Annotated in this window: 46 protein-coding genes, 2 tRNA genes and 2 pseudogenes (1 of these 50 only partly in view); 24 read left to right on the top strand and 26 right to left on the bottom strand. The window is 69.8% G+C overall.

All coding sequences use genetic code 11. The features are described 5' to 3' along the window. Positions 1 to 420, bottom strand: the 5' portion of a protein-coding gene (locus ACFY2Q_RS03425) for a hypothetical protein (protein ID WP_387127134.1). It extends 135 nt beyond the left edge of the window; only the first 420 of its 555 coding nucleotides appear in the window; its start codon is at positions 418 to 420; its stop codon lies beyond the left edge, outside the window. Between the two features lie 523 nt (positions 421 to 943). Between ACFY2Q_RS03425 and gyrB the strand changes: the two genes are divergently transcribed. From gyrB to ACFY2Q_RS03395, 6 genes are all read left to right on the top strand, one after another. Then, positions 944 to 2,890 carry a DNA topoisomerase (ATP-hydrolyzing) subunit B gene (gene gyrB, locus ACFY2Q_RS03420; RefSeq protein ID WP_387127133.1) on the top strand — a complete coding sequence of 649 codons (1,947 nt, stop codon included), beginning with the start codon at positions 944 to 946 and terminating at the stop codon, positions 2,888 to 2,890. A 140-nt stretch (positions 2,891 to 3,030) separates the two neighbouring features. Further along, on the top strand, positions 3,031 to 5,553 hold the full coding sequence (gene gyrA / locus ACFY2Q_RS03415; protein ID WP_387127131.1) for a DNA gyrase subunit A: 2,523 nt from the start codon (positions 3,031 to 3,033) through the stop codon (positions 5,551 to 5,553). A gap of 4 nt (positions 5,554 to 5,557) precedes the next feature. Then, entirely contained in the window at positions 5,558 to 6,460 is a 903-nt protein-coding gene (locus ACFY2Q_RS03410; protein WP_387127129.1) for a DUF3566 domain-containing protein, read from the top strand. A gap of 150 nt (positions 6,461 to 6,610) precedes the next feature. Next, a tRNA-Ile gene (locus tag ACFY2Q_RS03405) sits at positions 6,611 to 6,684 on the top strand. 42 nt (positions 6,685 to 6,726) lie between these two features. Then, positions 6,727 to 6,855: a DLW-39 family protein gene (locus ACFY2Q_RS03400; RefSeq protein ID WP_209273410.1), complete on the top strand. Its 129-nt coding sequence runs from the start codon at positions 6,727 to 6,729 to the stop codon at positions 6,853 to 6,855. Between the two features lie 45 nt (positions 6,856 to 6,900). Continuing rightward, positions 6,901 to 6,976, top strand: a tRNA-Ala gene (locus ACFY2Q_RS03395). A gap of 61 nt (positions 6,977 to 7,037) precedes the next feature. Here the strand turns inward: ACFY2Q_RS03395 and ACFY2Q_RS03390 are convergent. The 4 genes from ACFY2Q_RS03390 to ACFY2Q_RS03375 all read right to left on the bottom strand — a co-directional run bounded on the left by ACFY2Q_RS03390 (position 7,038) and on the right by ACFY2Q_RS03375 (position 12,349). Continuing rightward, complete coding sequence (locus ACFY2Q_RS03390) at positions 7,038 to 7,664, bottom strand: tyrosine-type recombinase/integrase (protein ID WP_387127127.1); 627 nt, start codon at positions 7,662 to 7,664, stop codon at positions 7,038 to 7,040. A 211-nt stretch (positions 7,665 to 7,875) separates the two neighbouring features. Next, positions 7,876 to 8,274 carry a hypothetical protein gene (locus ACFY2Q_RS03385; RefSeq protein ID WP_387127126.1) on the bottom strand — a complete coding sequence of 133 codons (399 nt, stop codon included), beginning with the start codon at positions 8,272 to 8,274 and terminating at the stop codon, positions 7,876 to 7,878. A gap of 663 nt (positions 8,275 to 8,937) precedes the next feature. Then, positions 8,938 to 10,629, bottom strand: a complete 1,692-nt coding sequence (locus ACFY2Q_RS03380) for a hypothetical protein (RefSeq protein WP_387127124.1) — start codon at positions 10,627 to 10,629, stop codon at positions 8,938 to 8,940. Between the two features lie 469 nt (positions 10,630 to 11,098). Then, entirely contained in the window at positions 11,099 to 12,349 is a 1,251-nt protein-coding gene (locus tag ACFY2Q_RS03375; RefSeq protein WP_387127122.1) for a hypothetical protein, read from the bottom strand. Between the two features lie 172 nt (positions 12,350 to 12,521). Here ACFY2Q_RS03375 and ACFY2Q_RS03370 point away from each other — a divergent pair, with 172 nt between their 5' ends. Together ACFY2Q_RS03370 and ACFY2Q_RS03365 are read left to right on the top strand one after the other, a co-directional pair. Then, the gene (locus tag ACFY2Q_RS03370; protein ID WP_387127121.1) at positions 12,522 to 12,752 is read left to right on the top strand and encodes a hypothetical protein; all 231 of its coding nucleotides are present in this window, start codon (positions 12,522 to 12,524) and stop codon (positions 12,750 to 12,752) included. Positions 12,753 to 12,877: 125 nt separating this feature from the next. Continuing rightward, a complete protein-coding gene (locus tag ACFY2Q_RS03365) occupies positions 12,878 to 13,507 on the top strand; it encodes a hypothetical protein (RefSeq protein ID WP_387127119.1) in 630 nt (209 codons plus the stop codon). An 80-nt stretch (positions 13,508 to 13,587) separates the two neighbouring features. Here ACFY2Q_RS03365 and ACFY2Q_RS03360 read toward each other — a convergent pair. Next, positions 13,588 to 13,962 (bottom strand): annotated as a pseudogene (locus tag ACFY2Q_RS03360) (DinB family protein); the annotation flags it as partial. Between the two features lie 38 nt (positions 13,963 to 14,000). Here ACFY2Q_RS03360 and ACFY2Q_RS03355 point away from each other — a divergent pair. Then, positions 14,001 to 14,153 (top strand): hypothetical protein, encoded by a 153-nt coding sequence (locus ACFY2Q_RS03355; protein ID WP_387127118.1) that lies wholly within the window; start codon positions 14,001 to 14,003, stop codon positions 14,151 to 14,153. Positions 14,154 to 14,170: 17 nt separating this feature from the next. Here the strand turns inward: ACFY2Q_RS03355 and ACFY2Q_RS03350 are convergent, their stop codons facing one another. Further along, a complete protein-coding gene (locus ACFY2Q_RS03350; RefSeq protein WP_387127116.1) occupies positions 14,171 to 18,676 on the bottom strand; it encodes an HAD-IC family P-type ATPase in 4,506 nt (1,501 codons plus the stop codon). 215 nt (positions 18,677 to 18,891) lie between these two features. On the opposite strand from ACFY2Q_RS03350, the gene ACFY2Q_RS03345 reads away from it, so the two are divergent. The 5 genes from ACFY2Q_RS03345 to ACFY2Q_RS03325 all read left to right on the top strand — a co-directional run bounded on the left by ACFY2Q_RS03345 (position 18,892) and on the right by ACFY2Q_RS03325 (position 22,811). Further along, positions 18,892 to 20,337: an MFS transporter gene (locus ACFY2Q_RS03345; protein ID WP_387127113.1), complete on the top strand. Its 1,446-nt coding sequence runs from the start codon at positions 18,892 to 18,894 to the stop codon at positions 20,335 to 20,337. Between the two features lie 53 nt (positions 20,338 to 20,390). Then, entirely contained in the window at positions 20,391 to 21,044 is a 654-nt protein-coding gene (locus tag ACFY2Q_RS03340; RefSeq protein ID WP_387127111.1) for a GAP family protein, read from the top strand. Between the two features lie 112 nt (positions 21,045 to 21,156). Then, a complete protein-coding gene (locus ACFY2Q_RS03335; protein ID WP_387127108.1) occupies positions 21,157 to 21,936 on the top strand; it encodes an SDR family oxidoreductase in 780 nt (259 codons plus the stop codon). A gap of 37 nt (positions 21,937 to 21,973) precedes the next feature. Beyond that, a complete protein-coding gene (locus tag ACFY2Q_RS03330; RefSeq protein ID WP_387127106.1) occupies positions 21,974 to 22,168 on the top strand; it encodes a hypothetical protein in 195 nt (64 codons plus the stop codon). A gap of 94 nt (positions 22,169 to 22,262) precedes the next feature. Beyond that, positions 22,263 to 22,811, top strand: coding sequence for a YbaK/EbsC family protein (locus ACFY2Q_RS03325; protein ID WP_377673628.1), 549 nt, complete (start codon positions 22,263 to 22,265; stop codon positions 22,809 to 22,811). Between the two features lie 48 nt (positions 22,812 to 22,859). Here the strand turns inward: ACFY2Q_RS03325 and ACFY2Q_RS03320 are convergent, their stop codons facing one another. The 6 genes and pseudogenes from ACFY2Q_RS03320 to ACFY2Q_RS03295 all read right to left on the bottom strand — a co-directional run bounded on the left by ACFY2Q_RS03320 (position 22,860) and on the right by ACFY2Q_RS03295 (position 27,017). Continuing rightward, a complete protein-coding gene (locus ACFY2Q_RS03320) occupies positions 22,860 to 23,495 on the bottom strand; it encodes a DsbA family protein (protein WP_387127105.1) in 636 nt (211 codons plus the stop codon). A gap of 20 nt (positions 23,496 to 23,515) precedes the next feature. Next, entirely contained in the window at positions 23,516 to 23,941 is a 426-nt protein-coding gene (locus ACFY2Q_RS03315) for a SufE family protein (RefSeq protein WP_387127103.1), read from the bottom strand. 67 nt (positions 23,942 to 24,008) lie between these two features. Continuing rightward, positions 24,009 to 24,434 (bottom strand): CBS domain-containing protein, encoded by a 426-nt coding sequence (locus ACFY2Q_RS03310; RefSeq protein ID WP_387127101.1) that lies wholly within the window; start codon positions 24,432 to 24,434, stop codon positions 24,009 to 24,011. 56 nt (positions 24,435 to 24,490) lie between these two features. Then, positions 24,491 to 24,802, bottom strand: a pseudogene (locus tag ACFY2Q_RS03305) (His/Gly/Thr/Pro-type tRNA ligase C-terminal domain-containing protein); the annotation flags it as partial. A gap of 59 nt (positions 24,803 to 24,861) precedes the next feature. Then, a complete protein-coding gene (locus ACFY2Q_RS03300) occupies positions 24,862 to 25,914 on the bottom strand; it encodes a hypothetical protein (protein WP_387127099.1) in 1,053 nt (350 codons plus the stop codon). After that, a complete protein-coding gene (locus tag ACFY2Q_RS03295; RefSeq protein WP_387127097.1) occupies positions 25,878 to 27,017 on the bottom strand; it encodes a transporter substrate-binding domain-containing protein in 1,140 nt (379 codons plus the stop codon). The genes ACFY2Q_RS03300 and ACFY2Q_RS03295 overlap by 37 nt, the downstream gene beginning before the upstream one ends. 291 nt (positions 27,018 to 27,308) lie before the next feature. Between ACFY2Q_RS03295 and ACFY2Q_RS03290 the strand changes: the two genes are divergently transcribed. The 3 genes from ACFY2Q_RS03290 (at position 27,309) to ACFY2Q_RS03280 (ending at position 29,500) form a co-directional block, all read left to right on the top strand. Further along, positions 27,309 to 28,076: an SGNH/GDSL hydrolase family protein gene (locus ACFY2Q_RS03290; protein WP_387127096.1), complete on the top strand. Its 768-nt coding sequence runs from the start codon at positions 27,309 to 27,311 to the stop codon at positions 28,074 to 28,076. Next, on the top strand, positions 28,073 to 28,525 hold the full coding sequence (locus tag ACFY2Q_RS03285; RefSeq protein WP_387127094.1) for a hypothetical protein: 453 nt from the start codon (positions 28,073 to 28,075) through the stop codon (positions 28,523 to 28,525). The genes ACFY2Q_RS03290 and ACFY2Q_RS03285 overlap by 4 nt, the downstream gene beginning before the upstream one ends. Before the next feature lie 72 nt (positions 28,526 to 28,597). Next, positions 28,598 to 29,500, top strand: a complete 903-nt coding sequence (locus tag ACFY2Q_RS03280; protein WP_387127092.1) for a sulfurtransferase — start codon at positions 28,598 to 28,600, stop codon at positions 29,498 to 29,500. A 41-nt stretch (positions 29,501 to 29,541) separates the two neighbouring features. Here ACFY2Q_RS03280 and ACFY2Q_RS03275 read toward each other — a convergent pair whose 3' ends face one another. The 3 genes from ACFY2Q_RS03275 to ACFY2Q_RS03265 form a co-directional block, all read right to left on the bottom strand. Beyond that, entirely contained in the window at positions 29,542 to 30,723 is a 1,182-nt protein-coding gene (locus ACFY2Q_RS03275) for a hypothetical protein (RefSeq protein ID WP_387127090.1), read from the bottom strand. After that, positions 30,720 to 31,271 (bottom strand): SigE family RNA polymerase sigma factor, encoded by a 552-nt coding sequence (locus ACFY2Q_RS03270; RefSeq protein WP_387127088.1) that lies wholly within the window; start codon positions 31,269 to 31,271, stop codon positions 30,720 to 30,722. Before ACFY2Q_RS03270 ends, ACFY2Q_RS03275 begins: the two co-directional genes overlap by 4 nt. 68 nt (positions 31,272 to 31,339) lie before the next feature. Beyond that, positions 31,340 to 31,921, bottom strand: a complete 582-nt coding sequence (locus ACFY2Q_RS03265) for a TetR family transcriptional regulator (RefSeq protein ID WP_387127086.1) — start codon at positions 31,919 to 31,921, stop codon at positions 31,340 to 31,342. 109 nt (positions 31,922 to 32,030) lie between these two features. Between ACFY2Q_RS03265 and ACFY2Q_RS03260 the strand changes: the two genes are divergently transcribed. Both ACFY2Q_RS03260 and ACFY2Q_RS03255 read left to right on the top strand, forming a co-directional pair. Next, positions 32,031 to 33,188, top strand: coding sequence for an FAD-dependent oxidoreductase (locus tag ACFY2Q_RS03260; protein WP_387127084.1), 1,158 nt, complete (start codon positions 32,031 to 32,033; stop codon positions 33,186 to 33,188). Positions 33,189 to 33,197: 9 nt separating this feature from the next. Then, positions 33,198 to 33,761 (top strand): VanZ family protein, encoded by a 564-nt coding sequence (locus ACFY2Q_RS03255; protein ID WP_387127082.1) that lies wholly within the window; start codon positions 33,198 to 33,200, stop codon positions 33,759 to 33,761. On the opposite strand, the gene ACFY2Q_RS03250 is transcribed toward ACFY2Q_RS03255, so the two are convergent. Beyond that, positions 33,655 to 34,920, bottom strand: a complete 1,266-nt coding sequence (locus tag ACFY2Q_RS03250) for an MFS transporter (protein WP_387127080.1) — start codon at positions 34,918 to 34,920, stop codon at positions 33,655 to 33,657. The two genes, ACFY2Q_RS03255 and ACFY2Q_RS03250, sit on opposite strands and share 107 nt — an antisense overlap. Positions 34,921 to 35,041: 121 nt before the next feature. On the opposite strand from ACFY2Q_RS03250, the gene ACFY2Q_RS03245 reads away from it, so the two are divergent. The 5 genes from ACFY2Q_RS03245 (at position 35,042) to ACFY2Q_RS03225 (ending at position 42,950) form a co-directional block, all read left to right on the top strand. After that, positions 35,042 to 36,829, top strand: coding sequence for an HSP90 family protein (locus ACFY2Q_RS03245; RefSeq protein ID WP_387127579.1), 1,788 nt, complete (start codon positions 35,042 to 35,044; stop codon positions 36,827 to 36,829). 2 nt (positions 36,830 to 36,831) lie between these two features. After that, positions 36,832 to 39,717: a hypothetical protein gene (locus tag ACFY2Q_RS03240; RefSeq protein ID WP_387127078.1), complete on the top strand. Its 2,886-nt coding sequence runs from the start codon at positions 36,832 to 36,834 to the stop codon at positions 39,715 to 39,717. A gap of 133 nt (positions 39,718 to 39,850) precedes the next feature. After that, entirely contained in the window at positions 39,851 to 40,420 is a 570-nt protein-coding gene (locus tag ACFY2Q_RS03235; RefSeq protein WP_387127577.1) for a TetR/AcrR family transcriptional regulator, read from the top strand. 71 nt (positions 40,421 to 40,491) lie between these two features. Further along, on the top strand, positions 40,492 to 41,829 hold the full coding sequence (locus ACFY2Q_RS03230; RefSeq protein ID WP_387127076.1) for an acetyl/propionyl/methylcrotonyl-CoA carboxylase subunit alpha: 1,338 nt from the start codon (positions 40,492 to 40,494) through the stop codon (positions 41,827 to 41,829). Between the two features lie 209 nt (positions 41,830 to 42,038). After that, the gene (locus tag ACFY2Q_RS03225) at positions 42,039 to 42,950 is read left to right on the top strand and encodes a hydroxymethylglutaryl-CoA lyase (protein ID WP_387127575.1); all 912 of its coding nucleotides are present in this window, start codon (positions 42,039 to 42,041) and stop codon (positions 42,948 to 42,950) included. Positions 42,951 to 43,011: 61 nt separating this feature from the next. Here the strand turns inward: ACFY2Q_RS03225 and ACFY2Q_RS03220 are convergent, their stop codons facing one another. The 9 genes from ACFY2Q_RS03220 to ACFY2Q_RS03180 form a co-directional block, all read right to left on the bottom strand. Further along, on the bottom strand, positions 43,012 to 43,587 hold the full coding sequence (locus tag ACFY2Q_RS03220; protein ID WP_387127074.1) for a snapalysin family zinc-dependent metalloprotease: 576 nt from the start codon (positions 43,585 to 43,587) through the stop codon (positions 43,012 to 43,014). Between the two features lie 129 nt (positions 43,588 to 43,716). Beyond that, on the bottom strand, positions 43,717 to 44,700 hold the full coding sequence (locus ACFY2Q_RS03215; RefSeq protein ID WP_387127072.1) for an aldo/keto reductase: 984 nt from the start codon (positions 44,698 to 44,700) through the stop codon (positions 43,717 to 43,719). Further along, on the bottom strand, positions 44,657 to 45,898 hold the full coding sequence (locus tag ACFY2Q_RS03210) for a GNAT family N-acetyltransferase (RefSeq protein WP_387127070.1): 1,242 nt from the start codon (positions 45,896 to 45,898) through the stop codon (positions 44,657 to 44,659). Before ACFY2Q_RS03210 ends, ACFY2Q_RS03215 begins: the two co-directional genes overlap by 44 nt. Then, positions 45,898 to 47,214, bottom strand: coding sequence for a diaminopimelate decarboxylase (lysA, locus tag ACFY2Q_RS03205; RefSeq protein ID WP_387127068.1), 1,317 nt, complete (start codon positions 47,212 to 47,214; stop codon positions 45,898 to 45,900). The genes ACFY2Q_RS03210 and lysA overlap by 1 nt, the downstream gene beginning before the upstream one ends. A 47-nt stretch (positions 47,215 to 47,261) precedes the next feature. Beyond that, positions 47,262 to 49,463, bottom strand: a complete 2,202-nt coding sequence (locus tag ACFY2Q_RS03200) for a GNAT family N-acetyltransferase (protein ID WP_387127066.1) — start codon at positions 49,461 to 49,463, stop codon at positions 47,262 to 47,264. Between the two features lie 55 nt (positions 49,464 to 49,518). Next, complete coding sequence (locus tag ACFY2Q_RS03195) at positions 49,519 to 50,784, bottom strand: MFS transporter (RefSeq protein WP_387127063.1); 1,266 nt, start codon at positions 50,782 to 50,784, stop codon at positions 49,519 to 49,521. An 11-nt stretch (positions 50,785 to 50,795) separates the two neighbouring features. Then, positions 50,796 to 52,370, bottom strand: a complete 1,575-nt coding sequence (locus ACFY2Q_RS03190) for a cobalamin-dependent protein (protein ID WP_387127061.1) — start codon at positions 52,368 to 52,370, stop codon at positions 50,796 to 50,798. Positions 52,371 to 52,386: 16 nt separating this feature from the next. Then, positions 52,387 to 53,940: a B12-binding domain-containing radical SAM protein gene (locus ACFY2Q_RS03185; RefSeq protein ID WP_387127059.1), complete on the bottom strand. Its 1,554-nt coding sequence runs from the start codon at positions 53,938 to 53,940 to the stop codon at positions 52,387 to 52,389. A gap of 28 nt (positions 53,941 to 53,968) precedes the next feature. Continuing rightward, positions 53,969 to 57,007 (bottom strand): amino acid adenylation domain-containing protein, encoded by a 3,039-nt coding sequence (locus ACFY2Q_RS03180; protein WP_387127057.1) that lies wholly within the window; start codon positions 57,005 to 57,007, stop codon positions 53,969 to 53,971. Between the last annotated feature and the right edge of the window lie 76 nt (positions 57,008 to 57,083).

The following is a 57,083-nucleotide window of genomic DNA, read 5'->3' as shown; positions in this document are numbered from 1 at the left end:
CTCCAGCCACCGCAGCTGCTGTTCGGCGAGCCGGCCGTCGCCGAGCAGCGACCGCAGCACCGTGCTCACCGACTCGAAGGTGACCGCCTCGCCGTACGCGCGGTGGCCGGCAACGAACCGCTCGATGCCGGCCGCGATCCAGGCGCAGCCGTCCGGGTCGATCACCGGGTCCTCGTCCTCGGCTGCGGCGTCTGTGGCATACAACACACCTTCGAGACCGAGCAGGAGATCCACCAACTCGGTGTACGCGGTCGCGCGGACGGTGCCGGTCTTCGCGATCAGCTCGGCAAGCGCCGCCGTCGGCGCGGAGATCCGGGGCACGTCGACGATCTCGCCGAAGTCGACGAACTCGGCGGGAGCCACCGGATCGTAGAAGCGGCCGGTCCGCGGCCAGTGCACCGCGACGTTGTCCAGCCCCATCTGTCACCTCTTAGAGAGCACGTGTCGGGTCGATCGGGTCGATCGTCCCGGTTCCGGCCGCTAAAGATCAAGGCCGCTTCCGGAGCGCCGCAAACGTACGACACCGGTGGTCCGGCCGCGACCCCCGACCCACCCGGCCGCGGGTCAACCCGTTTTGGGGCGGCGCGTGCGATCGGAGCATGGCGTGTGGGGGGAGTCGTGGGTAATGGGGTTCTGCCGGCTATGGACATCTCAGCCGCCTCGTTGAGGGTGCCGAGTGGCGGTTCTGTCCCGCGCGCACAGTAGGATTGACGGTGAGACGAAGACCCGGTGTGGAGCGAGGGACGGGGCCGATGGCCCCCGATCATTCTCCCTGTCGGGTCGAGCCGATCGCGATCCGCGGGCAACCGCGGCGACCGGCGCGTTCGACCCGCTGTCCGGAGGTTTCCGGCGCCGGTCCGCGCGCCGACGTCGCGTCCTGTCCGCCGAACCCGCGCCCGACGCGCCCGTTTTTGGCGTGGACGACGCGAGAAAGTGGCCGAGGGTGGCAGCGCAGGACAAGCAGGAGTACGGCGCAGAGTCGATCACCGTTCTCGAAGGGCTGGAGGCCGTTCGCAAGCGGCCCGGTATGTACATCGGGTCCACCGGCGAGCGCGGTCTGCACCACCTCGTGTGGGAGGTCGTCGACAACGCGGTGGACGAGGCGCTGGCCGGGTACTGCGACACCATCGACGTCGTGCTGCTCGCCGACGGAGGCGTGCGGGTCACCGACAACGGCCGGGGCTTCCCGGTCGACCTCCACCCGAAGCTCAAGAAGCCGGGTGTCGAGGTCGCGTTGACCATCCTGCACGCGGGCGGCAAGTTCGACGGCAAGGCGTACGCGGTCTCCGGCGGTCTGCACGGCGTCGGTGTCTCCGTGGTGAACGCGCTCTCCACCAAGATGTTCGTCGAGATCCACAAGTCCGGCGCCGTGTGGCGGCAGCACTACACCAACTCCAAGCCCGGCACGCTGGAGAAGGGCGAGGCCACCGACCGCACCGGCTCGGCGGTCTCCTTCTGGCCCGACCCCGACGTCTTCGAGACCGTCGAGTTCGACTTCCAGACCATCTACCGACGCCTGCAGGAGATGGCCTTCCTCAACCGCGCCCTGCGCATCCACCTGCTCGACGAGCGGGTGGCCGAGGAGGAGGACGGCCGGCAGCGCGAGGTCACCTTCTACTACGAGGGCGGCATCGCCGACTTCGTCCGCCACCTCAACGCCTCGAAGAGCCCGATCCACAAGACAGTGGTCGAGTTCGAGGCCGAAGAGGAGGGCATGTCGCTCGAGATCGCCATGCAGTGGAACGAGTCGTACGGCGAGTCGGTCTACACCTTCGCCAACACGATCAACACGCACGAGGGCGGCACGCACGAGGAGGGCTTCCGGTCTGCGCTGACAAGCGTGGTCAACAGGTACGGCACCGACAAGAAGCTGCTCAAGGGCGACGAGAAGCTCTCCGGCGAGGACATCCGGGAGGGCCTCGCGGCGATCATCTCGGTCAAGCTGGCCAACCCGCAGTTCGAGGGCCAGACGAAGACCAAGCTGGGCAACACCCCTGTGAAGAGCTTCGTGCAGCGGGTCTGCAACGACCGGCTGGTCGACTGGTTCGACCGCAACCCGGCCGAGGCCAAGATGATCATCACCAAGGCCTCTCAGGCGGCTCGCGCCCGGATCGCCGCCCAGCAGGCGCGCAAGCTGGCCCGGCGCAAGTCGCTGCTGGAGTCCGGCTCGATGCCCGGCAAGCTGGCCGACTGCCAGTCCACCGACCCGCGCGAGTCCGAGGTGTTCATCGTCGAGGGCGACTCGGCCGGTGGCTCGGCCAAGCAGGGCCGCGACCCGCGGACCCAGGCGATCCTGCCGATCCGCGGCAAGATCCTCAACGTGGAGAAGGCCCGGATCGACCGGGTGCTGAAGAACAACGAGGTCCAGGCGCTCATCACCGCGCTGGGCACCGGCATCCACGACGACTTCGACATGGAGAAGCTGCGGTACCACAAGGTGGTGCTGATGGCCGACGCGGACGTCGACGGCCAGCACATCCAGACGCTGCTGCTCACCCTGCTGTTCCGCTTCATGCGCCCGCTTGTCGAGATGGGGCACGTCTACCTGGCCGCCCCGCCTCTCTACAAGATCAAGTGGAACAAGAAGGGCGACGACGCCCAGTACGCGTACTCCGACCGCGAGCGGGACGGGCTGATCGCGCTGCGCCAGCAGAAGAAGCCGAACGCCAAGCCGGACGACATCCAGCGCTTCAAGGGCCTCGGCGAGATGAACTATCCCGAGCTGTGGGAAACCACAATGAACCCGGCGACGCGTACCCTGCGTCAGGTCACTCTCGACGACGCGGCGACCGCCGACGAGTTGTTCAGTGTGCTGATGGGTGAGGACGTCGAGGCGCGCCGGTCGTTCATCCAGCGCAACGCCAAGGACGTGCGATTCCTGGATATCTGACGGATCGCGGTGGGGGGGGGGGGGGGGGGGGGGCCCCCCCCCCCCCCCCCACCGATCCACAGAGTTATCCACAGCTTGGCCGGTATCCACAGCGGTTATCCACAGCACGAAAACGACTTTGAGTCTGATAAGGGTATACAGTGACCGATTCTCCCGAGTCCACACCGAACGAGCCTGAGGTCCCCGCCGAGGCCATCGCCGCCGTGGTCGCACACGACCGGATCGAGCCGGTCGGGCTCGAGGTGGAGATGCAGCGCTCCTACCTCGACTACGCGATGAGCGTCATCGTCGGTCGTGCGCTGCCGGACGTCCGGGATGGGCTCAAGCCGGTCCACCGCAAGATCCTCTACGCGATGTTCGACTCCGGATACCGGCCGGACCGCGGCTACGTGAAGTGCTCCCGCGTCGTCGGCGACGTGATGGGTCAGTTCCACCCGCACGGTGACTCGGCGATCTACGACGCGCTGGTCCGGATGGCGCAGCCCTGGTCGCTGCGCTACCCGCTTGTCGACGGCAACGGCAACTTCGGCTCGCCGGGTAATGATCCGGCTGCCGCCATGCGCTACACCGAGTGCAAGCTCGACCCGCTCGCCATGGAGATGCTGCGGGACATCGACGAGGACACCGTCGACCTGCAGGACAACTACGACGGTCGGGCCAAGGAACCCACCATCCTGCCGTCGCGGATCCCCAACCTGCTGGTGAACGGTTCCGAGGGCATCGCGGTCGGCATGGCCACCAAGATTCCGCCGCACAACCTGCGGGAAATCGGCGCGGCGGTGCAGTGGTGCCTGGAGAACCCGGAGGTGGACGAGGAGACGACGCTTGAGGCGCTGCTCGGCATCGTCAAGGGTCCGGACTTCCCGACCCACGGCCTGATCGTCGGCACCACCGCCATCCAGGACGCGTACCGCACCGGCCGCGGCTCGATCCGGATGCGCGCCGTGGTGGAGGTCGAGGAGGACAAGCGGGGTCGGCCCTGCCTGGTCGTCAGCGAGCTGCCCTACCAGGTCAACCCGGACAACCTCGCTGAGCGGATCGCCGAGCTGATCAAGGAGGGCAAGCTCGCCGGGATCGCCGACATCCGCGACGAGTCCTCCGGGCGTACCGGCATGCGGATCGTGCTCGTGCTCAAGCGCGACGCGGTCGCCAAGGTCGTGCTGAACAACCTCTACAAGCACACCCAGCTCCAGGAGACCTTCGGCGCCAACATGCTGGCCCTGGTCGACGGGGTGCCGCGCACGCTCAACCTGGCCCAGTTCATCCGCTACTACGTCGAGCACCAGATCGACGTGATCCGCAGGCGGACCGCGTACCGGCTGCGTAAGGCCGAGGAGCGGGCGCACATCCTGCGCGGTCTCGGCAAGGCCCTCGACGCGCTGGACGAGGTCATCGCGCTGATTCGGCGTTCGCCAACCGTGGACGACGCCCGCCAGGGCCTGATCCGGCTGCTGGAGATCGACGAGATCCAGGCCACCGCGATCCTCGACATGCAGCTGCGCCGGCTCGCCGCCCTGGAGCGGCAGCGGATCGTCGACGATCTGGCCAAGCTCGAGATCGAGATCGCCGACCTGAAGGACATTCTCGCGAAGCCGGAGCGGCAGCGCAGGATCGTCTCGGAGGAGCTGGGCGAGATCGTCGCGAAGTGGGGCGACGACCGGCGTACGCAGATCATTCCGTTCGACGGCGAGGTCTCGATGGAGGACCTCATCGCCCGGGAGGACGTGGTCGTCACGATCACCCGAACGGGGTACGCGAAGCGGACCAAGGTCGACCTTTACCGCTCGCAGCGGCGCGGCGGCAAGGGCGTCAGCGGCGCCACGCTGCGGCAGGACGACATTGTCAGCCACTTCTTCGTATGCTCCACTCACGACTGGATTTTGTTCTTCACGAACAAGGGCCGCGTGTACCGGGCCAAGGCGTACGAGCTGCCGGAGGCCAGTAGGGTAGCCAAGGGCCAACATGTGGCCAACCTGCTCGCCTTCCTGCCCGACGAGCAGATCGCCCAGATCATCGAAATTCCGAACTACCAGGTAGCCCCCTATCTGGTACTGGCCACGAAGAACGGCCTGGTGAAGAAGACGCGGCTCGAGGAGTTCGACTCCAACCGTTCCGGCGGAATCATCGCGATCAACCTGCGCGATGAGGACGAGCTGGTCGGTGCTGCGCTGGTGGCACCGGAGAACGACCTGCTGCTGGTCTCCAAGAAGGCGCAGGCGATCCGGTTCAACGCCTCGGACGAGGCGCTGCGGCCGATGGGCCGGGCCACCTCGGGCGTGATCGGCATGCGCTTCACGGACGACGATGTCCTGCTCGCCATGGAGGTCGTTCAGGACGGTCGGGACGTCTTGGTGGCCACGAACGGGGGATACGCGAAACGCACCCCGATCGAGGAATACCCGGTGCAGGGCCGGGGAGGTAAGGGCGTGCTGACTGCGAAGATCACCGAACGGCGCGGTGGTCTGGTCGGTGCCGTGGTGATCGACCCGGACGACGAGCTGTTCGCGATCACCAGCAACGGTGGTGTCATCCGGACTCCGGTGAAGCCTGTACGCCGTACACGTGACCGGAACACAATGGGGGTCAAGCTGATGGACCTCCCGGACGGCGTGACTATCGTGGCGATTGCTCGCAATGCCGACGAGCCTGACGAACAGGACTAGTTGAATGACGGAGACACAGGCGAAGTCGGGGAACACGGGGACCTCGGCCAACCCGGTCGACGAGGAGGCCGCCAAGAGCGGCACACCAGCGACCGGCCGCGCGGCCGTGGGCCGGGCTACGGTTCCCGCCGACGCGCCTGCCCCGAAATTCACCCGGGCTCCCGGAATGACACCTCCGCCGGAGCAGCCCGGCGAGGACGGCGGCTCGGGCGACACCAAGGCGGAGAAACCCGCCGCCGAGGCGCCGGCGTCCGCCGGGTCGGCCCCGGCGGCGTCCGCCCCGAGCCCGGCGCGCCCGACGACCACCCAGCCGATCACCCGGCCGGGTCAAGCGACCTCGACCGGTGCCACCGGCACCCAACCCCGGATCATGCCGGGCATGACGCAGCCGGATTCGGGACGCACCGCCCCCGGTGGTCGCCCGGCGAGCGGCGGCGGCCTGCCCCCGGGGATCGGTAACGCGTCCGCCGTCGGGGCCGCTCGCGTCGGTGAGGCGGTACGCGCCGCGCGTACCTCAGTCAGTTCGGCGGCATCCCGCGGGCCGCGTCGGGCCCGGCTGAACCTCAAGCGGATCGACCCCTGGTCCGTAATGAAGTTCGCGTTCGCCGTCTCGGTGGTGCTCTTCATCGTCGTGGTGGTCGCCACTTCGGTGCTCTACCTGGCGTTGGACGCGATGGGCGTGTTCCAGAGCGTCAACGACAGCCTCAGCGACCTGGTCAACGCCGGTGGTGGGCAGAGCACCAGCGGCTTCCAGATCACCGCCAAGGGCGTGATCCTCAGCTCGGCGCTGATCGGCCTGGTCAACGTGGTGCTGTTCACCGCGCTGGCCACGCTGGGAGCGTTCGTCTACAACGTCTGCGCCGACCTGGTCGGCGGCATCGAGCTGACCCTCGCCGAGCGGGACTGAGTGACCGGGACGCCGGGACACCGCAAAATTGCGGTCGCCCCGGCGTCCCGTACTCGGATAGGTTTTCAGGTGTCGACGGCCCGGCTCGCGGGGCCGGACCCCGATTTGGGGCCGGCCAAGCTGATGGGTTAATCTTGCTCGTCGCAACACGGGGCTATAGCTCAGTCGGTTAGAGCGCAGAGCTGATAACTCTGAGGTCGCTGGTTCGATTCCAGCTAGCCCCACCGCATGTCGTCCGACGGTAGTCGAGCGCAAGGGGTCGCCCCATGTTCAAGAAGCTGCTGATCCTGGCTAGCGTCGTCGGCGTGGCCGCCGTCGTCTACAGCAAGGTCAAGGCCTCCAACGACGAGCGTGCGCTCTGGCACGAGGCCACCACCTCGCCTGACCTGCGCTGACCTCCGGCCTGCGGCGAAGATTTACGGCTGCCGCAGCGCCACCACGGGGCCCTAGCTCAACTGGCAGAGCACTGCCTTTGCAAGGCAGGGGTTAGGGGTTCGAGTCCCCTGGGCTCCACCACATCATCTGGCCAGGTCACGGCCTATTCTTCTCCCCCGCTGACCCGACCTCGGATTGACGGTCATCTTTGGTCGTCAGCAGAGCCGCCGAAGACACTGCGCACCGACTCGTGGAAATCCGCCGGGGTGTGTGTATAGCGGTTGAGCGTGGTCGATGCCTGCTCGTGGCCCATCACCGCCTGGACGATGTTGACCGGGACTCCGCCGGACACCAACCACGTCGCGTAGCAGTGCCGTAGATCGTGGAACCGCAGCCCGCCGGCCGCCTTAGTCGCCACACAGTCGACGGCTTCCCGCTCGGTCGTGAACTCCGCCGACCACTCCACATCCTCGCGGTCAGACCAAGTGGCGCAGAACTGAAACGGGCCGACCTCGACGACCTGGCCGAGGAGCCCAGCGCGGACGAGTGACGGCCGCCAGATCTGGCGGCGGAAGTTGCTGCGCAACATCGAGCCGCCCTCGTAGTTGGTGAAGACCCGGTCATCCGAACTGTGGGCGACCAGCTCGCGATGGCGATGGAGCGCCTGTTGCAGGAACGGAGCCAGCGGCACGGTCCGCCGGCTCTTGGCTGACTTCGGGTACGGCTTGTCGAACAGGTGACCGTTGACCTCGATGATGACCCGCTCGACAGCCAGGGTCGACGCATCGAGATCAACCGAGCCCCACCGGAGCCCCAGGCACTCGCCCATCGCAGACCCGCGCCGGCCGCAGCAGCGACGAGAGCGCGATGCCACTCGGGCACCGCCGTGAGAAGCCGATCTGTGACGTCGGCTTGAGAGATCGTCTGTACTCCCCCAGCACGCCTTCGCTGCGCCGGGAGGCGGACACCCTCGCACGGGTTGAAGGCGATCAGCCGACTTCGGACAGCCGAAGCCAGGATGGAGGAGCTTTACACATCGCCTAGCAGCTCCGAAGGATGCGCTCCACGTCCGCGCCCGCCTGAACGACCACGGCGTCGGCGCGAAGTTCCTCGGGAAGGTGGCACCGCTGACTTTCGTGCGCGAGCAGGGCGGGGTAGCCAGGTGGAAGCACAACAGCATCGGCGAGTCCGACGAACTTGACGAGCAGGTCGAGAACGGCGCCCACGGAGAACCGGCTGATTATGAGACTGCCGAGCGTGTCGTCGGCAAGGGTGGCGTAGAGGTCTGCGGTGCCGCCGTCGTCGGCGCTGATGTGCCAGTAGCTGTGCTGAGGCCCCCGACGGTCGGCCCTCGGCGCAAAGACGGCCAGGAAGGCATCACCCGCCATTGGGGCGGCATCGCCCTGCTCGAACCGCTGAACGAACATGTCGTAGCTCACCAGGGCAAGTTAGCGCCTCGACCAGAACGATCATGTCAAGCATCTAGCGGGACGCAGGTGTCAAGCATCGGCCGTGACGGGATAGGCCGGACCGCCGGCGGGCTGCCGGGCGGTGTGGGAGGAATTTCTGTACGTCTTCAAGGCGGCCCTGAACGGGCCGCACGCGCCGCCGCCTGGGCGCGCGTCCGTCGCTCCGCTGGCGCTCCGACTCCGGCCACGCAACAGCCCGGCGGCTGGCGCGGAAGCGAGAAGCCCAAGGGGCCGCCGCAGAACGAAAGGGGGCGTTGGCCAGGTGAGGGTTAGGCCGGCAGCCGGCCGGGCCGCGCGGCCACGAGCCCGCGCGGCGTAGGGGAGCGCACGCCGGCCGCGTCGGCAAGCTGGCGGCGGGTACGAGGTTGCGGTTACTGCGCCTCCGGCGGGGGCGCTCCGGCTCCAGGATGGCCGGGGCCGCGTCGGCGGCTCGCGGTCCGTGGGTGGTTGCGGTAGGCCATCCCGCCTGCCGTCGACCCGGGCGAGCCGAGCAGACCGCCGCCCGGCCCGCCAGCGCCCGTACGAGCCGTCAAGGTCCGCTTGACGTGGCGGGCCAGGCGGCGGCCCGCTCCCACAAGGGCGGGTCGACGGCAGACGGGATGACTTCCTAGAGGTGCTGCCGGATGCAGGCGACTAAGGTGATTCCTCGTCGAGCGATGGCTTTGCGCCGAGCAACAGCGCGGAACTTCGTGCTGCACCATCCGGCAGCTGCAAGATGTCAGTGCGGTCGAGAAGTAAAGTGCGAACAGCTCTAATGGCAACATCAAGCGCCTCGTAGCAGAACTCATACTCGGAAGGCTTGAGGTGCTCGCTGCCATGGACGACCTTGCTTCTCAGGCCGTAGATTTTGGACAGCTTGGCCTTGGTCTTCATTCGCTCTTCGAATGTCTTACTTAGCAGCATGGCAATGGAAGTGCTAATGCGGAAAGTGGGTTCACCCTCCTTTGTTCCGAATAGCCTTTCCCATGCGATAACTGAGTCGATAAGAACGTCTGATGGGTCTCGCCTCTCCCCGCTAGCCTTGAGTATGCGACTGATCGCGAGGTCGATTTTCGCCACGTATGGCTTACTAAGTCTCTCGTACCACAACGCCCAAGACCTGACTTCGTCTGCAGTTAGCTGTATGGGCATAAATCCTGGGCCGTGACGTGGATCAAACCACGACAAGGTCGCCGTTGTATCCAACGGATCGTCAAAGTGCTGCCACGTCGGAATGAGAAGCGCCCGGGACTCCCTTTCCACCGCCATGATTAGCCCGAAACGCAACCTATTAATGGTTGTCTCGACTTCATCGGGGAGACGCATGTCATCCGGCCATATCAGATCGCTGGACGATTCATCTGCGAATCGTATCGCAATTGGAATCTGCATCGCCAGCACGATGTCGCCGTCGTAATTGGCGGTGGTGGTAAGTCCTGAGGAGTCAGTAGCGGTTGTCTGACCTTTAAGGGAAGAGGGTGCGAGCTTGCGATCCTCATCGGTTGCGCTTCGAACAGAGGCGCCCTTCAGGGTAAGCTCACTGCCCTCTGGGAGGAGGATCCCGGCAAAGGCGAACTTCCCTGCGGTCATCCCCCGCTTGCGACTCAGGATGCTGCGAATATTCCGAAACTCTTTGAGGGCAGCTTCGACGAACATCGGTGGGCTCTGTCTCGCGAGAGGGGTCGAGTGCCACGCGCGAGTCAAAATAATCTCCGGCAATCTTAGCAGTTGGATCGAATGGGCGATGCCAGTGCTGATATAGATACGATCCGTTACTCGCCCCGTATGCTGCCCTTCGATGGAAAATAGCCGACCGAGGGCCGGGTCATCAATAACGGCTTTGCCGAAATCGCTGGCGCTAGGATGGCCAAAGATTGCTCGACCGGCGTAGCTGCTGACGCGAGGGTTGTAGTCGAACATCTCTGGAAACTCGTCCGGAAGAAGAAGCGATGAGTAAGCGGCATCGGCAAGAGTGGCGATGGACTTCTCTAAGTCGTCGGCCGCAGGCACCCCGACCTGTTGGCCGCCTGCGTTGAGATGAAACATTTGCGCGGTCAACTGGCCGTTGTCCTGAGGTGATGACAGCCAGCTTAGGAAGGCACGCGCTCGGTCTGTTGGGTCTATATCTTCAGGGAGTCCTCGTAGGCTCCGGTCGAGAATCTCGATATTGGCAGCCTGTTCGGGCGTTAGAGTTGTGGTCCCTGACAAGATGGAGTCGAGGGCTTCGCCGCAATTCAGGATGTACTTTACAAACTCTCTTCCGGCCGTTTCCATAAGCCAAGTCAGGCTGGAAAGATTAGCGCCGGCGGTCACAGCTTGATCGGAAGGCGGCTGAGAAGTACTCATGGTTAGAGCCTGCCCTAAGTCAGGTGGCATGTCCACTTTGCGAGAAATATTTGCTGCCCAGAGAGGCGGCCGTTCCTTCAGCCTGAGCGGCAGCCGGTACATGAGCCAGCGGGTCTGTTTAGGGTTCAAACTCCATCGCGACCTGAGCCCGCGCCCGACCCGTGCCCGATGCAGCGGTCAACACCGGTCAGTGGCGGGCCATCGCAGAGCTTAGCCGTGTTGCTCGTGATCTCCTGACCAGTCAGCATCCCGCCCGGATACTGCGGCTCAATCCGATTCCTGGGTGACGATCGGGTTGGACGTCGGCGGACGAGCATGGACACCGGAGGACCCGTCCGGCAGCTCAGAGCCTGCGAAACAGCAGGTCACCGATCCGTGTTGATTGCCTGGGGGTCAAGGGGTCGCAGGTTGACATCCATAGGAGCATCGCCATGGCAGCAAGCGAAGCGGCTGTATGCAGTGCGATGCATTATCGCTGTCCCGGAATTACTTCCAGGCCGGGAGAATCTGTCGCAGAGGTCTCGCTTATAGCTAGAATTTCGCCCAATGCTACATACGTCTGCAGAAAGAGGAACCGGGCTTCGGATGGAGTGACGTCGTTATGGACAGCGGCGGATACCCTTTCGTAAATCCCGCGGAGCAATTGGCGCAGTCTCTGCTGTCTACTCTTGCTCGTCGACCTCTGTCGAACATATGCGTCGATGCGATTCAATACCTTTGATTTGCCCACGTCCACCGGTTGGCCGTCGACTGTAATCGGATCGCCCTGGGCTGGATAAACGGCGTCGGCGAAGCTGTCAATCAGCCTCCTGCAGGTACTCATGGCATGACTAATGGCCTCTCCTTCACCCTGCGCTAGGCGTTCGATGATCGAATCGATTCGCTCAAGAGCCCGATCGCTAACGGGGGCGAGCAGTCCATCTATCTCTTGCCTAGCCGCTTCGAATAGCTCCCCTTGGCCTTTGCTGAACGCAAGTTCATGGTAGGTCCGAGCCGCGAATTCGTAAATCTCAGCCAATGCTGCAGATCGAATATTCGCGTAGATTGTGATGCTCGACGTGGCACCGTTTATCTGATTATGTACGCGGTCAAGCGCGATGCCCAGGAATTCGCCGCTCAGGCTGGGCGACTTAAGGCTAGCAAGGCGAGACTCTTGGGCTCGAATAGCTGCCTCGATACTGCCCAATGAAACGAGGTAGCCAATCTCCTTGCCGCTGGTATCCACCCGCAGTCGGTTCATCCGCCTAAGGGGTTTACGGGTTTCTGGCGTCATCTCGTAGCCATGGAGTTCTAGCTTGAGCCAATCTAGGCTCGACTCGTCACCAATTAATCGAGCTAGTCGAACGCTCTTCAGCAAGATTTGCTCCGCGCCGAGTCGACGTAGTTCGATATCGGCCAAAAGTTCTTCTGCGAGGCTCAGCGCCTCGGCTTGGCGGTCTCTGGCCACTACCCCTCCCGTATGTCTGGTCGCTTGCATAGTGCCAGAAACCCACGACAACGCCTGCTCGCAGAAGATCATCTGGCACAGATTCGGCACAGCCGACAGCGAGAACTGGTGTGAGACATCAAGCGTTGGTGAGGGACGCAGGCCAGGCCAGCGCACCAGAACGTCCGTCTTGGCCGGCTTCTCCGTCACGTCTCGGGTTAGGGGTTCGAGTCCCCTGGGCTCCACCAGCACTTCCCTTGGTTGATCTCGGTCCGAGTACAGCCAAGTGGTCATGCCGTCTCATCCTCGCCCAGCACCCGATCGACGGCCGAGGCAGCCTGACGAGCCCGCGTCGGCAGGACGTGGCCGTACGTGTCGGCGGTCATCCGGATCGTGGAGTGCCCGAGCAGATCCTTGCCCTGGTCGAGTCTTCCTTGCCTATTGCGCCGCCGCCCACACTGGCTGCATGGGCACGATGCAGGACCCGAACCCCGACCGCGACTGGTTGAAGCGCAGCTACGTGGATACGAGCACCAACCCGTACTCCACCGACTCGCGCACGGAGATGATGGGCCGCCTTGCTGAGGGCGCAGGAGGCAGCCGGGTGGCCCGTGCAGTCCTGCGCGCCGTCGCCGGCATCACGCTGGTCGCGATTGCCTTGTCGATTGTCCTCGGGGTCCTGAACCTGGCGGGGTGAGTCGCCCGGCGCTGAGCAGCGAGGAGTGGCGTCTGACAGATTTCTCGGTCCGAGAGTGAACCATGGGCACCTCGTCGACGTAATCGGGGCGGCAACGTCGACCAGGACAGGGAGACCATCACACCATGGACCAGTGGCCGTCAGAAGAAGAGGTTCCCGTCTATCATCTGGATGGGCAAAATCCAGAAGCTGAAGCCTTACTTGCCAATGGACTGCTAGAGGTCGAGCGGCAGAACCGAAACTTCCCGGAATCGGCAGTCGAACCCGTCATTGAGGTAGACGGAACGATCGTGTCGATCAGCTATCCGGAACGTGACGCGCTGCCGGTCTCCTTCGACACCAGCCAGTGGATACCCACCGCCCAGACGCTCGACCAGCTCATGCTCGACCCGCAAGTAATCTTCCCGAATGCGGGCGCAAACGACCGCGAAAGCGTTCAGATAGCCGCAACTGGGCTTCTCGAAGCCAAGGTGATTCAGAAGCTCAGCGCCATAATCGACAACGCGTCCGGTGAGACGTCGCAAAGGACTGTGGACCGGGCAGCTGAAACGCAAAACTGGGTGCACCAGTTCACCAGGACCTACAACGCCGCTCAGGAATCGAATCGGCGGGCGCAGCGGGCGCAGCAGGCTCTAGCAGCCGCGAATCTGCGAGCGCCGGGAGGCACCGATCAGGGGTCAAGCTCCTCGTCTCGTCAACCTGATGCCCAAGGCCGGGGCAACCAGTCGCAACGCCGGAGGCGAGGAGCGCGCTAAGGACGTCTCCCAGCACTCCCTCGCTCGCGCAGACCGCCGGGCACGGGAGATGGCCGAGGAACTGGCGGTGTGGGTGAGCGTCAGATCGCCTGACGATCAGCTGCGGTCCGGATCGCACGCAGCAGCCGGAGTTGGCCGATCTCCGACACGTTCTTCATCAGCTCGGAGTTGACCCAACCGATCATGTGCGTGACCGTGTACTCGGACTGATCCTGCCAGGGGAACGGTGCCGTGTCGTCAAGGTCGGCGTCGGTGAGTCGGTCGAGGAGACCCAACCATTCGGTACGCAGGTCTTGTAGCCAGGCGACAGTCGGCTCACCGGCGCCGGGCCATTCGACATCCGTACGCTGCCGTACCGGCTGCCCCCGGAGATGATCCATCGTCACGCTCCACCACCAGCCGATGTGCCAGGTCAACCAGCCGATCGTCGGTACCGGGATGGGGTCGGGTTCGCTGTCGGCCCAGTCCGGGGTCCAACTGCCGTCGGACCGCCGTGGAGGAGTTGCGAGTCGATCTCGCCAACTCCCTGGCCGGTGTCGTGGACATCAGCAGGCTCGCAGACGGCATCCCCGGGGTGGAGTTCCGCGGCGGCCTCTGCTGGGCAGAGCAGGCGCCGGCCCGCGACCCGTTCCGGACCGTGGGGTAGTCGCGGCCGGGCGATGGTCAGCCCTGGGGTTCGGCCGGTCCGGCGTCGCCGGCCGCCGGCTCCGCGTCATCGCCCGAGGGGTGCCCGTCCCCCGCCGACGGCAGGTTCTCCATCAGCCTGGTGAGCGCGCCGTTGGCGAAGGTGGCGCCGAGTGCCGAGCCGGCTCCGATGGTCCAGCCGACCGGCCCGAGTGGCGTACAGCCGAAGAACTGACTGAGCCCCGGCGTCTGCACCACCACTACCAGCACACCCAGTGACGCCGCGGTGGACGCCAGCACCGTGGGGCTGGTGCCCCCGGCCAGGACGGTCTGGCCTAGTTGGGTGCCGACCAGCGAGACGAGAGCTACCGTTCCGGCCCGCTGCCGGCGACCGGTGTACCGGGCCAACGTCCACCCGGCGGTCGCGCCCAGCGTGGTGGCCGCCGCGCGCAGCCCGATTTCCCGGGTGAGGGTCTCGCCGAGGGAGGCGTCCGGTCCTTCCTTGAGGAGCGCGTCGGCGCTGTCCGCTGCTGGCGGACGGACCGCGATGGCCAGCGCCGGTGCCAGGTCGGTGAGGAGGTTGACAAGCAGGAGTTGTCGTCCGGTGAGCGCGGAACGGCCGGTCGCGGCGGCGCTCAGGACACTGAACGCGATCTCGCCGAGGTTGCCGCCGACCAGGATGCTCAGCGCGTGGCGTACCGACGACCACATGGCCCGGCCCTCGACCAGGGTGGCGATGATGGTCTCCAGCCGGTCGTCGGTGACCACCAGGTCGGCGGCGGCTCGGGCTGCTGGCGTGCCCCGCTTGCCGAGCGCGATGCCCACGTCGGCCAGCCGGATCGCTGGCGCGTCGTTGGCACCGTCGCCGGTCATCGCCACGGTCCGGCCGCACTTCTGCAACGCCTGGATGATCCGTACCTTGTGCGCGGGGGTGCAGCGGGCCACCACGTCCGTGGCCGCAAGCCGTTCGCCGAGCGCCTCGTCGTCCAGCTGATCCAGCTCACCCGCGGTGACCACCCGCTGCACGTCATGCTCGCTGATGGTGGCGGCGATCGCCTCGGCGGTGGCCGGGTGGTCGCCGGTGATCATGATGGTGTGTACGCCGGCCTGCCTGATCCGGCGCACCGCTGGTGCGGCGCTCTCCCGAACCCCGTCGGCCATGGCGAGGAAGCCCACGAACGTCAGATTCCGCACCTCGCTGTCGGTGACCTCCGGGTCGTCGACTGTGCACTCGGCGACGGCCAGGATCCGATGCCCCGAGCCGGCCCGGTCGGCAAGCATCTGGTGCAGTTTGGCGCGGCCGGCGTCGTCAAGCGGCTCCTGACGACCGTCGGTGCGTCGGGCCTCGCAGCGCGGCAGCACCGTCTCCGGTGCGCCCTTGACGCTCAACAACAGGTGACCGTCGGTTTCCCCGACACTCGCGTGGTAACCCCGGGACGGCTCGAACGGCAGCCCACCAGCCGCTCGCCAGCCGGGGGCGCCGGTCTGCTCCACCACCCCGGCGGTGGTGGCGCCTCGCCGGACCGCCCGGTCGGTCTGCAACGCCAACTCCTCCGGGTTTGCCGCTGCCGGCGTCGCCCGCAGCGCCGCCGCCAGCGTTAACCGGAGCCGGTCGTCCAGCCGGTCCACAGGCGCGTAGAGGTCGCCGACAGCATCACCGACCCCGGCGAGCAGCAACTGGCCCTCGGTGAGGGTGCCGGTCTTGTCGAAGCAGAGCACGTCCACCCGGCCCAGCGCCTCGATCGTGCGCGGATTGCGGACCAGGGCCCCGTGCTCGGCCAGCCGTCGGGCGGCGGCCAGCTGCGCCGCGCTCACCAGAAACGGCAACCCCTCCGGCACCGACGCGACGGCCAGGTTCGCGGCGGTCGCCGCCGACTCCCGCAGCGGTACGCCCCGCAGCAGGCCCGCGCCGGCCACCGCGATCGCCGAGCCGGCTGCCAACGGGATGGCGGCCTTGGTCAACGAGCCGAGCCGGGCCTCCACCCCGCTCGTCGGCGGCGCCTGCCGGACGAGCGCCAGACTGCGACCAGCCTCCGTGTCGGTGCCGGTGGCCACCACCACGGCAGTGCCGTGGCCGGCGGCGATCGTGGTCCCGTCGTAGAGCATCGAGCGCCTGTCGGCGACCGCGGCTGCCACCACCGGTCGGTCGGTCTTCGCCACGGGCAGCGACTCACCGGTAAGCGAGGACTCGTCCGCCTCCAAGCCCACCGATTCGAGCACCCGGCAGTCGGCGGGCACCGAATCCCCTGACTCGACGGCGATGACGTCCCCGGGCACCAGGTCCTCCGCGGCGATCACCCGCTCGGTGCCGTCCCGCCGGACCCGGGCGGTCACCGCCGAGCGGGACAGCAACCCGGCAAGTGACCGTTCGGTGTTGCGTTCGTGCACCGCCCCGATCAGCGCGGAACCCCCCACCACCCCGCCCACCAGCGCGGCGTCGACAAGTGAGCCGAACGTGGCCGAGAGCACCGCCCCGGCGGCGAGCACAGGGGTGAGGGGGTTGGCCAGTTCGTCCACGAAGGCGCGCAGCAGCCCGCCGGCCGGGGCGTTGTTGTCGGGCGTGCCGTTCCCGCTCTGCCGGCGGGACGCCTCCGCGCTACCCAGGCCGCCCGGCCCGGTGTGGAGCCGTTCCAGGACCGCGCTGACAGGCATCAGATGCCAGGCCGTCTCCACCGGCGCCGGGGCGTCCGTCTGGTCCGGCACCCGACCGGCCCGCCAGACACCGTGGGCGAAGGCGAGCGCCGCCGCGCCGTTCACCGATGCCAGCGACCGTAGGGGGAGCTGGGTCCGTGGGGCGGTGAGGGCCCCAAGCGTGCCGAGGCCCGTGCCGGCCATGGCCAGCCGGATGTTCTGCCCGGCCATCCGTCGGGCCACCCCGGCCGCCTCCACGATCAGCGCCACCACCCGCAGGTCGGTGCCGACCAGCAGGTGCGCGCCCCACGGAGGCAGGTCGTCCGGCCCGCTCAGCCCCAACCCGCAGTCGGCGGCGGCGAGCCCTGCCCGGTTCGCGGACACCAGCATCACCACCGCGCCGTCGCGTTGCAGTGTCCGCACGGAGTCGGCCAGTCGGTCACCGCCGGGCAGCACGGCGTCGGCGGAGCCGTACCGCTGATCATCTGGGCCGGCGATCACCAGTCGCAGCCCGGCGTGCCGGGCCGCGGTCGGCAGGCCGTCGACGCCCGGCGCGGGTTCCGGCTCGACGCGCAGCAGCGCGGCCAACCGGTCGCCGTGTGCCAGGCCGAGCAACTGGCCGCCGGACGATCGCAGCCGACCACTGTCCGGAGTGTCGCCCGGATCGGCGGCGTGCAGTTGATCCAGTGGGCCGAGTCGCCAGCCGTCGGCCTCCCGTGACCCGCCCGGCGTGCCCGGGTCGAAGAGCGTGAAAGCCCGCTCCGCCACCTGGTCCACGTCGGCTCCGGGCAGCGGCGCCAGGTCGGTGAGGACACCACGGTCGGAGCCGAGTACGGCGGCGTCGAGCACGAGCGTGTCGATCCGGTCCAGCTCCCGCAGCACGCTGCGGTCCATGGCGATCACACCACGGCGGGCCAGGATCCGGCCGAGCTGCGCGGCGTACCCCTCGCGGCCACTGCCCGGGGCCTTGGGCAGTGCGGAGAGCCCGACCGAAGCGGCGCGTTTGTGCCCTGCGAACGGCACCGCCGCCACGCCGCCCGCCACGCCGGCGATCAGCGAGCCCTTGACGTACCGCTCGATCGGGCCGTCCGGCTTGGGCCGGGGACGGTCGCTTACCTGCCACCGTGCGCAGGCCCGGTCCGGGTCGCCGGTCAACCGCGGCTCGGCTCGCTGCCAGGCCTGCAACTGTGCTCGGGCCTCGCCCCACTGCACGATCCGCTGTGCGCCGTCCAGCACGATGCCGATCCAGCCGCCGGTCAGGCCCTGCACCACCGCCTCGGTCAGCGGAAACAGCACTTCGGCGCGAGGGTCGGCGCGGAGCCCTCGGTCGGCAAGCGCGTGCAGCTTCGGATGCAGGTCCACCGCGCCGATCAGCCCGACCACCTCGCCGGGCACCGGCGTGAGCGGCAGGATCCGGGTCGCCGCGGAGATGGTCAGACCCAGCACGTCGGAGGCCAGCGCCCCAAGGGTGCGCGGTGTACGCGGCCCCTCGGCAGGGGGGTGCGGCGGTGGGACCTCCGGATCGGGGTCGTGATCGCAGGTCCGCTCGATCCGCTCGATCGTCGTGATCAGCTCGCGCAGCTCCGGCTCCGGTGCCTGCACCGCGACCACCACCCGGCCCGAGGGCGCGTTCACCCGGGCCCAGGCCACCCCGGGCAACTCTTCCAGCGCGCTCTCCACCTGCCGAGCCAGCTTGTCGCCGCCGGGTTGACAGACGCCGTGCACCTCGATGTGGTGCCGGCTGGGCAGGGAGCGCACCTTGCGGCGGGTCAGGCCGGTCAGCCGGGCCAGCCGGGTAGCGGTCGGGCCGACGGTGCGGGACGCCGCGCCGACGGTGCGGGACGCCGCGCCGACGAGGTTCGGCACATTGACGGACGGCAGCAGACGGCCGGCGGCGCGACCCACCGCCGTCATCGAGGCGTACGGCCGGAGGGGTGCCGACCCAGCTCCCTACCGCTGCTGCTTCTGCCGTCGGCCATCTTCGCCCTCCCGCTTCCTCGGATCCGGGCGGCTGGCTTCCCGACGTGGCGTCCGTTATGCCCTGCGAGGAGGGGAAGTTTCCGCAGCGGGACGTCGGGCGAGAGCCGGGTCACCCCCGGTTGACCTGAATACGGGTTGAGGTCGCAGGCTTGGCCCATGCCGAACAGAACGCCCCCGACCCGACCGACGACCGACGACCCGACGGCGGGCCGTCGATGACCGCCACCGCTGTTGCGCCGGAGTCGGGACTGTGGGCACCCCGGCTGCGAGCCATGACCGTGGGCAGCGTCGCACTGATCTCGCTCGTCGCGTTCGAGGCGCTCGCAGTCGGTACGGCGATGCCGACGGTGGCGCGCAGCCTGGATGGTCTCGCGCTGTACGGGATCGCGTTCGGCGGTGCCTTCGCCGCCAGCGTGATCGGCATGGTGGTGTCCGGCATCTGGTGTGACGCGCGGGGACCTCGGGCCCCGATGTGGCACGGCGTGGCCTGGTTCGTCGTCGGGTTGGTGGTGGCCGGAACGGCACCGGTGATGGGCCTGCTGGTCGTCGGCCGGGTGGTGCAGGGCTTTGGTTCGGGCCTGCTCTCGGTGGCGCTGTACGTGATCGTCGCTCGGGCGTACCCGGAGGTGTTGCATCGGCGGATCTTCGCGGCGTTCGCCGCCGCGTGGGTCGTGCCGTCGCTTGTCGGCCCGGCGGTGGCCGGCCTGATCGTCGAGCATGTGGGCTGGCGCTGGGTGTTTCTGGCGGTGCCGGCGGTGGCCGTTCCAGCGGTGTTGTTGATCCACCCCGGCCTGCGGTCGTTCGGGAGTACGGCCGCGAGTCGGGTGCCGGCCGGGGCGCTGGCCCGGATCGCCTGGGCGTGCGGGGCGGGGGGGAGCGCCGCACTGTTGCACATCGGGGGACAGCAGCGTGGCGTCACCGCTCTGGTGTTGGTCACTCTCGCCGTGGCGGGCCTGCTGGTCAGCGCTCCCCGTCTGCTGCCGGCGGGGTTCCTGCGGGCCGCCCGAGGGCTGCCCACAGTGATCGGCCTGCGTGGCCTGGCCTCGGCGGCCTTCGTCGGCGCCGAGGTGGTCATCCCGCTGCTGCTCTCCCGCGAGCGCGATTTCTCGCCGACGGCCGCCGGGCTAGTGCTCACCGTGGGGGCGCTGGCCTGGTCGGTGGGTTCGTGGGTGCAGGGCCGGGTGCCGGTGCCCGCCTCTCGGGCGAGCGTGCCCCGCGCCGGGCTGATCTTCATCACGGTCGGCATCGCCACTGTGGCGCTCGCGGTCCAGCCCCAGGTGCCGGTGGCCGTGGTGGTGCTGGGCTGGGCAGCGGCCGGTGTGGGCATGGGCCTGCTCTATCCCTCCCTGTCGGTGCTCACCCTGGAGTTGTCCGCACCCGGCGAGCAGGGTCGCAACAGTTCGTCGCTGCAACTGGGCGACTCGCTCTTCGCAGCGACAGTGCTGGCGCTCACCGGTGCCGTGCTGGCCGCCGGCAGCGCGCCGGGCCGGGGCAGCTACACGGTGACCCTTGTGGTGGCCGCCGGCCTGGCGTTGGTCGGTGCGCTGCTGGCCGGCCGGGTGGTGGTGGGCGGACGTACGCGGCCGGGCGGGTGATCCGCGCCGGTTCGACGGTGTGACACCCGGTCGGGCCGGGAGGATGGCGGGCGATGAGCTTCCTGACCGTCCTGCCACTGGCTGTGGTGATGGCGGCCGGGACGAAGCTGATCGTGGCTGTCTTCCTCGCCTCGTCGGACCGGCCCCGGGCCGCGTCGCTGGGATTCCTCGCCGGTGTGGGGCTTGTGGTGGCCGCCGGGGTGACGGGGAGTTGGCTGCTGACCCGCTGGGTGGGCGGGCTGACCGCCGATGCCAGCGCTGTCGCGGGCCGGGTCGACAGGGGCCGGGCCATCGACGTGGTGGTGCTCGTCCTGCTGGTGGTGCTGGCCGTGGTGGTCTGGGTGCGCCGGCACCGGGCCGGGCCGCCCGGGTGGCTGGGCAGCGTCGGACGCGGCGATCCGCGGTGGGCGCTGCGAACGGGCGCGGCGCTCGTCGTGGTGGCGCCCACCGACGATCTGACCATGGCCGCCGTCGGCGCGAGCGTGGCCCGGCACGACCTGCCCTGGTGGCACCTGCTGCCGTTCGTGCTGGTCACCGTGTTCCTGCTGGCGTTGCCCCTGCTGGCGTTGCTGCTGCTCGGCAATCGGGCGACCCGGGTGCTGATGGCCATGCGACGGTGGGCCGAGGGGCACGCCTGGGTGGTCAACGAGCTGGTTATCGCGTTCTTCGCGCTACTCACAGTGCTGGACCTGGTGCGCTCGAAATGAGCCGCGTGGGTGAGCCGCGGGTGAGCCGGCACACAGCAGGTCACATGTTGTCGCCGAGCGTCGTCATCTGCCAGGCGGGCCGGCCGGTGCTCGCCGCGGATGGAGGACGACGATGAGGGTTCTGGTCACCGGAGCGGGCGGTCATCTGGGTCAGGCGGTGCTGGCTCGGCTGCGCGACGACGGGGTGGACGTCCGGGCCACCAGCCGGCGGTCGCGTACCGCCTCCGACGTCCAGTGGGTGGTGGTCGACCTGGCCACCGGGGACGGGCTGCCCGAGGCGGTGGCGGGGGTGGACGCGGTGCTGCACCTCGCGTCCTCGCCCCGGGGGAAGACCCACCAGGTGGACGTGCTGGGCACCCGTCGACTGGTGGTGGCAGCCGCCACGGCCGGCGTCCGGCACCTCGTCTTCGTCTCGATCGTCGGCGTCGATCGAGTGCCGATCCCGTATTACCGGCACAAGCTCGCCGCCGAGCAGGTGATCGCGGCCGGACCGGTGCCGTGGTCGGTGCTGCGGGCCACCCAGTTCCCCCAGTTCCTGGACGACCTGTTGGCGTCCAGCTCGCGGCTGGGCCCGATGATCGGTGACCGTGCGGTGCTCGCCCAACCCGTCGACCCCGGCGAGGTGGCAGCCCGGCTCGCGGCTCGACTGGTCGCCGGCCCGCTGGGCGGCATCGAGGAGTACGGCGGTCCGCAGGTGCTCCGCTTCGACGAGGCGGCCCGTGCCTGGCGTAAGGCCCGGGGCGTACGCCGACCGCTGCTGCCGGTACGGATTCCCGGCCGGCTCGGTCGTGAGTTGCGCGCCGGTGGTCTGCTCACCGACGCCCTACCGCGCGGCGTGCGGACCTGGGCCGATCACCTCGCCGACACGTACGGGGGAACCGGGCGGAGATGAGACGTACTGCTGTTCACGTTCGCCTTACGGTGACGTCATGTTCGCTGTCGTCATCACTGTGCTCCTCTACGTCGCTGGTTTCGTCTTCCTCTACGGCGTGATCCGGGTCGGTGTCCGGCACGCGTTGGAGGATCTGGAGTTGAACCGGGCCAAGGCCCGCCGCGCCGAGGAGCTGGCCGCCTCGCGCGACCGCACCTTCCTGCGCGAGAACGCCTTCCTGTCCGGCAGTTGAGCTGAGTTCGGTGCAGCCCGACCAGGTGGCGTCGCGGGACGGCTCGGAGGTCGGTGGGCCGTCCGCCGAGCGGGGTGCGAGGATCGCACCCGTGATGGGAACGCTGAAGACCGAACCGGCCCGTGCCCGCCTGGACCTGCTCGCCGCGCCGGTGGCCGAAGCCATCGCCCAGTGGCCCGCCGAAGCGCCCGTGGACGTCGACGACGTGCTTGTCGCGCCTATCGACGCCGACCTTGCCGACACCGCGGCCTTCTGCGCCGCGTACGAGGTGGGGCTTGAGGTGTCGGCCAACTGCGTCGTGGTGGCCGGCAAGCGCGAGGGCGTGGTCCGCTACGCGGCCTGCGTCATCCTGGCCACCACCCGGGCCGACGTCAACGGGGTGGCCCGACGGGCGTTGGACGTGCGCAAGGCGAGCTTCGCCCCGATGGACGACGCGGTCGAGTTGACAGGCATGGAGTACGGCGGCATCACGCCGATCGGGCTGCCGGCCCAGTGGCCGATCCTCGTCGACGCACGGGTGATCGCCACGCCGCACGTGATCATCGGGTCCGGCGTACGGCACAGCAAGATCGCGCTGCCCGGGCCGGCGCTTGGCGCGCTGCCCGGTGCCCAGGTCGTCGAGAGCCTGGCCAAGCCCGCCTGAGCAACGACCACTGTCGATACTGTTGCACGTGAAACATCGCGTGCAGGCTCAGTTTGTCGCGGACTCCCGCTGCTCGACCTCGGCGAGCGCGGCAAGCAGCGTCTGTGTCTCCTGCGCGCCGGAGACCGCGTACTTGCCGGCGAGGACGAAGGTCGGCACGCTGCTGATGCCCAGGTCCCGGGCGGCGGCGAGTTCCGCGCGGACGTCGGCGACGCGTTCGTCGGAGTCGAGGAACCGGCGCGCGTCGGCGGCGTCCAGACCGATCCCACCGGCGATCGCGGCCAGCGCCTCCCGGGAGCCGACATCGACGCCCTGTTGGAAGTGCGCCTGGTAGAGCGCCTCGACCATCTCGGCGGCCAGCCCGTGGTCGGTGGCGTAGGAAACCAGCCGGTGCGCGTCGAAGGTGTTGGCGATCAGCGAGCGGTCGAAGTCCAGTCGCAGCCCGTCGCCGGCCGCGATCTGGGTCACGTGGTCGAACATCTGCCGCGCCCGCTCCGCCCCGCCGAACTTGGCGGCCAGCGCCTCCACCGTCGGGCGGGGCTCGGGCACCGGCGACGGGTCGAGCTGGAACGGCCGGTAGCGCACCGTCACCTCGCCGTCGTACTGGGCGAGGGCCTCATCCAGCCGGCGCTTGCCGATGTAGCACCACGGGCAGACGACGTCGGCGTAGATCTCGATCTCCATGATCGGTGGCAACCGCTCGATCAGCCCAGTTGTTCCCGCACCTGCCGCTTGAGTCGGCCCAGGATCGCCGTGCCACCGCGTACGCGCAGCGGGCTGATCGCCTGCGCCAGGCCCATCCGCTGGTAGAGGTCGTCCGGCACGGCGAGCACCTCCTCGGCGCTCGCGCCGGCCAGCCCTTCGGCAAGGATCCCGGCGAACGCCCGGGTGGTGGGCGCTTCCGGCGGGCAGTCGAAGAGGGTCTCGACGACGCCGTCCGGCGTCACCTGGGCGCGCAGGAAGAACGCCGTCTGGCACTCCGGCACCTGCTCCATACCCTCGCGTACGGTGTCGTCCGGCAGTGGTGGGACGACGTCCGCGTACTCCAGCAGCATCTCCAGCACCAGGTCGCGCGGCGCGGCAGCGAACTCGTCGACGATCTCGGCCAGTCGGGCCGGCATGTCAGCCATGCGTCGAGGCTACCGCCGTTGGGAGGGGCCCCTTCCTATACCCGAGGCGTTAGGAAGGGGCCCTTCCTCACACCGTGGGTGTTTGCTCGCTGATCTCGCTGAGGGCGCTCGTCGGATCGAGCTGCATGGCCAGGTCGCCGAGCGACACGATCCCCACGAGCTTGCGGTCGCTGTCGCAGACCAGCACCCGCCGGATGCCCCGGTCCCGCATGAGCGTCGCCGCCTCACCCGCCGTGCAGTGCTGCTCGATCATGACCACCTCGCGGGTGACGATCGAGCCGATGGTGGTGGTCGCCGGTGAGCGGTTCTCGGCCACCGCCCGGACCACGATGTCCCGGTCGGTGAGCATGCCGGCGAGGGTGGCACCGTCGGTGACCACCACATCGCCGATGTCCGCCTCCTTCATCACCTTGGCGGCCTCGTCCAGGGTGGTCTCGGTTGGCAGATAGACCACCTGCTTGGTCATCACGTCACTGACCCGGTAATCGGTCATGAGCTCCTCCGAAGACGTTTCACCCGATCGAACTGCGGTACCCCGTCACGTTGCGGCTACACCAGGTTCCCACGTTCGCTGTGTACTTCGTGGACGATGCGCTCCACCAGACCGTCCAGCGGTAGCTCGACGCGCTCGTCGCCGACCCGCGCACGCAACTCCACGTATCCGTCGGTCAGGCGACGGCCGACCACGACGCTGCGCGGGATGCCGATCAGCTCGGCGTCGGTGAACTTCACCCCGGCCGAGACGTTCGGCCGGTCGTCGACGAGCACCCGCAGGCCGGCGGCGGCGAGACGCCCGCCGAGCTCCAGCGCCGCGTCGAGCTGCGGCCCCTTGCCCGCAACCACAAGGTGTACGTCGCACGGCTAGGGCCGTGCTGACGCGCCGGGCGACTCAACTGGTCGGTGCGCTGGCCGCGCTCAGCTCACCCGGGAAGCCGGCCGGCGCAGCGCATGTCCGGATCGGTGAGCGGACGCCGGGGCATCATCCAGTTCAGGGCGGTTTCCTCCACGGGCCAGCCGCGCACCGACACGAGGCTGTAGGGCACATCCGCCGCCTGCGGGCAGAGGACCTGCGACCGGACCTGACCGTTCCGCAGGAACCGCACCCCGGCGGTCTGGTCCAGCACGATCGTCGACGTGTCGGTGACAGTGATGAGCGCCCCGAGCACCACCTCCGTGCCGGCCTCGCCGGCCGGCGGCGCGGCGGGCGCGACGTCCCGGCCGTCCGGGGCGACCTCGACCGCGTCCGCATCCTTCGGCGCCACCTCGATAGCGGCGGTGGGCAGCAGCGGCACCCGGAGGAATACCGCACCCATCACCAGCGGAAGCACGGCGGCGACCGTGAACGCCAGCCCGTGGGTGAGCGCCGGGGCGATCCAGCCGGGGATCGGGCCGGTGACAAGCACGGTGGCGGCGGGTGGCACCGCCAGCAGCGCGGCCGTGGCCCACTCGCCCTCCTGCAACGCCGTCCAGATCGCCGGGCCCAGCACGCTGTACGCCAGGACCGCCGCCGCCAGCGGGAGCGCCACACTGATCAGCAGGATGCGTGTCGGCTCGTGCGGGTGCAGGTAGCGGTTGCGCAGCGCGAGCAGCCACAGGCCGAGCATCAGCAGCGCCGGCAGGAAGCGGAGCTGCCAGGTGAGCGCCCCTAGCGCGACGGCGGCGGTGAGCACCCACCCGGGTGTACGCGCCGTCAGGGAGGCCAGCAGCGACCGTTCCGGGTCGAAGCGGTCAGGGGCGCTGAGCCGCAGCAGCCGGCCGAGCACGCCGAACGCGAGCACGACCACGGGAAACGCCCACACCAGGGCGATCAACAGGGCGCTGAGCAGGCCGAGCGGGCTGACGTACTGCACAAGCAGCAGCATCGTGGACATGTCCTGTCGGCTGAGCTGCCACAGCCTCAGCACCAGGAGCAGGACGGGGAACGCGGGAAGGAGGGTCAGCAGCCACTGCTGCGCCTGCCGCGCCCCCGCCATCCGGCGCGGTTGGCCAGTGTCGGCGGGGTCGCTGGCGCTCCCGGGCGCGCCGGGGTGGGCAGCGCGATCCTCTCCCACGGCCACTGTCGCACCTCCACCTTCCTCGCCTCGGGTTGCTGCTGTTCCGCGACCGGCTGCGGAAGGTTGTATCCCTGCTGCCAGCGGAGGTTGGTGTTGTACGCGTCCTCCCAGGTCGAGTCCTCCTCGTCGTGTGCCGAGACGTAGAGCGCGAGGTCGACCAGGTCGCGCAGCGCCTTGTTGGGGCCGGTGTTGACACCCCATCTCTCCTGGGGCGACGAGCCGATGTCCCAGTGCTGCAACGGCTTGACGTTGCGGAGCGTGACCGGGAAGCGTTGACCGCTGTCGTCGGGCTGGTCGCCGGTGACGAAGCCGGCGAGGATCGCCGCGTCGGTGGTTACCGCCTCCACCGTGCCGTCGTACAGCATCTGGATGCACTCGCTGATCCGGTTGCGGCCGGTCGGCTTGGCGCCGGCCTCGCCGAGACGCTGGATGGACGTCGAGGTGGTGAGCGAGCACACCGTCCGCCCGCTCAGGTCCTCCAGGCTGCTGACCTGCCCCTTGAAGCTCTTCAACGTCACGACCGACTGCTCGGTGTGCAGGTACGAGGAGGAGAAGACAGCTCCCTCCTCCTCGCGCTTGTCGTTGATGCTGTAGGACGCGATGACCAGGTCGACGGTGACGAAGCCGTCGTTGTCGCGGGCCTGTCGACGGGCCCGGTCCTCGCTCTCGATCGGCAGGAACCGCACCTGGGAATGATCGAAGCCGAGGAAGCTGGCGATCATGTAGGCAATGTCGACGTCGAAGCCCTTCCAGACGTTGTTGCCGAAACGCTGGGCGATGCCGGGCTGGTCGTCCTTCACCCCGATGACGAGTTGCTGTTTACCCTTCATGCCGGCCTGTTCGAGCAGTTCGTCGCGGGTCGGAGGGCCAGCGGCGAGCACGATCGGGACCAGGGCCGCCACCAGGACGGCAAGCGCGACAATGAGCCCCACGAGCCGGATCTGGCGGGTCCGTGTGGTGCGCGGCGAGGTGGTCGTCGCCGGGGCCGGCCCGTCGGGGCTCGGCTCGCTTGCCTGACTCAACTAGGCCTCCCCTTGCGCGGCCCGGTGACCGGCCCTCCATTGTGGGGCCCGGAGTCGAGCCACGCGACCCTCGCCGTGCCGGATATCCGACCGCCCGGCGCTCCCGCCATCTCCTCGTGGGTGGGCGCCAACAGGTGTACGGTGCCGCCGGCCGGATGTGGTCCAGTGCGGCGGAGGTGTCACCCGGCCGGGCCATGACCTCCACCACGTCGGCCAATCGGGGCGGTCCCGACCGTGTCCGCGGTGACAGACTGGTCGCCGCAGGCAACGGGTGGCGTGAGGGAGGCGCGGGTGCGCTGGCGCAGTTTTGTCGCGGTCGGGGACAGTTTCACCGAGGGCATGGACGACGCGTACCCGGACGGCACCTATCGGGGTTGGGCGGACCTGGTGGCGACCCGGCTCGCCGCCGAGGCGGGCCCCGACTTCCGGTACGCGAACCTGGCCATCCGTGGCCGGCTCTTCCCCGGAGTGGTCGCCGAGCAGGTGCCGGCGGCGGTGGCGATGAAACCCGACCTGATCAGCTTCGCGGCCGGCGGCAACGACGTGCTGCGCCGCAGCTTCGACCCGGACACGCTCGTGGCCCGCTTCGACGAGGTGGTCCGGCAACTGCGCTCGGGCGGGGCGGACGTGCTGCTCTTCCGGTTCGCTGACGTGATGGCCCGACTGCCCGGCCAGCGCCTCGTCGCTCCCCGGGTGCAGTTGCTCAACCAGGCGGTCGGCGAGACAGCCGAGCGGCACGGCGCGATCATGGTCGACCTGTACGCCGACGACACTTTCCTCAACCCGATGCTCTGGAGCACCGACCGGCTGCACCTTTCCCCGGCCGGGCACCGGCGGGTCGCCGGGCAGGTGTTGAACGCGCTCGGGGTCGGTTGCGACGAGGAGTGGCTGATGGTCCCGCCGCACCCGGCCCCGTCGCCGTGGCTGGCCGCACGCGCCGCCGACCTGCGGTGGGCCGGTCAGCACCTCGCCCCCTGGGTGCGGCGACGGCTTACCGGTCGGTCGTCCGGCGACACGGTGACCGCGAAGCGCCCGCTGCTCGGGCCGATCGTCGAGTGAGCGTGCGCACCCTGCACACCGCGCCACTGCTGCGGCGCACACCCGGCGGTGAGTCGGTGCCGGGCCAAGCGGTGCTTGTCGGTGGCGACCGCATCGAGGCCGTCGGCCCGCTTGCCGAGCTGATCGAGGCGTACGCGCAGGTGCGGGTTCGCCGCTGGCCCGGCACGCTGGGGCCGGGCCTGGTGCACGACGGCCCGCTGCCGGCGGCGCCCACCCCGCGCGAGCGGGTGCACGCGCTGCTGCGGCGTGGGGTGACGGCGGTGCTGGCCGAGCGCCTGACCGACCCGGCGCTGCGGGCCGCCGTCGACAGGGGTGACCTGCTGGTGCTGCCCGCCTCCGTGCCGCCGCACCTGCTTGCCGGCGGTCGGGCCGACCTGGCGGTGCACGACGCCGACGGCACCTGCCTGGTGACAGTGGCCGCTGGCCGGATCGCCCATCGTCGCGCCTGAGCCCACCTCACGTGCGCCGCGTCGCACCCGATGGCCCGCTGTCGGACGGTATCGCGGCGTACCTTGGGGATCATGTCTGTGCCGAACGATCCTGATCCCCGCCTCCAGTCGTACGCGGACCCGCAGCGGCTGGTCACCACCGAATGGCTGGCCGAGCACCTGGGCGACGAGGGCCTCGTCGTGGTCGAGTCCGACGAGGACGTGCTGCTCTACGAATCCGGTCACATCCCCGGCGCCGTCAAGGTCGACTGGCACCTCGATCTCAACGACCAGGTGACCCGGGACTACCTCGATGCCACGCGCTTCGCCGAGATGTGCGCCGCCAAGGGCATCGGCCGGGGCGACACAGTCGTCTTCTACGGCGACAACTTCAACTGGTGGGCGGCGTACGCCCTCTGGGTGTTCTCGCTCTTCGGCCACGTCGACGTGCGACTGCTCGACGGCGGCCGGCAGAAATGGGTCGCCGAGGGACGCGAGCTGACCCGTGACAAGCCGAACCGGCCGCGCGCCGACTACCCGGTGCCGCTGCGCGACGACGCGCCGCTGCGGGCGTTCCGCGAGCAGGTGATGGCGCACATCGCCGTCGGACGGCCGCTCGTCGACGTCCGGTCCCCTGGTGAGTACACGGGCGAGATGCTGCACATGCCGGACTACCCGCAGGAGGGCGCGCTGCGCGGCGGGCACATCCCGGGTGCGGTGAACAAGCCCTGGAAGACCGCTGCCAACGAGGACGGCACGTTCAAGTCCGCCGACGAGCTGAAGGCGATCTACGCCGACCAGTTGGGCCTCAGCCCGGACGACGACGTGATCGCGTACTGCCGGATCGGCGAGCGGTCCAGCCACACCTGGTTTGTGCTGCGGCACCTGCTGGGCTATCCGCAGGTGCGCAACTACGACGGCTCGTGGACGGAGTGGGGCAACCTGGTCCGGGCACCTGTCGCGAAGGGCGACCAGCCCGGCGGCATCGCCGCCTGACGGTCCCCGCGGGCACCGGCCGGTTGAGCGTCCGAGGGTGCTCAACCGGCCAGCGCCAGCACGCCGGTCAGGTTGCCGACCACGCCTGTGACCTCGCCGGTCTCGGGGTGCCAGCGCGCCACGGCTGCCGGTTCCAGGCGGAGCAGCACGGCGCCCTTGTTGTCCCAGCCCAGCACCGGGCAGCAGCCCTTCGCCCGGTCCCGACCGAGGTCGAGCAGGTGGGCCACCGCGCCCGTGCGGGCGTCCAGCACGGCAACCCCCTCGGCGCCGTCGATCTTGTCGCTGGTGATCCACGCCGCCTGGGCCAGCCGTCCGCCGTGCAACCAGCCCCGGCCGTAGAACTCGTTCACCTGGTACGGCGCCGGCAGCAGTTCGCCGGTGACGCGTTCTTCGGAGCGGAGGGCGCCCTCGCGGGCGTTCCGGCTGCGCAGCATCAGGCCGTCCCGTTGGCCGCTCGTCTCGATCAGCGCGGCCTCGCGTCCGGCCTCCGGGTCGGGTGCGACGACGTCCCACGCCGACACGTCGATGGTGCTCGCCGCTTCGGTGTCGCGCTGCACCGCGTACGTCCGGTTGTCGCCGCCGACCAACACCCGGTCGTTCGCCCAGATCACAAGCTCCAGGTAACCGTCGAGCGGGATCCGGCGTACGCCCGCCTTGGTCAGGTCGACCATGATCAGTTCGTTTGTCTGTGCGAAGGCGGCCCACCGGCCGTCCGGCGACAGCATGCCCGGCTTCAGGGCGGGCGCCTCGTTGCCGCTCGCGTCCCGGGTGGGTGCGAGCGTCACCACGTCGAGGCTGCGGACGACGCCGTCGTCGCCGAGGACCCGCACCGGGCCGTCCGCGCGGTACTCCTCGTCCACCGGTTGGTACAGCGCCAGCGCCCGCTGGACCGGTCGTTCGGACAGTCGCACGGTCGCCGGGCCCTTGAGCCGGGCCAGCGGATCGGGTGGGAAGGTCAACTCCGCCGGTGGGTGCTGCACGGGACCGGCGTGGGTGGGCTCGACGGTCGGTGCCACCGGGTGCCCCGGTGCTGGCCCGTCGGGCGGGCGCAGGGCGGCCACCGTGCCGCCGCCGAGCAGCACGACTGCCAGGGCGACCGCGCCGACAGCCCGCCGGGTGCGCCGGGTGCGGCGAGCCCGTTCCCAGCCGGCCGCCGCGGGCTGGCTCGGCAGGATGTCCTCGACGCTTGCGGTCAGTAGGTGTCGCAGGTCATGTTCGTTCACGGGTTCACCTCCAGGCCGGTGGCCAGGTCGCCGGAGAGCGCTCGCCCCGACCGGGTGCCCGGAGCGAGGTCCGGTGCGACCTCGCGGAGCCGGCGCAGCGCCGCGTGGCTCTGGCTCTTGACGGTGCCGACTGTCACGCCGAGCGCCTCGGCGGTGGCGACCTCGGTCAGGTCCTCGTAGTAGCGAAGGACCAGGACGGCCCGCTGCCGGGGCGGCAGTTGTCCCAGCGCGTCGTGCAGCGCCAGGCGCAGCGCGCCGTCGCGATCCCGGGTCACCTGTTCCGGTGGCGCGGCGCTGAGCCATTCCCGGCGTCGACGACGCCACCACGACACCGCGTCGCGGTAGAGGATGGCCCGTACGTAGGCGGCGGGGTCGCCGTCGCGCACGGAGGCCCAGCGCAGCGCCAGCTTGAGCAGGGCGTCCTGGAGGAGGTCCTCGGCCTGGTGCCGGTTGCCACAGATCAGGTATGCCGCGCGGAGCAGCCGGTGTTGGTGGCTCTCCACGAAGGCGAGGTAGCCGTCGCGGCCGTCGTTCGCCGTGGGTGCCATCCGCCCCCCTTCCGGCCGTCGCGGTACGCGTCATCTGGCAGACGCATGGCGAGGGGTAAAAGGTTGGGTCAGTTCTCGGGCTGCCCGCTCAGGTAGCGCTGGAGTGTCGGTGCGATCCAGGAGACCAGCTCATCGGGTGTCACGTCCACCATGGGCGGCAGCCGAACGACGTAGCGGGTGAAGGCGAGGCCGAGGATCTGGCTGGCGACCAGACCGGCGCGTCGGGCGGTCGTCGCGGGGTCGGTGCCGAAGCGGGCCACGGCCGCGGTGAGTTGGTCGGCGAAGATGTCGCGCATGCGTTCGGCCGCGCCCGGGTTGGTGCTTGCGGCACGCAGCAGCGCCACAAGCGTCTCGTCGCCCTCCCATCGGGTGAGGAAGTGCCGGACCAGCGCCTCGCCTCGTTGCCCGGGCGGCACGGCGGCGAGGTCGGGCAGCCGGAGGTCGAATTCGGCTGCCGCCGCGAAGAGCCCCTCCTTGCTGCCGTAGTAGCGCATGACCATCGACGGGTCGATCTGGGCGTCGGCGGCGATGGCCCGGATCGTGGCCCGCTCGTAGCCGTCGGCGGCGAACCGTTCCCGGGCGGCTCGCAGGATCGCCGCGCGGGTGGCGTCCGAGCGACGGGGCTGGGTCTGGTGGGCGCGCGCTGTCATGTCAACGACCGTATGCCAACGCCTGTTGACACTCAACGAGGACCCGCCCTAACGTTGGCCAACAAGCGTTTGCCAACGAGTGTTGGCATTGGTCGAACCGGAGGTGGCCATGCTGCCCAGGAATACCGACGTTCTGGTGGTGGGAGCCGGCCCCACCGGCCTCGCCACCGCGCTGACACTGGCCCGACGCGGGGTCGACGTGACAGTGCTGGACCAACGGGCCGAGCCACCGATCACCTCCCGAGCGGCAGTCGTGCACGCGTACACCCTTGAGGTGCTGGACCTGGTCGGCGCCGCGGCGCCGCTTGTCGCCCAGGGTGTGCGGTCGCCGGGCTTCACCGTGCGCGACCGGGACCGCGTGCTGCTGAGAGTTCCGTTCCACGACCTGCCGTCCCGCTATCCCTACGCGCTGCTTGTCTCCCAGGCGGTCACCGAGGCGGTGCTCGCGGGCCAGTTGGCCGACCTCGGCGTGCGGGTACGACGGCCGGCTCGGCTGACCGGCCTGAGCCCGACCGGCGGCGGGGTGCTCGCGCAGGTCGACGGCCAGGCGGTGCGCGCCAGGTACGTGGTCGGTGCCGACGGCCTGCACAGCACCGTGCGGCAGGCGGCAGGCATCGGCTTCACCGGCCCCACCGACCAGGAGTCCTTCGTGCTCGCCGACGTGCGGGTGGACAGTTCGCTGCCGTGCGACGAGGTGGCGCTCTTCCTGGCGCGCTCCGGACCGCTGGTCTGGGCACCACTTCCGGACGGGGTGGTCCGGCTGGTCGCCGCCGTGCCGACGGCACCCGCCGACCCGGGTCGGGAGTACCTCCAGGCGCTGCTCGACGAACGTGGCCCGGCGCGGCGGCCCGACCGGGTGACCGACGTGCTCTGGGGCTCCCGCTTCCGGGTGCACCACCGGATCGCCGACACCTACCGCGCCGGGCCGGTGCTGCTGGCCGGCGACGCCGGGCACGTCCACAGCCCCGCCGGTGGGCAGGGCATGAACCTCGGCATCTGCGACGCGGTCGCCGCCGGCACCGCGCTTGCCGACGTGCTCGCCGGTGGCCCGGAGACCCTGCTCGACGATTACGACACCCAGCAGCGCCCGATGGCCGAGGACGTGCTGAGCCTCGCCGCCAACCTGACCCGGCTGGCCACCGCCTCCCCGGTGCGCCGGCCGGCCCGCGACGTGCTGCTCCGGCTGATCGGTCTGGTGCCGCCGGCCCGCCGGAAGGTCGCGCTGCGCCTGTCCGGGCTGTCCCACCGGGAACTGACCCCGGGCTAGGCTGCGCCGATGGATCAGGTCTGGTGGGACTGGGCCGCCGTGCTGTTCGCCGTGCTGGCCGGCCTTGGGCTGCTGGCTCTGGTCATCGTCAGGCTCGTCCGTGTGCGGCGCGAGGTGCCGGCTGGCGCGGCACGGCGACGCGGCGTCGCCGAGGTAGGTGCCGTCGCGGGCACCCTGCCCTGGGTGTGGATGACCCTCGCCCCGCGTCCCGCGCCGCGTGACGTCCATCTGGTGCCGCTGCGCGACCTGGCCGACCTGCTCACCGCCCCACCGGCGACCGCCGTGGTGCAGGTGGTCGGCAACCTGCTGGTCTTCGCCGCGCTGGGCTTCTTCGCCCCGGTACGCTTCGCCGCGCTCGCCGGCGTCGGCCGGCTCTTCCTGCTCGGCGCCGCCGGGTCCCTGCTGATCGAGTCCCTCCAGTACGTGCTGCACCTCGGTCGGGTGTCCTCAGTAGACGACGTGCTGCTCAACGCGACGGGTGCGGCGCTGGCCGGGCTGCTGTCCCGCCGCTTGTGGGCGCGGCCGTCGGCGTCGGCGCTGCCGGTCGCAGTGCCCACCACGCCGCCAGTGTGACAAGTGCGAACGTGCCGGCCGCCGCGCCCGCCACCGGCACCGTCCCGTACGCGGCGCCGACCAGCCCGGCCAACCCCGCGCCGACCGGAGCGGTGAGCACACCGACCATCCGCTGGGCGGCACCCACCCGACCGAGCAGCCCGCTCGGCACCTGCCGCTGCCCGTACGACGCCCACAGGCTGTTCCACACCACGGTCCCAGCGGCGAAGACGGCAAGCGCGATCCCACCCGGCACCGGATGCCGGGCAAGCGCGAACCCGACAAGCGCGACCGTCTGCGCGGCGAGCACGGCGCGCAGCGCGGCCACCGTGCCGAGCGCGGCGGCGAGCCGACCCGACCCGAGCGCCCCTGCGACGCCACCGACGATGGCGCACGCCGCGAACACCCCGTACCCGGCCGGCGGCACCCGCAGCACGTCCAGCGCGTAGAGCACAAGCACCGCCATGAGGCCGGCGATCGCCAGGTTGCTCGCGGCCGTGAGCACTGTGATCCGCCACAGTGTCTGGTGGCCCCGCAGCCATCGGACCCCCTCGACGATCTCGCTCCACACCGAGCCACGCCGCGGAGCCGTCCCGGTGGCAACGGCGGGAGATGGGCTGAGTGCCAGCACGAGCAGGGCGGCCACGGCGAAGCTGACCGCGTCGATGGCGAACGGGAGTGCGGGGGCGAGGACGAACAGGACGCCGGCGGCCGGAGCGCCGAGAAAGCCGCCGGCCACCGCGCTACCGGCCTGGAGCCGCCCGTTCGCCCGGGGCAGCGCCCCCGGCAGCACCACAGCGGGCAGCAGCGCGAACGAGGCCGAGTCGAAGAGGGTGCCGAGCGAGGCGAGGAGGAACGCCGCGACCAGGATCGCCACGACCGGCGACCGGTCGAGGGCGACAGCCACGGCCAACGCCGCCACCACCACGGCGCGTACCCCGTCGACAAGGGCCATCGTCCGTCGCCGGTCCCAGCGGTCCGCGTACACGCCGCCGAGCAGGCCGAACAGCAGCGGCGGCAACAGCCCGGCCACCGTGACCGCCGCGATGACCCGGGGGTCACGGGTCATCGTCGCGGCCAACAGCGCCAGAGCCGGGGTACGCAGCGCGTCGCCGAACCGGGACGAGACAGTGGCGGACCACAGGAGCCGGAAGTCCCGGCCCAGAGCGGAGGAGGTCATGCCGGCGACCGTGCCGGCTCGACCCGGTCGAGGGTCAAGCCACCGACCGAAAGGGGGGCCGCGCCCGTCGGTGATCGTCGGTACGGTGAGCGCCGGCATCGGGACCGGGGAGAAACCAGGCGTGGACCACACCTTCCAGGTCGACCTACGTGGCGTGGTCGACCTGCTCAGTCATCACCTCTATGGCAGCCCACGGGTCTACGTCCGCGAGCTGCTGCAGAACGCGGTCGACGCGATCACCGCCCGACGCGCCGACGACCCGGACGCACCAGCTCTGGTACGCATCGAGCCGCCGGACAGCACCGGCGACGGCACCCTGCGGATACACGACACCGGCATCGGCCTGACCGAGGCGCAGGTGCACGAGCTGCTGGCCACAATCGGCCGCAGCTCCAAGCGCGACGAGTTGGGCTTCTCCCGGCACGAGTTCCTCGGCCAGTTCGGCATCGGCCTGCTCTCCTGCTTTCTCGTGGCCGACGAGATCCAGGTGCTCACCCGGCACGGCGACAACCCCACGGTGCGCTGGACCGGCTACGCAGACGGCCGCTACGCGGTGCGCGTGGCACCGCCGGAGGCCGCTCGGGCCGAGCCCGGCACCACCGTCACGCTCGTGCCCCGCCGCGACGCCGACACGTGGTTCACCACTCCGACAGTCACCGACCTGGCACGACTCTTCGGGTCGCTGCTGCCGGTCACCGTCCGGGTCGGCGACGTGGTCACCACCACCGGCGAGCCGCCCTGGTCGACAGCGCCGGGCGCGCCTCTGGACCGCGCGGCGTTGATCCGGTACGCCCGGGAGACGCTCGGTGTGGACCCGTTCGACGTGCTGCCACTTGCCGTTCCGGAGGCCGGGCTGACAGGTGTCGCGGTCATCCTGCCCACCCCGGTGAACCCGGCGGCTCGGGCCGGGCACCGCGTCTATCTCAAGCGGATGCTGCTCACCGAGAACGCCGACGGACTCCTGCCGGACTGGGCGTTCTTCGCGCACTGCGTGGTGGACGCGACCGAGCTGCGCCCCACCGCCAGCCGAGAGGCCCTCTACGAGGACACCCTGCTGACGGCGACCCGGGAGGCGCTCGGCGACCAGATCCGGGGTTGGCTGGTCCGGCTGGCCCGGCACGATCCGCGCCGGCTCGCCGAGTTCCTCCAGGTGCACCACCTGGGGGTGAAGGCGCTGGCGTTGCACGACGACGAGATGCTCCGGCTTGTCGACAGGTGGTGGCCGATGGACACAAACGTCGGCACGCTCACCCTCGCCGAGTTCCGGGAGCGCTACGGGGTGGTCCGCTACGCGGCAAGCCTCGACGAGTTCCGTCAGCTCGCCGCGGTGGCCGCCGCGCAGGACCTGGCGGTCGTCAACGCCGGCTACACGTACGACACCGAGTTGATCGAGCGGCTGCCGGTGGTGGACCGCTCGGTGCTCATCGAGCGGCTGGAGCCGAGCGACCTCACGACACGCTTCGAAGCACTCGACCCGCCTGTGGAGTTGGCGCTGCGGCCGTTCCTCACCGCCGCCCAACGGGCCGTCGAGCGGTCCGGCTGCGAGGTGGTCGTGCGGGCGTACGACCCGGTTTCGCTGCCCGCGCTCTACCTGGTCAGCCGGTCGGCGGCGTTCAACGACCAGCTCGCGGCCAGCCGGGACCGAGCCGACGAGCTGTGGGGCGGGGTGCTCGACGCGCTCGCCGCCACGGCCCCACCGGACCGCCCGCAACTGGTGCTCAACCACCGCAACCCGCTTGTGCGCCGGGTGGCCATGCTTAGCGATCCGGAGCTGGTCGGGCTCGCCGTCGAGGCGCTGTACGGGCAGGCGCTGCTGCTCGGCCACCATCCGATCCGCGCCGCCGACGCCGCGTTGTTGAACGATTCCTTCCTCGGCCTGCTCGGCCGGGCTGTGCCGGGACGGGAGTGAGCATGAGCGACGAGGATCTGTGGCGGGTGCTGCGCGGCATCGCCGACATGCCGTACGGGGCGGGGCAGATCGCCGCGCTTGAGCAGTTGCTGCGCCGGGTCGACGTGGCCGACGACAGGCACCTCGCGTTCGTCACCCGGATGCAGGCCACCACCGCGTACGTCTACGGCGGTGAGCCGGCGAAGTCGTTCGTGACCTTCTCCTGGTGCCTGTCCGAGTTCGACAGGGACCCGCAGCCCTACCACCAGGGCCACCTGCACCAGTTGCTGTGGCACTTCAAGTACATGGTGTCCGGCCTGCTGAAGTTCCCCGAGGTGCCGTTGGACCGCACGTACGCGGTGCTTGACGACATGGAACGGCGCTATCGGGCCGGCGGGCACAGCCTGCAGACCGTCCACAAGCACCGGTACCGGGTGGCCGACCACGTGGGTGACGCCGAGGCCGCCGCGCACTGGTACCGGCTCTGGCAGACCACCCCCCGCGACCAGCTCTCCGACTGCGCGGGCTGTGACCCGACGAGTCAGGTCGGCTACCTCGCCGACATCGGGCGGGACGCCGAGGCGGTGGCGCTTGCCGAGCCGGTGCTCGCCGGCCGGCTCACCTGCACCGAGCAGCCGCAGGCGATCCTCACCGCGCTGCTTCTGCCATACCTGCGGACCGGTCAGGGCGAGGCGGCGCGGGACGCGCATCGGGAGGCGTACCGCCGGCTGCGCGGCAACCTCGCCGACCTGTGGGACATCGGCGACCACATCGAGTTCTGCACGCTGACAGGCAACGAGGGGCGGGCGGTCGAGCTTGTCGAGCGGCACCTGGACTGGCTGGACCGGCCGCCGTCGCCCGCCGCCGCCATGCACTTCGCGGCGACCGCCGCCGCCGCGCTGCGTCAGGCCGGAGCGGCGACCCTGTACCGCCGCGCCGCCGAGGGTCGGCCGGCAGCCGAGGTGCCGGCGTCGGCGCTTGCCGATGAGTTGGCCGAGACCGCGACCGGGCTGGCCGCTCAGTTCGACACTCGCAACGGCACCACAAGCCAGTCGGAGTGGATCGCCCGTCGGCTCGCCGTGCGGTCGAGCGGCGAGCATCTGCCGCTCTCCGCGAGTGTCCGCCGCCGGCCGGCCCGCTCGGTAGACCCGGAGCGACAGGCCGGGGCCGAGCCGGCATCCGGTCAGGGTGGGTCGCCCGGCGATCGGGGTGTCCGCGCCGGCGAGCCGCCGACCGTGACCCTGCCCGCCGACGCCGGCCCGGACGACCTGCTCGATCTCGCGGAGGTGAGCTGGGGGCGGCACGACCGGGCCACGTTCCGGGCGGCGCTCGTCGCCTTCGACGACAGGTTCGGCGCTGACGACCTGCCCGCGCGGACGGCCGCGCACCGGTTGGCGTTGCGCGCGGCCGAGCGGGGCGACGAGGACGACATCGAGGGCGCTGTCGAGTTGAACCGTGCCGCCCTGGAGCTGTACCGGGAGACGGCCGACGAGGTTTCGATCCAGGTGGTCGCCGGGCGGCTCGGCGTGCTGTTGACCCGGTCCGACGAGACCGCCGAGGAGGGGCTGACGCTGGCCCGGGAGGCCGCCGAGGCGCTCGATCGGCTCGGCGACGCCCGGCAGCGGACGGCCGGGCACGACCGGGTGGCGTTGGCGCTGCTGCACAGGGAGCGCTGGGCGGAGGCCCTCGCGGCGCTCGATCGGGCACCTGCCGACGCGGGTGGCGACCAGCACCTGGCGGCCCGGATCGCGCTGCACCGGGCGCATGTGCTGGAGCAGTCGGACCGGGTCGACGAGGCTCGCGTCGCCGTCGGTGAGGCCCGTCGGCTCGCCGGTGAGCTGGGCATCGGTGAGTTGGTAACGGCGGCCTGCCTGTCGTACGCGCGGATGGTCGACGATCCGGCCGACGCCGTGGAGGCCTGCGACGAGGCGCTGCGGTCGGCGCCCGCGGACGCGGAGTTGCCGGTGCGTGTCGCTCGCGCCCGGGCTCTGCTCTCCGCCAACCGGGCGGCCGAAGCGGTGGACGACTTCGTCGAGGCGGTGACGCTCTGCGTGGAGCGGGGCGCCGAGGGGGATGCGTTCCTGCGCTGGGAGTTGGCGATCGCGTACCGGATGGTGGGTCGGCTCGCCGAGGCGGCCGAGGTCGCCGAGGAGGCCGTGCTCGGTCTGAACCGGTTGGGTGCGCAGGCGGAGGCGGACCGCTGCCGGCATCTGCTGGCAGGTGTCTACGCCGGGCTCGGTGAGATCGATCCGGCGGTGGCGCTCCTGGAGCAGTTGGCCGAAAACCTGGATGGACCGGACAATCTCCCGCAGCGGGCGCAGGTGTTGGAGGAGGCCGGCGGGATCCTCTACGACGTCGACCGGGACGCGGTGGCCGCCGAGCGGTTCGCTGCGGCCGCCACCGCGTACCGGCTCGCCGACCTGCGGCTGGACGAGCTGCGGGCCCGTCGGCGGGAGGCGTACGCCTGGTTCTGGTCCGACGACCGGGGGGCGGCGCTGCGCGCCGTCGAGCAGGTGGACCAGTTGGCGGCGACGCTTGCCGAGATGGTGGAGCCGGAGGCGACGTACGAGCTGGCGATGGCGGCCGAGGCCGGAGCCCGGGTGCTGACCGGGGAGGACCGGCCGGACGAGGCGCTACGGCGGCTCGCCGGGGTGCCCGACCGGCTGCGGTCGATCGAGGCGTTCGGTGAGGCCGCCCAGATGGAGATCCTCGTCGGTGAGCTGCTGCTGCGCCTGGACCGGCCGGCGGAGGCGGAGCCCCTGCTGCGCCGCGTACTCGGTGGGCTCCCGGCCGACTCGCGGCCGGTCCGTCAGACGGCCTGGCTGCTGGCGCGAGCGCTGGACCTGCTGGACCGACCGACGGAGGCCGCCGCGCTGCGCGCGGAGCACCATCTGGACGCGGACGACTGACCCTCACCCGGCCGACCTCTGCCAGGCCAGAGGGCGGCCGGTGGCGGGGCGGGCGCAACTGACCGGTAACCATCCGGCGCGGATTGCGGTCTACGCTTGCCCGGTGAAGGTGGAGCAGCAGGCGCGGGGTGCGGTGGGTGCGGGCCGACGCCGGTCCCGCAAGGACGAGATCCTGGAGATCGCGGTCGGTCTGTTCGCCGCCCGCGGCTACCACGGTGTGTCGATGGACGACATTGGCGCGGCCGCCGGGGTCACCGGTCCGGCGCTCTACCACCACTTCGCCGGCAAGGAGGCCATGCTGGCCGCCGCGCTGATCCCGGTCAGCGAGGGGCTGCTGGCCGGTGGGCGGGAGCGCTCGGCCGGGCACCCGGACGACCCGCGCGGCGTCCTGGAGTCGCTTATCGACTTCCATGTCGAGTTCGCGTTGGCCAATCCGGCCGTGATCGCGCTGCACCTGCACGAGTTGGATCGCCTGCCGGAGGAGCCGCGCCGGCGCATCCGCCGCCTGCAACGGCTCTATGTCGAGGAGTGGGTGACAGTGCTCACCGCGCTGCACCCGGGCATGCCCGACGGCGAGGCGCGGGTGCTCGCCCACGCGGCGTTCGGCCTGATGAACTCGACACCGTTCCTCGGTGGTGAGGTGGACCGTCGGCGCCGCGCCGAGTTGCTGCGGGGTGCCGCTCTCGCCGCACTGCTCGCCTGAGCCGACTCGTCAGCGGCACACAGGTCATGGTTTCCTGACTCCGTCCCACCATCCGGACACCTGGAGGAAACATGATCGAGTCACTGCTGGTCGCCAATCGGGGCGAGATCGCCCGCCGGATCATCCGGACCGCCAAGCGGCTCGGCATCCGAGCGATCGCGGTGTACTCGGAGGCCGACGCCGACCTGCCGTTCGTCGCCGAGGCGGACGAGGCGGTGCTCATCGGTCCGCCGAACCCGGCGCAGAGCTACCGCAACACCGAGGCGATCCTCGCCGCCGCGAAGTCCACAGGTGCGCAGGCCATCCACCCCGGCTACGGCTTCCTGTCGGAGAACGCCGAGTTCGCCCGTACCGTCGAATCGGCCGGGCTGATCTGGGTCGGGCCCGGCGCGGAGGCGATCACCGCGATGGGCGACAAGATCAACGCTCGGAACCTGATGGCGGCGGCCGGAGTCCCGGTCGCGCCCGGCACCACCGACCCGGCCGCCGACCTGGACGCGGCGGTCACCGCCGCCGCCGAGATCGGCTATCCGGTGATGGTCAAGGCCGCCGCCGGTGGCGGTGGCATGGGCATGGGCGTGGCAGTCGACGAGGCCGCGCTGCGCACCGAGTACGACAAGGTGCGCGCGTTCGCCGAGCGGATGTTCGGCGACGGCTCGGTGTTGATCGAGCGGTACTTCCCCCGGGTACGCCACGTCGAGGTGCAGATCCTCGGCCTCGCCGACGGCCGGGTGGTGGCGCTCGGCGAGCGGGAGTGCTCGGTGCAGCGGCGCAACCAGAAGCTGGTCGAGGAGTCGCCGTCCCCGGCGGTCTCGCCCGAGCTGCGGTCGCGCCTGCTGGCGGCGGCGGTGCGGGCCGGTGAGGCGGTGAACTACCGCAACGCGGGCACCGTGGAGTGTCTGCTCGATCCGGAGACGAACGAGTTCTTCTTCCTGGAGATGAACACGCGGCTTCAGGTGGAGCACCCGGTGACCGAGTACGTGTACGGCGTCGACCTGGTCGAGGAGCAGTTGCGGGTGGCCGCCGGCCTGGCGCCGACGTTCGACCCGGACGCGTTGGCCCCGCGCGGGCACGCCATCGAGTTGCGGATCAACGCGGAGGACCCGAAGCGGTTCCTCCCCGGCCCCGGCAAGGTCACGACCTGGGTGGAGCCCGTCGGCGAGGGTGTCCGGGTGGACTCCGGCTACGCCGAGGGCAACACGGTCACCCCGTTCTACGACAGCCTGCTCGCCAAGCTGATCATCAGCGGCGACACCCGCGACGAGGTGATCGATCGCGCGCGGGCCGCTGTCGCCCAGTTCCAGATCGTCGGCCCGAAGAACAACATCCCCTTCTTCGCCGAGTTGCTGGAGAACGACGAGTTCCTCTCCGGCGCCTACGACACGGCCATCGTCTCCCGCATGCGCTGAGCTGGCCGCGCCGTCGCCGGTCGTCGCGCCGCCCGGCGGCGCGGCGACACTGGCATCCACGTCCTTTGCTCTGCTTACCTGGACGCAACACCGGATGTCCGGATACCGGACGATCGGTGTTGCGTCAGTTGAAGCAGTGCAAAGGGCGGGCATGGCACACAACCCTCCGTCCTGATCCGACGTCACAGCGAGGTGACCGAATGACCCAGTTGCCAGATTCCGTCTCGATCCGCGAGGTCGGGCCGCGGGACGGTTTGCAGAACGAGGGCACGATCCCCACCGACGCCAAGGTGCGGCTGCTCGACGCCCTCTCCGGCACCGGCGTCCGACGGATCGAGGCGGTGTCGTTCGTGCACCCGAGGGCGATCCCGCAGATGGCCGACGCCGACGAGGTGTGGCAGCGCGCGGCGAAGGCCGACGGGGTGCGCTACTCGGCGCTGGTGCCGAACACCCGGGGCGCGCAACGGGCCCTGGCCGCCGGGTTCACCGAGATCGAGGTGGTGGTGTCGGCAAGCGACACGCACAACCGGCGCAACGTCAACCGCTCCACCGACGAATCGCTCGACGACATCGCCGAGCTGATCGACCTGCTGCACGGCGCCTCCGCGCAGGTCGAGGTGATCGTCGCGACCAGCTTCGGCTGCCCGTACGAGGGGGATGTCGACCCGGAGCGGGTGGCAGGCATCGTGGACCGGGTCGTCCGCGACGGCGCCGACCGGGTGGCGTTCGGCGACACCACGGGCATGGCCACTCCGCGTCGGGTCCGCGAGCTGCTGACGGCGGTACGTGACCGCAACGCGCACGTGCCTGTGCTGCTGCACTTCCACAACACCCGGGGCACCGCGCTGGCGAACCTGCTTACCGCTCTGGAGTTGGGGGTGACCGAGTTCGACGCGAGCGTGGGCGGCCTGGGTGGCTGCCCGTACGCGCCGGGAGCCAGCGGCAACCTCGCCACCGAGGAGGCCGTGCACATGCTTCACGACATGGGCATCGACACCGGGATCGACCTGGCGGCGCTCATCGAAGCGGCCGAACTGGCCGAGTCGTTGCTCGGCAAGAAGCTGCCCTCCGGCGTGCTGCGGGCGGGTCCGCGTACCCGGCTCACGCCGATGCCCGGCTGAGCGGGCCGAGACGCGGTGGAGGGGCCGGCGTGGTGCCGGCCCCTCCGTCGTTGCGGTTCGGTCAGCTCACGGAGGTGAGCATGCTCGGCCAGCTGTCCTGGAAGATGTCCGCCCCGGCGCGGTCCGCGCTGCGCTCGGTGGCGGCGAAGGTGCCGGCGAAGAGGTTGCTCACCCGGTTGGCCTCGGCGCTGCTCGGGTACGCGTTGGTGCAGCTCGTGCCGGCGCTGCCGCCGGACATCAGCAGCGAGCAGTTGCCGTTGTAGTTGTCCGGCAGGCCGAGGATGTGCCCGATCTCGTGGGTCATGATCCGCAGCACGCTGTACTGCGCCGCCTGCTGGGTGTCGATGTAGACCCGGCCGTTGCCGAGGCTGGTCCGGACGGCGTACGAGCCACCGCCGGTGATCCGGTAGATCCGCAGGTTGGAGCCGCAGTTCGCCGTGAGCGTCAGGTTCACTGTGGCGTTGTTCCAGATCGACGCGGCCTGGTTGGCGACGCTCGCGTAGCTTCCCGCCTGGCTGGTGTTGTAGCAGATGGTCATGGCGGCGGACGCGGGCGACGGGTTGGCGACCGTGATGCCGAGGGTGGCGAGCGTCGTCGCGAGCAACGCGACCGCAAGCCGCTTGAGTCGTGAGGTCATCGCTGACTCCAATCTGGGAGGGGGTGACAGGAGCCTAGCCCTAGACATATATCAACTTCAATGTCTAGGCCGACAGTGCCTGACCATCCACCTGTCGTCGCCTCCCAGATCGGTGCCGGCGGGCAGCCGCTACTGCGACCACCAGGTCGGCTGGCGGGACCAGCGGTGCCGACGCAGGGTCGACAGCAGGGACGGCTCCAGTGGCTTTCCGTCGCTCACCGCGATGTTGCTCTCCACGTGCGCGAGCCGCCGCATCCCCGGAATCGTGGTGCAGACCCGGGGGTCCGCCAGGATGAAACGCAGCGCCGCCTCCGGCATCGGCATCCCGGGAGGCAGATCCTTGCTCAGCGCCTGCGCCCTGGCGACACTCTCGGCGAGGTTCTCCGGCACGAAGTACGAGTTGCGCCAGTCCCCCTCCGGCCAGGTCGAATCGAGGGTCAACGTGCCTGTCAACGTGCCCTCGTCGAACGGGACCCGCGCGATGACCGCGACGTCGTGCGCCTCGGCCACCGGAAACAACTCGTCCTCGGGGTCCTGGTCGAAGATGTTGTAGATGACCTGGACGGCGTCGATCAGCCCGGTCTCGATCGCCCGTACGCCGTTCCACGCCTCCCAGCGGTTGACCGAGATGCCGATCCCGCCGATCAGGCCACTGTCACGCAGCCCGGTGAGCGTGTCCCGCCAGCGCGGGTCGTCCGTCCAGGAATCCTCCCAGACGTGCAGGTGCAGCAGGTCGATCGACTCCAGCCCGAGATTGTCGAGGCTCTTGTGGACGTACTCCTCGATGTGGTCCGGCGGGAACACGTCATCGAGTGTCGATTCACGGGTCGACGGCCACCGCATGTCCTTCGGCGGGACCTTGGTGGCCACGTAGAGGCGGGTGCCGGGGTTGGCCCGCACCAGGTCGCCGAGCACCTGCTCGCTGTGCCCGCGCCCGTACACCCAGGCCGTGTCGAAGAAGTTGCACCCCAGGTCGACTGCCCGTTGAAGCGCTGCGAACTTCTCGTCGTCCTCGACGCCGGTCCAGCCGTGCAGGCCGCCGCCGACCCCCCACATGCCGTACGAGATCTCACTTACCTGCCAGCCCAGCCGGCCGAACCTGCGGTAGTGCATTGTCACCTTCCTGCTGCGAGGGGATGGCGGAGACGGGCTCGCCCCAGGTCCGCACCGCCTGCCGGTAGTCCGAACCGGTGATCGCGAAGGCCCGCACGAACTCCTCGGAGACGCCCGCCGGAGGTCGGACCAGGCCCGCCGTCCACCGCGGCTCGGCACCGCGGGCGCGCTTGGCGCCGTACGTGCCGGCGCCGAGGTGCACCACGGGCAGCCCACGTTCCGCCGCCAGGTCGCGGGGGCGGTACATGGTCAGGTTGAAGTAGGAGTACGCAGCGGCTTGCCGCTCGAAGCCTGCCGCGCGGACGTACACCCCGTCGGGCCACAGGTAGTTGAGGCTGAACCCCACCACGTCGTCGCCGGCGTGTTCCAGGAGCACCAGGCTGTACGCGTCAAGCGCCGGCACCTGTGACGCGAAGTAGTGGTGCATGTCGGCGTCGGTGTCCGGGCCGCCGTACTTGCGCTGCGTCGCGCCGAGCAGGGGTGCGATCACGTCCACGCACTCGGAGAGCCGTACCGACTCCACCCGGTCCACCGCGTCGTCGTACCGCCGGCGTTCGCGTCGCCACTCCCGCCGGCCCGCCGCCTCGGCGGCCCGGTCAGAGACCTCGCCGCCCGGCGCGGGCAACACCGCCTCCGCGGACAGCAACGACGGCACCGGACCGCGACCGGCCGGGCCGACCGCACGGTCCCAGGCCGCCTGGTACGCGGCCACGTTCTCCGTCGGTGTGTAGAGCAGGGCGACGCACGCCGCCCCGAGCCGCGCGGCGAGCGCCTCCACCTCGGTGAAGAGCGCGGTCAGCACGGCGTCCCGCCGGGCGGCGGTCAGGTCCTTGGAGATCGCGACAGCACCGTGGTAGCCGGCCCGTGAACCCACAAGCAACGCGGGCAGGAACGCCGCGTGCTCCTCGGGCGACAGCGGCCGTTCCAGATTCTCCTCGGCGATGTGACCCGGGCTGTACGCCAGGTTCATCGAGGGGACGCTCGCGCCGCTCCACAGATAGGTCGCCACCGCCGCCACGGTGTCTCCCGTGCCGTCTCGCGCCACCAGGTAGGTGGTGACGAACGACGGGTCGGTCTCGGCCCAGGCCATCCACGGGTAACCGAGGTAGAACCCCTCACCCTCGGCGAGGCTGTTCCACAGCTGCTCGCCGATCTCGCGGACTGATCGCAGGGCCGTGACCGACACGTCGTCGTTCATCAGCCGTCCTGGTCGCTGCCGTCGTCGAGCAGTTCCAGGGCCACCAGGTCGTCGTACGTCTCCCGCCGACGGATCAACGAGACCTGGTCGCCGTGCACAAGCACCTCGGCGGGCCGCAACTGACTGTTGTAGTTGCTTGTCATCGTCATGCCGTAGGCGCCCGCAGTGAAGATCGCGAAGAGCGCGCCGGCCTCCAGCACCGGCAACGACCGACCCCGGGCCAGATAGTCACTCGACTCGCAGATCGGACCCACCACGTCGTACGTCGTCAGTCCCGCGAGCCCCGACACGTCGCGCGAGGACGGGACCGCCTCCGCGCCGGGCTGCACCGGCCACATGAAGTGGTAGCTGTCGTACATCGCCGCGCGGGCGATGTGCGTCATGCCGGCGTCGATCACGGCGAGTTGGTGGTCGCCGGCCTGCTTGAGATAGCGGACAGTGCTGAGCAGGATCCCCGCGTTGGCGGCGATGGTGCGGCCCGGCTCGAAGATGACCTGACCGCCGTCCCGGGTGAACCCGGTGAGCCGGTGCACGATCACTTCGGCGAAGTCGTCCCAGCTCGGTGCGGTGCGGTCGATGTACTCGGCCGGGAAACCACCGCCCAGGTTGAGCGTCGTGATGCGGTGGCCGACCGCCTCCAGCCGCGCGACGAGGGCGAGCAGGCGATCCAGTGCCACGGCGTACACCTGCGGGTCGAAGATCGGGCTGCCCAGGTGGACGTGGAAGCCCTCGATCCGCAGCGCCTCGTCGGCGGCGGCACGCGTGAACAGCGCCTCGGCCCGCTCGATGTCGACGCCGAACTTGCCGCCCCGGGTGCCGGTGGTCGTGCGGGCCGGGGTGCGCTGGTCGGGCGCGACGTCGGGGTTGACGCGGATCGCCAGACGGGGACGTGCGCCCTCCTCACGGGCGATCCGCGACAGCAACTCCACCTCTGCCTCGGACTCGACATTTATGCAGCGGATGTTGCGGCGGACAGCCTCCCGAAGCTCGGCCTCGGACTTGCCCACCCCGGCCAGCACCGTCCGCTCGGGGTCGATCCCCGCCACCATCGCCCGGTGCAGTTCACCCCCGCTTACCGCGTCGATGCCGGCGCCCTCCCGGCCGAGCAGCCGGAGCAGGTGCACGTTGCCCAGCGCTTTCGCGGAAAAGCACACAAGTGGGCTGATCGCGTCGAAGGCCTTGGCGAACCGGCGGTAGTGGTCGATAAGGGTGCTCGCGGAGTACACGTATGTGGGTGTGCCGTGCCGCTCGGCCACCGAGGTCAGCGAGACCCCTTCGCACCAGAGGGAGCCGTCGCGATAGGTGAACTCATCCATTAATTCCTCATTCGGGAGATCAGCGATCAGGATATCGCCCAGCACCCTTATCTGTACTCGTACAGTTCGTTCCGTTCGAGGGCACGGATCCGCTGGTAGTCCTCCTCCAACCGGCCCGGATCGTCAGCGATCAGGTAGAGATGGCCGGGCGAGGTGAACAGGTCGACGGTCCGGTGCACAGGGGTGCCGGGCACCAGGTCCAATGCCGACCCGCAGAAGATCGAGGAAATCTCGGTCAACCGTTGGGCTGCGCCCTCGGCGACCACGCCGTCGTGGGGCGCCACCAGGCAGACGACCATCAGGGCCCGCTGCCGCCGGTAGCCGGCGCCGATCCGCCTGGCGAAGCGATCCGGGGCGGTGTACCGCTCGACGGTGAGCGACAACTGGCTCACCCCCGTCGCCTGTGCCGGGCCGGCGGGGGTGACACCGCCCTCCAGCCGTGCACCGGACTCGATAAGCACCGGCCCCCGGTCGTCGACGAGCAGTTCGGTGTGTGCCGGGCCGGTACGCACCCCGAGCGCGTCCAGCACTCCCTCGACGAACGGGCGCAGCACGTCCTCGACCTCGCCCGTCCCGTCCAGCAGGACCTGCCGGTCGTACACCGGTCGGCCGTCGACGAAGAAGCGGTCATCGCGCCAGATCTCGTGGATGTGGTGCCGGCCGTCGAGACTCACGCTGTTGACGAAGTACTGCTGGCCGACGAGCTGCTCCTGCACCAGCAACGAGTCGTTGGGCTGGCCCATGGCGTTCGTCGCGCCGAGCAGCTTCGCGGTCGCCGTCCGGGCGCGGGCGGCGTCCGCGCAGAAGTAGACGCCCTCCGAGCCGGCGCTGGCCGCCGGCTTGACCACCACCGGCAGCACCTGGCTGGCCGCCAGCCAGTCGTCGAGCTCCTCCACGCTGCGTACCCGCGCGCCGAGCGGCACCCGCAACCCCGCGCGGGCGACAGCGCTCATCATCGCGGGTTTCTCCCGCCGGGGACGGTCGGCCGAGCGGACGTTGCCGGGCAGTCCCAGCAGCTCCGCGAGGTCGTCGGCCACGTTGACGCCCCACTCGCTGCCAGCGATCACCTCGGTGGGCCGCATCGGCGCGAGCAACTCGGCGGCGGTGCTGAGGGCCTGCGGGGATTCGCCACCCACGGTCAGCACGGCAAGGAAGTCGTCCCGGCGCAGGCCGGCGGCGTACCGCTCGTTGATCGTGCCGGTGAGGACCGCTACGCAGCGCCACCCCAGCCGGTTGAAGGCGGGCGCCAGCAGCGCGCCTGTCGAGAACGGGTCGACGATCACGACGACCCCGCCCTCGGCCACGCCGGCGACCGGGGGAGCCACTACCGTCTCCGTCACGAAGGAGGCCCGGTACGGACGCAGGTCGAGGCCGTGGGCGGGGCTGAGCACGTCCAGCCGCATCGGCAGTGGGGACGCCCAGGTCGCCAGCCGGTCCGGTGGCCGTGCATAGCAGAGGCTCATCGCCGGGTCGCTGAGCCGGTCGGTGCGGAGCACCAACTCCGCCTCGTCGCAGCCGTCGTCGTCGGGGTCGAGGTGGTGCAGCGGCACCGGCACGAACCCGAGCCGGCTCTTGAAGGTGAACAGACCGGCCTGGGCGATGTGGCCGTACAGGGTGGGGTCGGTGCCCAGGGAGATCCAGGCGAACTCGCGCCGTCGGGCCTCCTCGAACGCGGCCAGGTAGAGCGCACGGCTGATCATCGCGTCGCGGACCTGCGGCCGTGCGGCGGAGAAGGCCACCCGCATCGCACTGTCGGTCGCGGCGACGCGGCAGACGACGCCGGCGACCAGCTCGTCACCGGAGCGCGCGGAGACGAGGAAGAAATCGGCGAGCCCGGCCTCGGTGGCGACCACCGCGTGTGCCGCCGGCAGACCGTGCGGCATGGCGGCGATCTGCGCGTCGTAGACGGCGAGGAACTCGGCGAACAGCTGTGGGGTGAGTCGGGAGTGCACCTCGATGGTGAGCCCCTGCGCGTCGACGTGCCGCCGCACGTCCCGGAAGTTGCGCCGTTCGGCCTTGGAGAGCCCGGCGAGGAATTCCTCCTGATCGGCAGGGGTCCGGCGTCCCCACGTCACCCACTGTGGTTTGATCCGGAAACCCGCTGCCTGAAGGCTCGCCCAGTCCTCCCGGGGCGGGTCGGTCACGACGACCACGTCCGCGTCGTCCGCCCACTGTCGGGCCAGTGCCTCCTGCGTCGTCACCGTGCATCTGCGCAGGCCGTAGTAGTCTTTCGCGCCGTTTCCGGACACGCGTTCCCTCGCTTTTCTGATCCCCACCCGGGCGCTGTTTGACCGCGTTGTCCCGTCATGCCCCACTGTCGACTGTGGTCGACGAACCGGCGTTGCTCAGCGTAGCCCGCATCGACAAGACGGCCGCGAACGCGATCAGGGCGGCCGCCGGGGAGAGCAGGCGCGCCTCGGTGGGGCCGAGCCAGCCCAGGACCGCGCCCGCCGCAAGCGTTCCGGCCGCGCTGCCCACCGCCATCATCGTCGCCGCCAGGGCGAACGACTCGTTGATCACCGTCTTGGGCACCAGGCTGCCGAGCAGCCCGAACTCCTCAGAGCTGAGCGCCGCCAGGGGTAGGCCCGCGAGGAACAGACACACCGCGAGCACCGCTACCGACGTGGCGAAGACAAGCGGAACCATGCACGCGAACGCCACCGCCAGCAGCACGAGGTAACGGTTGACAGGCAACCGGGTGTGCTGCCGTGCGCCGTAGACCAGCCCGCCGAGGACGCTTGCCGCCGGCGGCAGGGACAGCAGCGCCACGCCTGTCGCCGCCGCGGTGCCGTTCGCCGACACGGTCGCCGGCACGGTGACCTCGAGTACGGCGAACGCCGCGGCCGCACCGCCAGCGGCCACCAGGATCGCCACGACGCCCGGAATGCGCCACGGCCTCCGCTCGCCCCGGGCGTGGTTCTTCTCTGTATCTTCGGCGGCGCCCGGCTCGACCCCGTCGGTCTCCCTGCGCATCGTCGAGACGGCCGGTGCGGTGCCGTACAGGAAGGAGCCGACCACGAGCATGCCGCCGGCCAGCAGCGTCGTGGTGAGCGCGCTGAAGACGCCTGTCAACAGGCCGGTGACGGCCGGGCCGATCACGAAGAAGACCTCGATCAGCACCGCCTCCAGCGCGTTTGCGGTGTTCAGCGAAGGCCCTGGCGGGAGGATCAGCGCCCACGCGGCGCGGACTGTTGAGCCCACCGGCGCCATGGTGAGCGCGACGGGCACCACCGAGGCCACCAGCAGCCAGGTCGGGCCGCTGCCCGCGACTACGAACACGGCAAGCGCCGCCGCGTGCAGCACCGCGAGCGTCAGCAACACGACCCGCAGCCCGCGCCTGTCGATGAGCCGACCGTGCAGGGGCCAGGCAACGGCCAGCGCCGCCGAGAACACGCCGAGGGCTGTCGCGCCGGCCGTGTAGGAGCCGGTCTCGGCGCTGATGTGCAGGAAGATCGCGAGCGGTTCGATGGCCACCGGCAGCCGGGCGAGCATCGCGGGCAGCATCACCCGGGGAACGCCGGGCGTACGCCACAGTGCGGCGTAACGCCCGACGGCCTTACCCAGCGACATCAGTCACCAGTTCAGACAACGGGGACGGACTCCTTCTGCACGCCCGGCCGGTAGATGCCGTCGTACTGGTCGATCAACGAGCCGTTCAACGCCTCGGTGAGTCGGAGGCGTTGCTCGAACAGCTCGTAGTAGGAGAGGTGGTTGGACGGCATCGGCGAGAGGTAGACGCTGATCACTTCCGGCGTCTCCTCGATGGCGAACGATAGTCGATCTGCCTTCTTCCGGAAGTCCGCGGTGCCGGGGAGCAGAGTCCGGTTGAAGACATTGAAGTAGTTGGTCGCCTCGGTGCTTGCCTCGTTGAGTCGGGCCTTCAGTTCCAGGCACCGGTCGAGGTACATGTCGATGGTCGGCAGGTCGTCGTCGTCATGCCCGATCAGCATGTTGAAGGTCAGGTACCGGACGCCGAGATCCAGCATCGACGTGACGATCTGCAACTGCTCCTGGAACGGCCGCAGCTTGTTGAACTTCTTGGTGGGCTCGTCACCGAGGTACTCGAGCGGGATCTGCACCCGGTAGCAGCCGATCCAGCGGTCCCCGCTCGTGTCGTTCCAGAACAGGGTCTCCATCAGCTCCCGGTCGACCTCACCCAGGTCGAGGAACTTGCCGAACTCGAGCCCGTTGGCGAACTCCCAGGAGAAGCCCATCTCGCGGGCCATCCGGAAGATCTCCAGGGTGTCCTCCCGCCCGCTGTCGTGCAGCAGCGTCCCCCGCCCCGAGCGCTGGATCCGGGACAGCGTGTTGTCCTCCTGGAACAGGATGTTCGAGATCCCCATCGACTTCAGGTACTCGAAGTGCCGCCGCACCACGTCCGGCTTCATGTAGCGGTAGTGCCCGCGCATCGGGGTCGCGCAGAACGAGCAGGTCCGGTAGCAGCCGCGCGAGGTCTCGAAACAGGTGAACGGGGCCCGCACGGTCATCGGCGGCTGCCCCTCGCCGGTGTCGTCGTATACCGACAGGTCGTCGATCAGGTCGAGCGCCATCGGCGGTAACTCGGCCAGGTTGAGCTGGGCGCCGCCCATGATGACGAGCCCGTCGCCGACCCGCCGGGTCATCAGCATCGACTCGATGGGCTGGCCGGTCGCCCGCGACTGGATCAGTTTGGCGAAGGTGAGCTCGCCCTCGAGCTGGATCACCACGTCGAAGCCGTTGGCCAGATACCACTCCGGCCGGGCGGTGACGTCCATCCCACCGCCGACGACAAGCGCATCCGGGTTGACCTGCTTCAGGAACTTGGCGAAGTCGGCCACCACCCGGGCCGAATTGGTGAAGTTGTTGGAGATCCCGATGATGTCGGCGGCGCGTGCCTCGTCGGCGTACGCCTCGAACGGGCCACCGTAGCGGTGGCAGTCGATGGTGCGCGGCCCGTACTGGAACGAGGCGTAGTGCTCCGGTTCGCCGGCGTCGACCTGGGTGTCGACGATTTTGAACTCCGCGTCGACCCCCCACTCCCGCAGGTAGGCGCGGGCGCCTGCGGCAAGCGTGACGAGTGCGCTCTTGGGATTGCGGACGCGCACCGGGCTGATGGTGGTGTCCTCGTCGCGGAACGACTGCCCGGGGTACGGGGCATACAACAGGGTGACGCGCATGTCCGAAACCTCCTGGTCAGCCCGCGTAGATGCCGTCGTAGAGACGGTGCATCTCGCGATCGTTGAGCATGGTCGTCATCTCGAGACGCTTCTGGTAGATGTCCCAGTACGTGAAGTGCTCGGTGTTGATCGCCGACAGGAAGATCCCGATCACCTCGGGGTTCTCGTCGATGTCGAACTGGAGCAGGGAGTGCAGGGTCGTCCAGTCCCGGGCACCCGGCAGCAGCGACAGGTTGAACACGTTGAAGTACGGCTTGTACTTCCCCTGCCCGACGGCGGTCAGCTCCTCCTTCAGCCGCAGGCAGTAGTCGGTGAACATGTCGATGCCTTCGGGGTCGTGCTCGGGATAGCCGATGAACAGGTCGTACGTCTGGTGGCCGACACCGTGGTCGGTGAGCATCGTCGCGAGGACGTCCACCTGCTCGTCGAAGCCGAGCAGCTTGGGAAAGCGGCGCTTCTTGACGTTCATGTTGTCCAGTGGGATCTGCACCCGGTAGCAACCGACCCACCTGTCGTCGACCATCTTGCTGCCGAGCAGGGCATCGGCGAGTTCGTGATCGAAGCGGCCGTTCTGCATGAACTTGCCGAACTCGATGCCGTTGGCGAACTCCCAGGCGAAGCCGTAGTCCCGGAACATGTGGAACATCGCGAGGACCTCTTCGCGCCCGGAGTCGTACAGGTAACGGCCGGCGCCGTTCTGCTGGATCCGGGACAGCGGGTTGTCCTCCTGCCACACGATCGTCTTGATGCCGTGCTCCTGGAACGTCTTGAGGTGCTTCTCCATGGTCGGCAGGCCCATGTAGCGGTATCCGCCACGGGACGGGGCCGTGCAGAACGAGCACCGCCACGCGCAGCCGCGCGACGTCTCCCAGCAGATGAAGTTGCCCTGCACGCCCTCCGGCGGCGGCCCTTCGGCCGTGTCCGTGTAGATCGAGAGATCGGGGATCAGGTCCAGGGCCATCGGCTCGATCGAGTCCATCGGCACGGTCTCGGACGTGTCCACCTTGGTGGGGATCAGCTTGCCCCGCAGCGAGATGTTCGGCACGGATCCGAGGTCCTGCTTGCGGTTGACCGCGTCGATGACCCGGGCGAAGGTCAGCTCGCCCTCACCGCGCACCACCACGTCCGCGCCCCGGGCCAGGTAGTACTGCGGGCGGGCGGTGCAGTCGACCCCGCCGACGACGACGAGGGCCTTCGGGTTGACCCGCTTGATGTGCTGCGCGAGGTCACTGACGATGTGCGCGCTGTTGGTGAAGTTGCAGGTGATCCCGTGCACGTCCGCCGAGCGGATCTTCTCGTCGGCCTCCTCGAACGGCGTGCCGTACCGGTAACAGTCCATGATCCGGGGGCCGTACGGCAGCGACTTGTACTTCACCCGCTGCCCGCCGAGTTGGAGGTCGACGATCTCGATGTCACAGGAGTAGCCGAAGTGCGGCGCGTACGCCCGCAGCCCGGCGGCGATGGTGGTCAGCGCACTCTTCGGGTTGAGCGGCCGCTCGGTGTTGATCGGCTCGCTCTCCCCCTGGAAGATCTGCGAGGGGAACGGGGCGTAGTAGAGGTTCACCTTCATGGCATCTCCCGGGCGGGTAGATCGCGGTTCACTGGGCTGTCGCGGTGGACAGGTGCGGGCGGTTCACCGACAAGTTGGTCCTCGCGAGACGGTCGATCATGGTGTCGATCTCCGTGTCGCGGCTCGTGCCCCAGGTGAGGGCGAGGTCCCGGGCCATCCGGGCGGCGTGGATCGTGTCGGTGCCGACCAGGGCGTTGTGGCACACCCCGGTCAGCGCGTCGGTCGCAGCGTCGCTGCGGGGCCGAAGAACAGCGAGACAGCGGGCTGTCTCGTCGTCGCCGACCAGGTCGGCGGCCCGGTCGAGGAACCGGTCGTACGAGACCTCCGGCAGCGCGTCCGCGTCGGCGCGGAGCCGGGACAGCAGATCGGTAAGGGGCACCGAGGTGGGTGCCACCACGTTCAGGACGGTGCCCGGCCGCATCGGGCGGCGCGGTTCGGTAAGCGCGGCAACCACGCGCGCGACCACGTCGACAGGGGTCCAGTCCACGTGCAGGCGGGTCGGTGGCCGTACGCCGAGCCGCAGGCAGAGCCGCAGGATCATGGTCACCGAGGACCGGGGGTTGGCGTGGCCGGTGCGCGAGTGGGCGGCGACCTCCCCCAGCCGGACGACTGCGGCGGGGACACCCTGCTCGGCGGCTGCCCTCAGCAGTTGCTCGCCGACCCACTTGGACTGGCTGTAGCCGTCGGCCGGCAACGTCGCCAAGGGTGGCAGGAACGACTCGGCCAGTGGCGTGCCGGGAGAGTGGCGCACTGTGGTCGTCGACAGCGAGATGATCCGCTTGCGGACGTGGGTGCCGGCGAGGTGGATGAGGGTGCGCAGGCCGTGGACGTTCGTGGCGCGTAGGTCGGCGTAGTCGCGGAGGGTGTCGACACGACCGCCGGCGTCGACGATCGCGCCGACCTGTCGACAGAGCCGCCGCCAATCGGCGGCCGGCAGACCGAGGTGGGGCTTGTCCAGGTCGCCGGCGAGGGCGGACCACCCGATCATCTCCGCGGGCCCGTAGCCGGCAGCCGACAGCGCGGCCCTGACCCGGCGCCGGGCCGCCTCGTCGTCGGTGGCGCGGACCAGGCAGATGACCGGTCGGTCACTCTGCGCCACGAGGGCGGCCAGGACGTGCGAGCCGATGAAGCCGGTCGCGCCGACCAGCAGGATCGCGCCCGGGTCGTCGGGTCGCCGTACCCGCGTCCGGCCCAGCTCACCGAGGCGCAGGTCGTCGGCCAGTTGGTGCGGTGTGACGTCGGGCGGCGGGACGGAACCGCCCCGGCGGACCAGTTCGGCCTGAGCGGGGATGGTGGCGCACCGGAGCAGGTCGCGCACGTCCAGCCGGATCGCGAAGGCGCGTTCGAACTCCACAGCGAGGCGGGCGGCGCCGAGCGACGTTCCGCCGAGGCAGTAGAAGTCGTCGTCGTAGGCGCTGATGCCCAGCACCCGCGTCCAGATCTCGGCGATCCGTGCTTCGACGCTGTCCGGCGGGTACGCGGCCTCGGTGTCGGCGGCCTTCGGTGCGGCGCCCGCCAGGCGGCGCCGCAGTCGCTCCTGATCGACCTTGCCGTTGGAGAGCAGCGGCAGGGTGGCGAGGCGGACGAACCTGCCGGGCACCAGCGCGGCGGGCAGCGCGGCCCGGGTGTGGTCGCGCAGCGCCTCCTCGGTCACCTCGCGTTCGGCGGAGTAGAAGCAGACCATTGTCGCCGCGACGCCGGCCTCGTCGACGACCACCTTCACCTGGTGGATGCCGGGCAGCGTGGTGAGCGCGTGCTCGATCTCGCCCAGGTCGACACGTATCCCGGCGATCTGGACCTGGGCGTCGCGGCGGCCGCTGAACATCAGCAGGCCGTCCTCGCGGACCCAGCCGAAGTCCCCGGTGCGGTAGAGCAGGTCGCCGGCAACCTCGTCGTACGGGTTCGGAACGAACACCTGTCGGGTCCGCTCCGGGTCGCCGTGATAACCGGCGCCCAGGCAGACGCCGGCGAGATGGATCTCCCCGATCTCGCCACGGGGTGCCGGGTGACCGTGCTCGTCGAGGAGCAGCACCGACGTGTTGGGCAGGGGCAGACCGAGGGGGATGACCTGCTGGTCGTCGTCGTTCACGGCGTGGAAGACCGAGCCGATCGACGCCTCCGTCGGACCGTAGGTGTTCGTCACGCGGATGTCGGCGAACATCCGCCGGAAGGCCTGCACCGTGTGCGGTTTCGCGGCTTCGCCGCCGATGAAGACCTGGCGCATCGACGCCAGCAGGTGCCGGTCCTGCGGACGGTGCTGAAGGCGTTCGACAAGCAGGTCGAAGATGCTGGGGACGAAGTCCGTCATGGTGACGCCGTGCCGATGGATCTGGGCGAGCGTCGCGTCGAAGTCCAGGATCCCGGTGCGGTCCGGGATGACCACGGTGCCGCCGCGCGTCAGCGGCCACAGCAGTTGCCAGATCGACGAGTCGAATGTGTGCGCGGAGTTCTGCAGGATCACCCGGCCGTCGGCGGCGAACCGTTCGGTCATGGACAGGAAGCGGTTGACAAGCCCGTGGTGCAGGTTGACCGCGCACTTCGGCAGACCCGTGGAGCCGCTTGTGAAGAACGCGTAGATGGGGTCCTGTGGCCGGGGACGGTCGACGACGGGTGCGGGAACCCGGGTCGTGGCCGGCTCCGTCCGCACGTCGATGACCGGCAGTGCGGGGGCGCCGTCCGGCGGCGGCGACCCGAGGGCTGCGACGGGGGTGAGGCCGTCGAGCATCCGCACCTGGCGCAGCGCTGGCCAGGCACTGTCGAACGGCACGAACGCCGCGCCGGAGCGCATCGTGCCGAGCATGGCGACGAGGAGCCCGACCCGGTCGTCGAGCAGGAGCGCGACGAAGTCGCCCCGGCCGGCGCCGACGGCGAGCAGATCGGCGGTCACCGCGTCGGCCAGCCGGTCCACGTCCCGGTAGGTAAGCGTGCCGGTGGGATGGATTATCGCGGTGTCGTCGGGGTGTCGGCGGATCGTGTCGTCGATCAGGTCGACGACTGTCTGGTGGATCGGCCGTGGCCGAATCGGTCCGGTGAGGAGAGCGCCGACCTCGGTGGGGCCGGGGCGCACGCGCTCTGTCCTGGCGACGGTCAAGGTGTATCTGAGGACACCACGGAGGCACCTCTCCCGAGCAGTTTCACAATAT

The sequence above is a fragment of the Micromonospora sp. NPDC000316 genome, assembly GCF_042898885.1.
Taxonomy (GTDB): domain Bacteria; phylum Actinomycetota; class Actinomycetes; order Mycobacteriales; family Micromonosporaceae; genus Micromonospora.
The sequence above is the reverse complement of the archived record's forward strand: the minus strand, read 5'-3'. Positions and strand labels throughout refer to the sequence as shown.

What these genes read in the sequence shown, in the direction of transcription:
- ACFY2Q_RS03410 (WP_387127129.1), top strand. Translation starts at nt 5,558, where the DNA reads ATGACGGAGACACAGGCGAAGTCGGGGAACACGGGGACCTCGGCCAAC.
- ACFY2Q_RS03400 (WP_209273410.1), top strand. Translation starts at nt 6,727, where the DNA reads ATGTTCAAGAAGCTGCTGATCCTGGCTAGCGTCGTCGGCGTGGCCGCC.
- ACFY2Q_RS03390 (WP_387127127.1), bottom strand. Translation starts at nt 7,664, where the DNA reads ATGGGCGAGTGCCTGGGGCTCCGGTGGGGCTCGGTTGATCTCGATGCG.
- ACFY2Q_RS03380 (WP_387127124.1), bottom strand. Translation starts at nt 10,629, where the DNA reads ATGAGTACTTCTCAGCCGCCTTCCGATCAAGCTGTGACCGCCGGCGCT.
- ACFY2Q_RS03375 (WP_387127122.1), bottom strand. Translation starts at nt 12,349, where the DNA reads ATGACCACTTGGCTGTACTCGGACCGAGATCAACCAAGGGAAGTGCTG.
- ACFY2Q_RS03370 (WP_387127121.1), top strand. Translation starts at nt 12,522, where the DNA reads ATGGGCACGATGCAGGACCCGAACCCCGACCGCGACTGGTTGAAGCGC.
- ACFY2Q_RS03365 (WP_387127119.1), top strand. Translation starts at nt 12,878, where the DNA reads ATGGACCAGTGGCCGTCAGAAGAAGAGGTTCCCGTCTATCATCTGGAT.
- ACFY2Q_RS03350 (WP_387127116.1), bottom strand. Translation starts at nt 18,676, where the DNA reads ATGACGGCGGTGGGTCGCGCCGCCGGCCGTCTGCTGCCGTCCGTCAAT.
- ACFY2Q_RS03340 (WP_387127111.1), top strand. Translation starts at nt 20,391, where the DNA reads ATGAGCTTCCTGACCGTCCTGCCACTGGCTGTGGTGATGGCGGCCGGG.
- ACFY2Q_RS03335 (WP_387127108.1), top strand. Translation starts at nt 21,157, where the DNA reads ATGAGGGTTCTGGTCACCGGAGCGGGCGGTCATCTGGGTCAGGCGGTG.
- ACFY2Q_RS03330 (WP_387127106.1), top strand. Translation starts at nt 21,974, where the DNA reads ATGTTCGCTGTCGTCATCACTGTGCTCCTCTACGTCGCTGGTTTCGTC.
- ACFY2Q_RS03325 (WP_377673628.1), top strand. Translation starts at nt 22,263, where the DNA reads ATGGGAACGCTGAAGACCGAACCGGCCCGTGCCCGCCTGGACCTGCTC.
- ACFY2Q_RS03320 (WP_387127105.1), bottom strand. Translation starts at nt 23,495, where the DNA reads ATGGAGATCGAGATCTACGCCGACGTCGTCTGCCCGTGGTGCTACATC.
- ACFY2Q_RS03315 (WP_387127103.1), bottom strand. Translation starts at nt 23,941, where the DNA reads ATGGCTGACATGCCGGCCCGACTGGCCGAGATCGTCGACGAGTTCGCT.
- ACFY2Q_RS03310 (WP_387127101.1), bottom strand. Translation starts at nt 24,434, where the DNA reads ATGACCGATTACCGGGTCAGTGACGTGATGACCAAGCAGGTGGTCTAT.
- ACFY2Q_RS03300 (WP_387127099.1), bottom strand. Translation starts at nt 25,914, where the DNA reads ATGGCGGGGGCGCGGCAGGCGCAGCAGTGGCTGCTGACCCTCCTTCCC.
- ACFY2Q_RS03280 (WP_387127092.1), top strand. Translation starts at nt 28,598, where the DNA reads ATGTCTGTGCCGAACGATCCTGATCCCCGCCTCCAGTCGTACGCGGAC.
- ACFY2Q_RS03270 (WP_387127088.1), bottom strand. Translation starts at nt 31,271, where the DNA reads ATGGCACCCACGGCGAACGACGGCCGCGACGGCTACCTCGCCTTCGTG.
- ACFY2Q_RS03265 (WP_387127086.1), bottom strand. Translation starts at nt 31,921, where the DNA reads ATGACAGCGCGCGCCCACCAGACCCAGCCCCGTCGCTCGGACGCCACC.
- ACFY2Q_RS03260 (WP_387127084.1), top strand. Translation starts at nt 32,031, where the DNA reads ATGCTGCCCAGGAATACCGACGTTCTGGTGGTGGGAGCCGGCCCCACC.
- ACFY2Q_RS03255 (WP_387127082.1), top strand. Translation starts at nt 33,198, where the DNA reads ATGGATCAGGTCTGGTGGGACTGGGCCGCCGTGCTGTTCGCCGTGCTG.
- ACFY2Q_RS03250 (WP_387127080.1), bottom strand. Translation starts at nt 34,920, where the DNA reads ATGACCTCCTCCGCTCTGGGCCGGGACTTCCGGCTCCTGTGGTCCGCC.
- ACFY2Q_RS03240 (WP_387127078.1), top strand. Translation starts at nt 36,832, where the DNA reads ATGAGCGACGAGGATCTGTGGCGGGTGCTGCGCGGCATCGCCGACATG.
- ACFY2Q_RS03230 (WP_387127076.1), top strand. Translation starts at nt 40,492, where the DNA reads ATGATCGAGTCACTGCTGGTCGCCAATCGGGGCGAGATCGCCCGCCGG.
- ACFY2Q_RS03220 (WP_387127074.1), bottom strand. Translation starts at nt 43,587, where the DNA reads ATGACCTCACGACTCAAGCGGCTTGCGGTCGCGTTGCTCGCGACGACG.
- ACFY2Q_RS03215 (WP_387127072.1), bottom strand. Translation starts at nt 44,700, where the DNA reads ATGCACTACCGCAGGTTCGGCCGGCTGGGCTGGCAGGTAAGTGAGATC.
- ACFY2Q_RS03210 (WP_387127070.1), bottom strand. Translation starts at nt 45,898, where the DNA reads ATGAACGACGACGTGTCGGTCACGGCCCTGCGATCAGTCCGCGAGATC.
- lysA (WP_387127068.1), bottom strand. Translation starts at nt 47,214, where the DNA reads ATGGATGAGTTCACCTATCGCGACGGCTCCCTCTGGTGCGAAGGGGTC.
- ACFY2Q_RS03195 (WP_387127063.1), bottom strand. Translation starts at nt 50,784, where the DNA reads ATGTCGCTGGGTAAGGCCGTCGGGCGTTACGCCGCACTGTGGCGTACG.
- ACFY2Q_RS03190 (WP_387127061.1), bottom strand. Translation starts at nt 52,370, where the DNA reads ATGCGCGTCACCCTGTTGTATGCCCCGTACCCCGGGCAGTCGTTCCGC.
- ACFY2Q_RS03185 (WP_387127059.1), bottom strand. Translation starts at nt 53,940, where the DNA reads ATGAAGGTGAACCTCTACTACGCCCCGTTCCCCTCGCAGATCTTCCAG.